General features: G+C 69.5%; 59 protein-coding genes and 1 tRNA gene (2 of these 60 cut by a window edge). 43 read left to right on the top strand and 17 right to left on the bottom strand.

Translation table 11 applies throughout. The features are described from left to right. The 4 genes from GON06_RS17385 to GON06_RS17370 all read left to right on the top strand — a co-directional run. Positions 1–568: the 3' portion of a TetR/AcrR family transcriptional regulator gene (locus tag GON06_RS17385; protein ID WP_332837678.1), read on the top strand. Its footprint begins 5 nt before the window's first position; only the last 568 of its 573 coding nucleotides appear in the window; its start codon lies off the left edge, out of view; the stop codon is at positions 566–568. Positions 569–855: 287 nt separating this feature from the next. After that, on the top strand, positions 856–1,260 hold the full coding sequence (locus tag GON06_RS17380; protein ID WP_157313547.1) for a Fur family transcriptional regulator: 405 nt from the start codon (positions 856–858) through the stop codon (positions 1,258–1,260). 34 nt (positions 1,261–1,294) lie between these two features. After that, complete coding sequence (locus tag GON06_RS17375; RefSeq protein WP_157313546.1) at positions 1,295–3,658, top strand: Ig-like domain-containing protein; 2,364 nt, start codon at positions 1,295–1,297, stop codon at positions 3,656–3,658. Between the two features lie 2 nt (positions 3,659–3,660). Further along, a complete protein-coding gene (locus tag GON06_RS17370) occupies positions 3,661–4,350 on the top strand; it encodes a DNA-3-methyladenine glycosylase (RefSeq protein ID WP_157313545.1) in 690 nt (229 codons plus the stop codon). Positions 4,351–4,374: 24 nt separating this feature from the next. Here the strand turns inward: GON06_RS17370 and GON06_RS17365 are convergent, their stop codons facing one another. After that, entirely contained in the window at positions 4,375–5,376 is a 1,002-nt protein-coding gene (locus GON06_RS17365; RefSeq protein WP_157313544.1) for a LacI family DNA-binding transcriptional regulator, read from the bottom strand. Then, positions 5,369–6,577, bottom strand: coding sequence for a Gfo/Idh/MocA family protein (locus GON06_RS17360; RefSeq protein ID WP_157313543.1), 1,209 nt, complete (start codon positions 6,575–6,577; stop codon positions 5,369–5,371). Before GON06_RS17360 ends, GON06_RS17365 begins: the two co-directional genes overlap by 8 nt. Before the next feature lie 145 nt (positions 6,578–6,722). Between GON06_RS17360 and GON06_RS17355 the strand changes: the two genes are divergently transcribed. From GON06_RS17355 to rpsN, 6 genes are all read left to right on the top strand, one after another. Next, positions 6,723–7,973 (top strand): ABC transporter substrate-binding protein, encoded by a 1,251-nt coding sequence (locus GON06_RS17355; protein ID WP_157313542.1) that lies wholly within the window; start codon positions 6,723–6,725, stop codon positions 7,971–7,973. Beyond that, positions 7,973–8,902: a carbohydrate ABC transporter permease gene (locus GON06_RS17350; RefSeq protein WP_157313541.1), complete on the top strand. Its 930-nt coding sequence runs from the start codon at positions 7,973–7,975 to the stop codon at positions 8,900–8,902. Before GON06_RS17355 ends, GON06_RS17350 begins: the two co-directional genes overlap by 1 nt. Beyond that, complete coding sequence (locus tag GON06_RS18860; protein ID WP_198346747.1) at positions 8,899–9,729, top strand: carbohydrate ABC transporter permease; 831 nt, start codon at positions 8,899–8,901, stop codon at positions 9,727–9,729. The genes GON06_RS17350 and GON06_RS18860 overlap by 4 nt, the downstream gene beginning before the upstream one ends. Positions 9,730–9,881: 152 nt before the next feature. Next, positions 9,882–10,118: a 50S ribosomal protein L28 gene (gene rpmB, locus GON06_RS17340; protein ID WP_116243601.1), complete on the top strand. Its 237-nt coding sequence runs from the start codon at positions 9,882–9,884 to the stop codon at positions 10,116–10,118. Then, entirely contained in the window at positions 10,118–10,288 is a 171-nt protein-coding gene (gene rpmG / locus GON06_RS17335; protein ID WP_046014935.1) for a 50S ribosomal protein L33, read from the top strand. The genes rpmB and rpmG overlap by 1 nt, the downstream gene beginning before the upstream one ends. A 3-nt stretch (positions 10,289–10,291) precedes the next feature. Beyond that, positions 10,292–10,597, top strand: coding sequence for a 30S ribosomal protein S14 (gene rpsN / locus GON06_RS17330; RefSeq protein ID WP_116243600.1), 306 nt, complete (start codon positions 10,292–10,294; stop codon positions 10,595–10,597). A 77-nt stretch (positions 10,598–10,674) separates the two neighbouring features. Here rpsN and GON06_RS17325 read toward each other — a convergent pair whose 3' ends face one another. Then, positions 10,675–11,502, bottom strand: coding sequence for an alpha/beta hydrolase (locus tag GON06_RS17325; protein WP_157313540.1), 828 nt, complete (start codon positions 11,500–11,502; stop codon positions 10,675–10,677). A gap of 148 nt (positions 11,503–11,650) precedes the next feature. Between GON06_RS17325 and GON06_RS17320 the strand changes: the two genes are divergently transcribed. The 3 genes from GON06_RS17320 (at position 11,651) to GON06_RS17310 (ending at position 14,890) form a co-directional block, all read left to right on the top strand. Next, the gene (locus GON06_RS17320; RefSeq protein WP_157313539.1) at positions 11,651–12,262 is read left to right on the top strand and encodes a TetR/AcrR family transcriptional regulator; all 612 of its coding nucleotides are present in this window, start codon (positions 11,651–11,653) and stop codon (positions 12,260–12,262) included. Positions 12,263–12,515: 253 nt separating this feature from the next. Then, the gene (locus tag GON06_RS17315) at positions 12,516–12,803 is read left to right on the top strand and encodes an HU family DNA-binding protein (RefSeq protein ID WP_116243598.1); all 288 of its coding nucleotides are present in this window, start codon (positions 12,516–12,518) and stop codon (positions 12,801–12,803) included. A 104-nt stretch (positions 12,804–12,907) separates the two neighbouring features. Continuing rightward, the gene (locus GON06_RS17310; protein ID WP_332837676.1) at positions 12,908–14,890 is read left to right on the top strand and encodes a cytochrome c oxidase assembly protein; all 1,983 of its coding nucleotides are present in this window, start codon (positions 12,908–12,910) and stop codon (positions 14,888–14,890) included. A 27-nt stretch (positions 14,891–14,917) separates the two neighbouring features. On the opposite strand, the gene GON06_RS17305 is transcribed toward GON06_RS17310, so the two are convergent. Then, on the bottom strand, positions 14,918–15,991 hold the full coding sequence (locus tag GON06_RS17305) for a hypothetical protein (protein WP_157313538.1): 1,074 nt from the start codon (positions 15,989–15,991) through the stop codon (positions 14,918–14,920). 68 nt (positions 15,992–16,059) lie between these two features. On the opposite strand from GON06_RS17305, the gene GON06_RS17300 reads away from it, so the two are divergent. The 3 genes from GON06_RS17300 to corA all read left to right on the top strand — a co-directional run bounded on the left by GON06_RS17300 (position 16,060) and on the right by corA (position 19,867). Continuing rightward, the gene (locus tag GON06_RS17300; RefSeq protein WP_332837675.1) at positions 16,060–17,445 is read left to right on the top strand and encodes an ATP-dependent DNA helicase; all 1,386 of its coding nucleotides are present in this window, start codon (positions 16,060–16,062) and stop codon (positions 17,443–17,445) included. A gap of 72 nt (positions 17,446–17,517) precedes the next feature. Further along, positions 17,518–18,807, top strand: a complete 1,290-nt coding sequence (locus GON06_RS17295; protein WP_157313537.1) for a serine hydrolase domain-containing protein — start codon at positions 17,518–17,520, stop codon at positions 18,805–18,807. Between the two features lie 43 nt (positions 18,808–18,850). Next, positions 18,851–19,867: a magnesium/cobalt transporter CorA gene (gene corA / locus GON06_RS17290; RefSeq protein ID WP_157313536.1), complete on the top strand. Its 1,017-nt coding sequence runs from the start codon at positions 18,851–18,853 to the stop codon at positions 19,865–19,867. Positions 19,868–19,871: 4 nt separating this feature from the next. Here corA and GON06_RS17285 read toward each other — a convergent pair whose 3' ends face one another. Next, a complete protein-coding gene (locus GON06_RS17285) occupies positions 19,872–20,933 on the bottom strand; it encodes a YeiH family protein (protein WP_157313535.1) in 1,062 nt (353 codons plus the stop codon). 82 nt (positions 20,934–21,015) lie between these two features. On the opposite strand from GON06_RS17285, the gene GON06_RS17280 reads away from it, so the two are divergent. The 16 genes from GON06_RS17280 (at position 21,016) to GON06_RS17205 (ending at position 36,456) form a co-directional block, all read left to right on the top strand. Then, on the top strand, positions 21,016–21,933 hold the full coding sequence (locus tag GON06_RS17280; protein ID WP_157313534.1) for a LysR family transcriptional regulator: 918 nt from the start codon (positions 21,016–21,018) through the stop codon (positions 21,931–21,933). Positions 21,934–21,976: 43 nt separating this feature from the next. Next, complete coding sequence (locus GON06_RS17275; RefSeq protein ID WP_157313533.1) at positions 21,977–22,246, top strand: hypothetical protein; 270 nt, start codon at positions 21,977–21,979, stop codon at positions 22,244–22,246. 186 nt (positions 22,247–22,432) lie between these two features. After that, positions 22,433–24,001, top strand: a complete 1,569-nt coding sequence (locus tag GON06_RS17270) for a hypothetical protein (protein ID WP_157313532.1) — start codon at positions 22,433–22,435, stop codon at positions 23,999–24,001. Next, positions 23,998–24,495: a hypothetical protein gene (locus GON06_RS17265; RefSeq protein WP_157313531.1), complete on the top strand. Its 498-nt coding sequence runs from the start codon at positions 23,998–24,000 to the stop codon at positions 24,493–24,495. Before GON06_RS17270 ends, GON06_RS17265 begins: the two co-directional genes overlap by 4 nt. Before the next feature lie 123 nt (positions 24,496–24,618). After that, entirely contained in the window at positions 24,619–25,299 is a 681-nt protein-coding gene (locus GON06_RS17260; protein ID WP_157313530.1) for a sirohydrochlorin chelatase, read from the top strand. 156 nt (positions 25,300–25,455) lie between these two features. Next, complete coding sequence (locus tag GON06_RS17255) at positions 25,456–27,174, top strand: nitrite/sulfite reductase (RefSeq protein ID WP_157313529.1); 1,719 nt, start codon at positions 25,456–25,458, stop codon at positions 27,172–27,174. After that, positions 27,171–27,914 (top strand): phosphoadenylyl-sulfate reductase, encoded by a 744-nt coding sequence (locus GON06_RS17250; RefSeq protein WP_157313528.1) that lies wholly within the window; start codon positions 27,171–27,173, stop codon positions 27,912–27,914. Before GON06_RS17255 ends, GON06_RS17250 begins: the two co-directional genes overlap by 4 nt. After that, positions 27,911–28,870 (top strand): sulfate adenylyltransferase subunit CysD, encoded by a 960-nt coding sequence (gene cysD / locus GON06_RS17245; protein WP_157313527.1) that lies wholly within the window; start codon positions 27,911–27,913, stop codon positions 28,868–28,870. Before GON06_RS17250 ends, cysD begins: the two co-directional genes overlap by 4 nt. After that, positions 28,870–30,195: a sulfate adenylyltransferase subunit 1 gene (locus tag GON06_RS17240; RefSeq protein WP_157313526.1), complete on the top strand. Its 1,326-nt coding sequence runs from the start codon at positions 28,870–28,872 to the stop codon at positions 30,193–30,195. The genes cysD and GON06_RS17240 overlap by 1 nt, the downstream gene beginning before the upstream one ends. A 45-nt stretch (positions 30,196–30,240) precedes the next feature. Further along, positions 30,241–31,308, top strand: a complete 1,068-nt coding sequence (locus tag GON06_RS17235; protein ID WP_332837672.1) for an ABC transporter substrate-binding protein — start codon at positions 30,241–30,243, stop codon at positions 31,306–31,308. Further along, positions 31,308–32,147: an ABC transporter ATP-binding protein gene (locus GON06_RS17230; RefSeq protein ID WP_157313525.1), complete on the top strand. Its 840-nt coding sequence runs from the start codon at positions 31,308–31,310 to the stop codon at positions 32,145–32,147. Before GON06_RS17235 ends, GON06_RS17230 begins: the two co-directional genes overlap by 1 nt. Then, positions 32,137–33,021, top strand: coding sequence for an ABC transporter permease (locus GON06_RS17225; RefSeq protein ID WP_157313524.1), 885 nt, complete (start codon positions 32,137–32,139; stop codon positions 33,019–33,021). The genes GON06_RS17230 and GON06_RS17225 overlap by 11 nt, the downstream gene beginning before the upstream one ends. Continuing rightward, positions 33,018–33,821, top strand: coding sequence for a uroporphyrinogen-III C-methyltransferase (gene cobA / locus GON06_RS17220; protein WP_157313523.1), 804 nt, complete (start codon positions 33,018–33,020; stop codon positions 33,819–33,821). The genes GON06_RS17225 and cobA overlap by 4 nt, the downstream gene beginning before the upstream one ends. A 16-nt stretch (positions 33,822–33,837) precedes the next feature. Beyond that, on the top strand, positions 33,838–35,214 hold the full coding sequence (locus tag GON06_RS17215) for an FAD-dependent oxidoreductase (protein ID WP_157313522.1): 1,377 nt from the start codon (positions 33,838–33,840) through the stop codon (positions 35,212–35,214). After that, the gene (gene fdxA, locus GON06_RS17210) at positions 35,211–35,540 is read left to right on the top strand and encodes a ferredoxin (RefSeq protein WP_157313521.1); all 330 of its coding nucleotides are present in this window, start codon (positions 35,211–35,213) and stop codon (positions 35,538–35,540) included. Before GON06_RS17215 ends, fdxA begins: the two co-directional genes overlap by 4 nt. After that, complete coding sequence (locus GON06_RS17205) at positions 35,533–36,456, top strand: NAD(P)/FAD-dependent oxidoreductase (RefSeq protein ID WP_157313520.1); 924 nt, start codon at positions 35,533–35,535, stop codon at positions 36,454–36,456. The genes fdxA and GON06_RS17205 overlap by 8 nt, the downstream gene beginning before the upstream one ends. A 6-nt stretch (positions 36,457–36,462) precedes the next feature. Here GON06_RS17205 and GON06_RS17200 read toward each other — a convergent pair whose 3' ends face one another. Continuing rightward, on the bottom strand, positions 36,463–36,924 hold the full coding sequence (locus GON06_RS17200) for a phage tail protein (RefSeq protein WP_157313519.1): 462 nt from the start codon (positions 36,922–36,924) through the stop codon (positions 36,463–36,465). Between the two features lie 56 nt (positions 36,925–36,980). Further along, the gene (locus GON06_RS17195) at positions 36,981–37,604 is read right to left on the bottom strand and encodes a TetR/AcrR family transcriptional regulator (protein WP_157313518.1); all 624 of its coding nucleotides are present in this window, start codon (positions 37,602–37,604) and stop codon (positions 36,981–36,983) included. A 102-nt stretch (positions 37,605–37,706) separates the two neighbouring features. Between GON06_RS17195 and GON06_RS17190 the strand changes: the two genes are divergently transcribed. The 3 genes from GON06_RS17190 (at position 37,707) to GON06_RS17180 (ending at position 39,349) form a co-directional block, all read left to right on the top strand. Continuing rightward, positions 37,707–38,249, top strand: coding sequence for a dihydrofolate reductase family protein (locus tag GON06_RS17190; RefSeq protein ID WP_157313517.1), 543 nt, complete (start codon positions 37,707–37,709; stop codon positions 38,247–38,249). A gap of 103 nt (positions 38,250–38,352) precedes the next feature. Continuing rightward, positions 38,353–38,748, top strand: a complete 396-nt coding sequence (locus tag GON06_RS17185; protein ID WP_157313516.1) for a VOC family protein — start codon at positions 38,353–38,355, stop codon at positions 38,746–38,748. Positions 38,749–38,794: 46 nt separating this feature from the next. Continuing rightward, positions 38,795–39,349, top strand: coding sequence for an SRPBCC family protein (locus GON06_RS17180; protein ID WP_157313515.1), 555 nt, complete (start codon positions 38,795–38,797; stop codon positions 39,347–39,349). A gap of 76 nt (positions 39,350–39,425) precedes the next feature. On the opposite strand, the gene GON06_RS17175 is transcribed toward GON06_RS17180, so the two are convergent. The 4 genes from GON06_RS17175 to GON06_RS17160 form a co-directional block, all read right to left on the bottom strand. After that, complete coding sequence (locus tag GON06_RS17175) at positions 39,426–40,226, bottom strand: MerR family transcriptional regulator (protein ID WP_157313514.1); 801 nt, start codon at positions 40,224–40,226, stop codon at positions 39,426–39,428. Next, positions 40,219–40,764 carry a VOC family protein gene (locus tag GON06_RS17170; protein WP_157313513.1) on the bottom strand — a complete coding sequence of 182 codons (546 nt, stop codon included), beginning with the start codon at positions 40,762–40,764 and terminating at the stop codon, positions 40,219–40,221. The genes GON06_RS17175 and GON06_RS17170 overlap by 8 nt, the downstream gene beginning before the upstream one ends. A 63-nt stretch (positions 40,765–40,827) precedes the next feature. Further along, entirely contained in the window at positions 40,828–43,212 is a 2,385-nt protein-coding gene (gene ppsA / locus GON06_RS17165) for a phosphoenolpyruvate synthase (RefSeq protein WP_157313512.1), read from the bottom strand. Positions 43,213–43,250: 38 nt separating this feature from the next. Next, complete coding sequence (locus GON06_RS17160; protein WP_157313511.1) at positions 43,251–44,093, bottom strand: pyruvate, water dikinase regulatory protein; 843 nt, start codon at positions 44,091–44,093, stop codon at positions 43,251–43,253. A gap of 171 nt (positions 44,094–44,264) precedes the next feature. On the opposite strand from GON06_RS17160, the gene GON06_RS17155 reads away from it, so the two are divergent. Next, positions 44,265–45,101 (top strand): oxidoreductase, encoded by an 837-nt coding sequence (locus GON06_RS17155; protein ID WP_157313510.1) that lies wholly within the window; start codon positions 44,265–44,267, stop codon positions 45,099–45,101. On the opposite strand, the gene GON06_RS17150 is transcribed toward GON06_RS17155, so the two are convergent. The 3 genes from GON06_RS17150 to GON06_RS17140 form a co-directional block, all read right to left on the bottom strand. Next, positions 45,091–45,426: a hypothetical protein gene (locus tag GON06_RS17150; protein WP_157313509.1), complete on the bottom strand. Its 336-nt coding sequence runs from the start codon at positions 45,424–45,426 to the stop codon at positions 45,091–45,093. The two genes, GON06_RS17155 and GON06_RS17150, sit on opposite strands and share 11 nt — an antisense overlap. Before the next feature lie 73 nt (positions 45,427–45,499). Then, on the bottom strand, positions 45,500–45,973 hold the full coding sequence (locus GON06_RS19130; RefSeq protein ID WP_157313508.1) for a GNAT family N-acetyltransferase: 474 nt from the start codon (positions 45,971–45,973) through the stop codon (positions 45,500–45,502). Positions 45,974–45,990: 17 nt separating this feature from the next. Next, positions 45,991–46,584 (bottom strand): TetR/AcrR family transcriptional regulator, encoded by a 594-nt coding sequence (locus tag GON06_RS17140; protein WP_157313507.1) that lies wholly within the window; start codon positions 46,582–46,584, stop codon positions 45,991–45,993. Between GON06_RS17140 and GON06_RS17135 the strand changes: the two genes are divergently transcribed. From GON06_RS17135 to GON06_RS17125, 3 genes are all read left to right on the top strand, one after another. Continuing rightward, entirely contained in the window at positions 46,523–47,164 is a 642-nt protein-coding gene (locus GON06_RS17135; protein ID WP_332837669.1) for a GH32 C-terminal domain-containing protein, read from the top strand. The two genes, GON06_RS17140 and GON06_RS17135, sit on opposite strands and share 62 nt — an antisense overlap. A gap of 498 nt (positions 47,165–47,662) precedes the next feature. Continuing rightward, complete coding sequence (locus tag GON06_RS17130; RefSeq protein ID WP_157313505.1) at positions 47,663–47,815, top strand: hypothetical protein; 153 nt, start codon at positions 47,663–47,665, stop codon at positions 47,813–47,815. A gap of 6 nt (positions 47,816–47,821) precedes the next feature. After that, the gene (locus GON06_RS17125; RefSeq protein WP_157313504.1) at positions 47,822–48,418 is read left to right on the top strand and encodes a type II toxin-antitoxin system VapC family toxin; all 597 of its coding nucleotides are present in this window, start codon (positions 47,822–47,824) and stop codon (positions 48,416–48,418) included. 450 nt (positions 48,419–48,868) lie between these two features. Here GON06_RS17125 and GON06_RS17120 read toward each other — a convergent pair. Further along, positions 48,869–48,942 (bottom strand) — tRNA-Gly (locus tag GON06_RS17120). A 127-nt stretch (positions 48,943–49,069) separates the two neighbouring features. Between GON06_RS17120 and GON06_RS17115 the strand changes: the two genes are divergently transcribed. The 4 genes from GON06_RS17115 to GON06_RS17100 are packed head-to-tail and all read left to right on the top strand — an operon-like array spanning position 49,070 to position 52,713. Next, positions 49,070–49,981, top strand: coding sequence for an ABC transporter ATP-binding protein (locus GON06_RS17115; RefSeq protein ID WP_157313503.1), 912 nt, complete (start codon positions 49,070–49,072; stop codon positions 49,979–49,981). Beyond that, on the top strand, positions 49,978–50,784 hold the full coding sequence (locus GON06_RS17110; RefSeq protein WP_157313502.1) for an ABC transporter permease: 807 nt from the start codon (positions 49,978–49,980) through the stop codon (positions 50,782–50,784). Before GON06_RS17115 ends, GON06_RS17110 begins: the two co-directional genes overlap by 4 nt. A gap of 10 nt (positions 50,785–50,794) precedes the next feature. Next, positions 50,795–52,063, top strand: a complete 1,269-nt coding sequence (locus GON06_RS17105; protein WP_332837668.1) for a sensor histidine kinase — start codon at positions 50,795–50,797, stop codon at positions 52,061–52,063. Continuing rightward, positions 52,060–52,713 (top strand): response regulator, encoded by a 654-nt coding sequence (locus GON06_RS17100; RefSeq protein WP_157313501.1) that lies wholly within the window; start codon positions 52,060–52,062, stop codon positions 52,711–52,713. The genes GON06_RS17105 and GON06_RS17100 overlap by 4 nt, the downstream gene beginning before the upstream one ends. Before the next feature lie 106 nt (positions 52,714–52,819). Here GON06_RS17100 and GON06_RS17095 read toward each other — a convergent pair whose 3' ends face one another. Together GON06_RS17095 and GON06_RS17090 are read right to left on the bottom strand one after the other, a co-directional pair. Further along, positions 52,820–53,305, bottom strand: coding sequence for a DUF1269 domain-containing protein (locus tag GON06_RS17095; protein ID WP_157313500.1), 486 nt, complete (start codon positions 53,303–53,305; stop codon positions 52,820–52,822). A gap of 36 nt (positions 53,306–53,341) precedes the next feature. Beyond that, positions 53,342–54,397, bottom strand: partial view of a sensor histidine kinase gene (locus tag GON06_RS17090; RefSeq protein ID WP_157313499.1) — the 3' portion only. Its footprint extends 198 nt past the window's final position; the window shows 1,056 of its 1,254 coding nt (coding positions 199–1,254); its start codon lies beyond the right edge, outside the window; the stop codon is at positions 53,342–53,344.

Here is a 54,397-nt window from a genome sequence, read left to right as displayed (position 1 = left end):
CTATCATCACGGGGACCTCGCAGCCGCACTGGTCGAGGCAGGCCTCGACACCACTCGGGAGGGCGGAATCGACGCGCTCTCGGTGCGCGAGGTCACCCGCCGCGTCGGCGTCTCGCCGAACGCGGCGTATCGGCACTACCCGAACCTCGCGGCGCTGCGCGAGGCCGTCGCGGCCGCGATCCTCGGGCAGGTGGCCGCCTCGATGGCCGCAGGAGCGGCATCCGACCCGGCAGCGCGGCTGCGCACGATCGGCCTCGCCTACATCGACTTCGCGCTGCAGGAGCCGGGCTGGTTCTCGGTCGCATTCTTCGGAGGCCGGTCTCTCGGGCCGGAGGACATCGCGACGACCCCCGCGTTCCGCGCGCTCGCCGCCGCCCTCGGCGACCTGGTCGCGCAGGGCGCACTGCCGGCGGATGCCGCACCCGCAGCGGCCTGGTCGTGCTGGGCGACCGTGCACGGCTTCGCGGAACTCTGTCTGCATGGCCCGCTCGCGGCGATGCCGCCCTCCGAGCAGCGCCGCCTCGCGGCATCCGCCGTCGACGCGATCGTCGCCGGGATCGCCGCCTGACCCTGCGCGTCCCACAGGCGCGGTGTCGCGTGGGGAGCTCCGGGGGCCGGGCGTGGAGTGCACCGCGAGCTGGCGAGTGCACCGGTTGTCGTCGACTGCACCACTTGCCGAGGTCGACAACCGGTGCACTCGTCGTGAAATGGTTCACTCGGGGCGTGCCAGCGGTGGGGCGTCGCTCTCCAGTGAGTGAACGCGATCTCGCCGTCGGCAACCGGTTCACTCGAGAGGCGCCGACGGACGGAGCCGCGGCCCAGGCATCCCACACCGGCGCGGCCTAGACTCGGAGCATGGCTCAGCGGAACACCTGGCAGCGGGAACGCGTGCGCGATGCGCTCGGCGACACGCAGGGCTTCGTGAGTGCGCAGAGCCTGCACGCCGCGCTCCGGGAGGCGAACACCGGCATCGGACTCGCCACGGTCTACCGCACGCTCGCCGGGCTTGCGGCATCCGGCGAGGCCGACTCGCTGCAGAGCCCCGAGGGTGAGGCGCTGTACCGGGCGTGCACCACGCAGGGTCACCACCATCACCTGATCTGCCGCTCCTGCGGTCTCACAGTCGAGATCGAGGCGAAGGACGTCGAGCAGTGGGCGCAGCGCACGGCTGCGCAGAACGGCTTCCGCGACGCCGAGCACGTCGTCGACATCTTCGGTCTGTGCGCCGACTGCGCCGCCAGTCAGGACGCCGGCGAGTGACGGGTCGGATGCTGCAGAAGGCGGAGCCCCTCGTATGAGCGGCGGCGACGCGCCTCTCACCCGCGCGCAGCTGCGTGCGCAGCGCGAGGCCGCAGAAGCGGCCGCGAAGGCCGCCGCGGGCCAGACGGCGGATCCCGCGGATGCCGGAGCACCGACAGTGCCTTCCGACGAGCGGTCGACGCCTTCGACGACTTCGACGCCTGCACCCGCGCCCGGTGACCCTGCGGCCACTGCCCCCTCGGACTCGGCCGGCGTTCCGACGAACGGTGCCTCCGCGCCCTCGGCTGGCGCGCCCGAACTCGATGGCCCGGCGACCGGCGCCCCCACGACCGGTGACCCTGCGGCCAAAGCGCCTGCGGCGGGCGCCCGCGCGCCCTCGGCCGGAGCGCCGGCTGCTGATTCCCCGGCGACCGGCGCACCGGCCTCCTGGACTGACCGCCCTGGGGTGGGCACTCGCAGCGACGTCCCCGACTCCCGACCCCGCGACTCCAACGCATCGGAGCGCGCGCGTCGGGAGCCGATCCGACCCGAGATCATGGGGCCGGAACCCGAGGATGGCGAGCCCGTCACCCCGATGCCGGTCCAGCCCGAGCCCGAACGCGAGCCCCGCATCCCGGCGATCATGCGTCGCCGTGGCGCGGGCGGCGAGCCCATCCGTCCGGAGCTGATGGACCAGGAGCCCGACGCCGCATCGGCATCCGACCCGCAGCGAGCCGCCGTCTTCGCGGCTGCCGCTGCTGCGGCGGCAGCCGCCGCCGAGGCCGCCGCCGAGTCGGCCGGGAGAGCTCCAGGCCCGCGTCGCTCGCCGAGCGCGCGAACCCCGGCGCAGGCGGCATCCGAATCCGTTCCCGGGCCGCGCCGGACGGGGAATCCAGGACAGTCGCCGGTCGGCACTGCCGACGAGCAGCCACCCGGGCCGCGCCGGTCGTCGGCCTCCGAGCCGGGTGACGTCCCGCCCGTGCCCACACCCACGTCCCCGGTCTCCCGTCTCGACCCGGTGCCGTGGGAGCCGTCCGCGGAACCGGAGTCCGACGGCTCGGCGTACAAGCGCCGTCGCAGGCTCTACATCGTGCTGGCCGCGGTCGCCGCTGTGCTCCTGATCGCCGGTGGCATCTTCGCCTTCGTGTTCTCGCAGTCGCTGCGGGTGCTGGGCGTCGACTTCGATCCGGCGCGCGCCGTCGAGGCATCCGGCACGACGCTGACCTTCGACACGAACCACGACCTCGCCGCCGTCGACGCCGCGCAGGTGAGCGTCGAGCCCGCTGTCCCGTTCACCGTCAAGGTGGACGGCAGCAGCCTCGGCATCCGCTTCACGGACGCCCTCGACGACACCACGAAGTTCACGGTGACCGTCAAGGATGCAGCTGCCGAAGGCGGAAGCCCGACGGCCGACCTCTCCACGACGTTCACCACGCCGAAGTCGCAGATCTTCCTGCTGCAGCGCAGCGACAAGAAAGACAAGATCTTCGCCTCCGACCTGTCCGGCGAGAACGGCGTGCCGGTGTTCTCCAGCTCGAAGATCGTGGACTTCCGGGCGACGCTCGACAGCCTCGTGGTCGTGGTCGAGGAGGACGGCGGGTCCCGCCTGATCGTCATGGACCACAAGGGCGACAGGCAGCGCGACCTGAAGCTCCCCGGCGACGGATACATCACCAGCCTGCAGGTCTCCGACCGCGGCGGTCTCGTCGGCTACGCCTACTCCGACGCCGACGTCACCGAGACCAGCGGACGGGCCAGCGTGCTGGTGACGCAGCCGCTGGACGGCTCCAGTGGCCCCTCCGTCGTGCAGGTCGGCGGGGAGGACGTCGGTGTCTCGGACTGGGAGTTCGTGCCGGACTCGTCGAAGGTGCTGTTCGTCGACTTCTCGAATGAGCTGATCCTCGACGACCGCGCCGGCGACGCACCCGCCCAGGACTTCGGCCTCGTGGCCGAACTGCTCGGCACGACCCGTGACACCGCCATCATCGAGCGCACCGAGGGAACGTTCATCGAACTCTCGCTCGAGGACGGCACCGAGGAGCCCCTGCCGGCGACCGATCCCGACTACGGCATGCCCTCCGAGATCGTGCCCTTCCCGGGCGGCACCCTGCAGCACGTCGTGCAGCGCAACGACTCCGGCGCCCCGACCGGTCAGGCCGTGATCCGGGTCGATCCGGATGGCACGGCGACGCCGGTGTTCGAGGTCGGCGACGACTCCTCGATCATCCAGATGTGCGCGTCGCCGAGCGGGCAGTACGCCGCCGTGACCGTCGCGCCGGACGTGGCGAACAATCCCTACGACGAACTGCTGCTGCCGCTGCCGACCACCCTGCACACCACCCTGCTGGACCTGCGCACCGGCGATCAGCTGGTCACGCTCTCCGGGTTCGACGTGTCGTGGTGCGGAAGCGCGCCCTAGCCATGGGTATCGTGCGCCCGGCAACGCGCGCCGACCTCGTCGGCCTCCCGGTCGATGTGGCGCCGAAGCTGCTCGGTGCTGAACTTGCCACGGTCGTGGACGGCGCCGAGGTGCGTCTGCGGATCACCGAGGTCGAGGCGTACCACGGCAAGGGCACCGGACCGCTCCCCGATCCCGGTTCGCACGCCCGGATGGGCCCCACCGCGCGCAACGCCACGATGTGGGGCGAGCCGGGTCACCTGTACGTGTACCTCAGTCACGGCATCCACTCCTGCGTCAACGTCGTCTGCGGGCCCGAAGGCGAGGCGGGCGGTGTCCTGCTGCGCGCCGGTGAGATCATCGGCGGGGCCGATGTCGCATCCGCTCGCTCCGGTCGCGCCGGCCGCGCCGGCCGCGCCGGCCGCGACTTGGCCCGCGGACCAGGCCGCCTCGGCCAGGTCGTGGGCCTGCGGCACGCACTGCACGACGGGATCGACGCCATCACCGGCATCCCGCAGAACGGCGCGACCGCCGCGCTGCTGCTCGGCGAGCCGCTCGCCGAGATCGCGGCGGGACCGCGCGTCGGCGTCGCGGGTCTCGCCGGGACGGATGCCTACCCGTGGCGCTTCTGGGTCCCCGGTGACCGCACCGTCTCGCCGTTCCGGTGGGGCCGCGGCGCGGCCGAGGTGCAGTCCACCCTTCCCCAGACCTGACCGGGGAATGTCCGGGTGACCGGTCTACTCGCAGCCGCAGGAGCGGCGCACGACGAGCGAGGTCGGGAACGCGCGGTAGCCGGGCTCCGCGTCGCCCGCCTGCAGGAGCCGGATCGCCTCCTGAGCCATCTCGGCCAGCGGCTGCGCGGTCGTGGTCAGCGGCGGCCAGGCGTACTCGGCCGCGTCGGTGCCGTCGAAACTGACGACGGCGACATCCTCCGGCACGCGCAGACCGCGGGCGTGCAGCGCGGCCATGAGTCCCACCGCGACCTGGTCGGATGCCGCGAAGGCGGCGCGTGGCCGCTCCGCGGCATCCGCCAGTTCGATCCCCGCCTGATAACCGCCCTCATAGGAGAACGGCGCGTGGATCCTGGCCCCCAGCGGAAGACCGGCCGCCGTGAGCGCGTCTCCCCAGCCGCGCTCACGGTCGTCGAAGATGCTCGCGCTCCCGATGAACGCGATGCTGCGGTAGCCGTGCCACACGAGGTGCTCCACCGCTTGTCGTGCACCGGCGCGGAAGTCCGCGCCGAGTGCGGGGACGCCGGCGGCGCCCACGTACTGGTTGATCAGCACCACCGGGATGCCGAGGTTCTCGACCAGCACCTGCTCGGCGGCGGTCAGCAGATCGGCGATGATCAGTCCGCCGATCTGTCGTGCGGTGAGATCGTGGATCTGGTCCGCGGCCGTGGTGTGCTCACGGTCGGTGTTCACGATCAGCAGAGACCGCCCCTGCTGCACAGCGGCCTCGCCGAGCGCGTGGCACAGCTGCGCGAAGAACGGGTTGCGGCTGTCGACCACGAGCATGCCGAACATGTCGGACGAGCCCTTCGACAGGGCGCGGGCAGCGGCGTTCGGCCGGTAGCCGAGCACCTTCACCGCGTCGAGCACGCGCTCCCTGGTGAGCGGCGCCACCGGCTTCGGCCCGTCGTTGAGCACGTAGCTGACGACGGCGGTGCTGACGCCGGCGTAGCGCGCGACGTCCGCGCGCGTCACCGTGCGCGCTCGACGAGTGTGCTCATCAGACATGAGGACTTCCCGGAGCGTCGCCCAGGTCGGGGATGACCAGGCGCTCGCCGCCACGGCGCGCCGACTCGTGCGCGATCACGCCGGGCAGGGTGAATCGCGCGGCCTGCCAGGCATTCACCGGCGGCAGCGTGCCGTCCACGACCGCGCGGACGAAGTCGTCCACGAGGAAGTGATGGCTGCCCTCGTGACCGTTGTGCAGCGAGCGGATCTCGGCGGGGATGCGCTCCCGGTCGTGCACGGCGGCGTAGCCCGAGACGAAGGCGTCGCGCAGCGCCGGCGCGACGTGCGCGAGCGACGGGTCGTCGGGGGAGAGGGATGCGTGGGTGTCGATCTGCGCGGAGATGTCCTCCACGCCCTCCCTGGTCTGCCACACCGTGGTCAGCGCGAGCTGCTCGAAGGAGCCCCCGGTGCCGAACCAGCGGAACCGCGACTCGCGCAGGTGCGACGGATACCCCACCCGCCGGAACTCGTTGATGCGCATGGAGCCGCCCGCCGCGAGCTCGAACAGCGCAGTGGCGTTGGAGAAGTCGTTGTCGAACTGGCTCACCGCCCGATCGAACACCCCGTCGCCTCGATCGTCCACGACGCCGACCGCAGAGACGGCGGTGGCGTACGTGGGCCACGCGCCGAGCACCCCGCCGATCGAGTGGGTGGGGTACAGCAGCGGGGGGTAACTGGCGGTGGCCTTCCAGTTCTCGCCGCCGGAGTACTGGTAGGCCTCGTAGAACCCGAGGTCCATGTCGTGCACGTAGTCGCCCTCGCCGTAGAACAGGCGGCCGAACTCGCCGGACGCGAGCTTCTTGCGGGCGAACACCGTCGCCGGGTTGTAGTAGCTGGTCTCGCCCATCATGTAGGTGAGGCCGGTCTCGCGCACGGTGTCGATGATCTCTGCGATCTCCTCTGCCGAGATCGCCATCGGCACGGCGGAGTACACGTGCTTGCCGGCGCGCAGCGCCTTGACCACCAGAGGGCCGTGCGTCCAGCGCTGCGTGAAGATCGCCACGGCATCGACCGGCGAGGCCAGCATCTCGTCGAAGTCGGCGAAGGCGCCGGCGAACCCGGCAGTGCGCACGAGCTCGTCCGCGCGCTCGGCGAGCAGGTCGGTGACGTACACGGCTGAGACATCGGGGTGGTGATGGAAGAGCGTGGCGAACTGGCCTGAGAACTGGCCAGCACCGACGATGCCCAGAGAGAACGACATGAGTCGAATTCTGACACCGCCTGTCTACGCGTGTCAACAGCACAGAATTCCCACCATGGCGCGGAATAACGAACATTTCCTACCTCTTGCGCTTTCGCCGTCTACGCGGGTAACCTGACCGGCATCCGACAAGTGAGGAAGAACGATGAAGTCCACCCTTGCGGGCGTCGCGGCTCTCGCCGCCATCGCCCTTGCGCTCACCGGATGCTCCGGTGACGGCGGATCGGGCGACTCCGGCGGTTCCGCCAAGCTCGAGATGCAGACCAACTTCGGCGCGACCGACCCGTCTCTCAAGGTGCTGACCGAGATCACGGAGAAGTACGAGGCCGACCATCCTGACGTGAAGATCGAACTGGTGCCGTCGACCGACAGCTACGAGGCCGACATGAAGGTGCGCCTCGCCTCCGGCGACGTGCCCGACATCTGGGCCACTCACGGCTGGTCGCTGCTGCGCTACAGCCAGTTCCTCGAGCCGCTCGACACGCAGCCGTGGGCGAAGAACTTCAACGAGGCGCTCGCACCCGCGATGGAGAACGACAAGGGCCAGTTCTTCGCGCTGCCGATCGACACCGACGTCGCCGGGATCATGTACAACCGCGACGTGCTGGAGGCGAACGGCATCGACCCGGCGTCCGTGAAGAGCTGGGACGACTTCGACGCCGCACTGAAGACGCTGAAGGATGCCGGGATCATCCCGATCTCGTCCTCGGGCAAGGACAGCTGGTTCGCCGGGAACATCACCGACTTCATCGGCTCGGGCGACTTCACCGAGAAGCAGTTCGAGGGCTTCAAGGACGGAACCTTCGATGAGGCCGGCTACACAGAGATCCTCGACAATGTGGCCACCTGGCAGAAGGCGGGCTACTTCAACCCCGACTACTCCGCGGCCACCACCGACGATCTCGGGCGCGCTCTGGCCGAGGGCAAGACCGGCTTCGTCTTCGTGCAGAACTACCTCGCGGCGACCGCGCTCGGGTTCAACCCCGATGCGAACATCGGCTACATGCCCATCCCTTCCAAGGACGGCAAGCCCTTCCTGGTCGGCGGCGAGGGCCGTGCCTACGGCGTCGCCAAGGACGGCGCGCACAAGCAGGAGGCGCTGGACTACATCGCCTTCCTGGCCGAGCCCGAGAACGAGTCCAAGCTCGCCAGCTCGATCGGCGGCATCCCCGGGCTGACCAACGCGACCAGCGACCTCGGCATCCTGACCGAGAGCTACGAGACGTTCGTCAAGCCCGGCGACTACCCGCTGATGCCCTACTTCGACCGGGTGTACCTGCCTAACGGCATCTGGGACACCATGGTCACCACGACGGACGGTGTGATCACCGGCCAGATGTCACCGGAGGATGCCACCAAGCAGATGAAGTCGAGTTACGACTCGCTGCAGAAGTGATGACTGCCACCGCCTCACTGACGGTGCGTAGACGCAAGCGGGGAGCCGGGGGGACTCCCCGCTTCGCGGGGCGCGGCCTGAACCTGCTGTATCTGCCCGCCGTCGCGGTGCTCGGCGTCTTCATGCTGTGGCCCCTCGTCAACGGCGTCATCCTGTCGCTCACCGACTGGGACGGCTACACGCCCGACCGCTCGTTCGTGGGTGCGGCGAACTACCTGCGGCTGTTCGAGGACGAGAACTTCCGCACCGCGCTGTGGAACACCGTGATCTACGGCGTCGGGTCGACGATCCTGCAGCAGATCATCGGTCTCGGGCTGGCGCTCGCGCTGGACCGGGCCATCCGCGGTCGCAACGTGGCTCGGGCGATCATCTACCTGCCCGTGCTGGTCTCACCCGTGGTCATGGGCACCATGTACTACCTGTTCTTCTCGTACAACTCGGGAGGGTTGAACGACCTCGTCATCGCGCTGGGAGGGGAGCGCACGGCCTGGCTGGCCGATCCCGGCCGGGCCGTGCTGCTCGTCGTCGTCGTCAACTCGCTGCAGTTCGTCGGCATCTCCATGGTGATCTACCTGGCAGGACTCCAGTCCATCCCCACCATGTACTTCGAGGCGGCCACGCTCGACGGGGCATCCGCCTGGCAGGCGTTCCGGCACGTCACCGTGCCCATGCTGCAGCCGGCCTTCGCGACCAGCATCGTGCTGAACCTCATCGGCGGATTGAAGCTGTTCGACGTGATCATGGTGCTCACCGGCGGCGGGCCCGGATACTCCACCAACTCGGTGTCGACGCTGATCGCGAAGATGTACTTCGACAACCAGAGCGCCGGGTACGCCTCGGCGATGGGCGTCGCCCTGTTCGTGATCATCGCGGTGTTCACCCTGGTGCTGAACACCGTGCTGAACCGTCGGCGACTGGAGCAGCTGTGAACCGGCGGCTGTCCTGGGGTGCGAAGCTCGCGATCGGGCTCGGCCTGCTCCTGGCCGTGCTGCTGCAGCTGCTGCCGTTCTACATCACCGTCACCACATCGCTGAAGGCGAAGAGCGACCTGTCGTCGCAGTGGCTGTTCCCGTTCGGCGACTGGTATCTGCAGAACTTCAGCACCGCCGTGCAGCAGGGGCACATCCTGCGCGCGATCGGCAACAGCGCCCTCGTCACCGTGGTGTCCACGGTGCTGGTGTGCGTGATCGGCGCACTCGCCGCGTATCCGCTCGCGCGCCGCGCGACCGTCGGCAACCGGCTGGTGCTCGCCGGCGTCGTCGGCCTGATCATGGTGCCGCCGCTGTCGATCCTCGTGCCGCTGTACTCGATGCTCGTGCAGATGAAGGGCATCAACACCTATTGGGGCACGATCCTGGTGATGACCGCCCTGCAGCTGCCGCTGGCGATCTTCCTCTACACGGCGTTCATGCGCGGGCTGCCGATCTCGATCGAGGAGGCGGCGTCGGTCGACGGTGCCAACGCCGTGCAGGTGCTGTTCCGCATCGTCTTTCCGATGCTGAAGCCGGTGACCGCGACGGTGGTCATCCTCACCAGCGTCGCGGTGTGGAACGAGTACGCGCTGAGTGTGTTCCTGATGCGCAGTCCGGAGATGCGCACGATCGCGCCCTCGATCGGCTCGTTCTTCGCGACGTCCTCGAGCGACCTGGGGGCTGCGGCCGCGGCATCCCTCATCTCGGTGCTCCCGGTGCTGGTGGTCTACCTGGTGCTGCAGCGCTACTTCATCAAGGGCATGGTGGCCGGTTCCGAGAAGTGATCCGGTCCGTGCTAGGATTGCTCTTTGTCTGCGCGCTCTCCTGGCGTGCAGTTCGTGTGCTGTGGGTCCCCGAGCTCGTCGAGGGGGCAGGCATGCAGACAAGGGATCTTGGGTGGGGCCGTCCGGCCTCACGGTATAGAAGGAGTCACAACATGGCAGCAGTGTGCCAGGTGACCGGTGCTGTTCCCGGCTTCGGTCACAACGTCTCGCACTCGCACCGCCGGACGAAGCGCCGCTTCGACCCGAACGTGCAGAAGAAGACCTACTTTGTTCCGTCGCTCGGCCGTAAGGTCACGCTGAACGTGTCCGCCAAGGGCATCAAGGTGATCGACGCCCGCGGCATCGACAAGGTCGTCGCGGACCTCCAGGCGAAGGGTGTGAAGCTCTAATGGCCAAGAAGGCACAGGACGTCCGTCCGATCATCAAGCTCCGCTCGACGGCGGGCACCGGTTACACCTACGTGACCAAGAAGAACCGTCGCAACACGCCCGACCGCCTCGTGCTGAAGAAGTACGACCCGGTGGTCCGCAAGCACGTCGAATTCCGAGAGGAGCGTTGATCCATGGCTAAGAAGAGCAAGATCGCCAAGAACGAGCAGCGCAAGGTCATCGTCGATCGGTACGCCGAGCGTCGTGCCGAGCTGAAGAAGGCGCTCGTCTCGCCGAACTCCACCGACGAGCAGCGTGAGGCCGCCCGCGTCGGCCTGCAGAAGCTGCCGCGCAACGCCTCGCCGGTGCGCGTGCGCTCGCGCGACGTCATCGACGGCCGTCCCCGCGGTGTCCTCACGAAGTTCGGCATCTCGCGTGTCCGCTTCCGTGACATGGCACACCGTGGCGAGCTGCCCGGCGTGACCAAGTCGAGCTGGTAAGCACGGTTCCTGAGCCTGACGAAGGACGCAGAAAGGGGCGAGGATCTTCGGATCCTCGCCCCTTTCGCATCCCCCGATCACGCGACGTGGGCGGTCTTGTGCGCCACCGCCCAGGAGAGGGCCTCGTCGGCGATCTCCTCCCAGCCCTCCTGGCTGACCAGGCGGTGAGTGCGACCGGCGTACTCGCGATACTCGACGACCGAGGGGCTGCCGGTGGAGTGATACTTCTTCACGATCGCCCTGCCGATGGCCGGCGGCACGACGTGGTCGATCTCGCCGGTGATGACGAGCAGCGGAGCGCGGTCTGCGCGGCCGTAGTCGATGTGCGTGACGCCGCCCTTCTCGTTCAGCACTGAGCTCACGCCCTCGAAGAACACCCGGTTGTACGAGTTCACGGCGTACTCCTCCCAGAGGGCGTCGGATGCCTCGCGGCTGAGGTCGTTGCCGAAGGTGAAGTGGAAGTGGCGCTTCGAGAGCGGCTTGGCCCCGTTGACGCCGAACGGCTTGGAGAGGATCGGTGCGCCCGTCCAGAGGGTGGAGAGCGGCAGTGTGGTGATGCCCGCGGTCTGGCCGGGTGCGACGCCGACATAGGCGGCGCCCAGTCCGCGGTCGGCGAGCATCTGGGTGATGACCCCGCCGAATGAGTGGCCCATGATGATCGGCTTCACGGGCAGGGTCCGGATGATCCGCTCGTAGTGGTCGACGATCTGCTTCAGCCCGATGCCCTTCAGCGCGGACGAGTCGCGGCGGATGTCGGCGACGGTGCGGTCGTCGATGCCGGGCCAGCCGGGGACGATCACCTCGTGGCCCTGGGCGCGGAAGCGCTCTGCCCAGGTGTCCCAGCTCTTCGGGGTCATCCAGAGTCCGTGGATCAGGACGATGGGGGTCTTCTCAGTGGTGGTCATCTCTTCTTCTCCTTGAATCGGCCCCGCGGTGCGGGGTGGCGTATGCTGATAGTAGACCGAACGTTCTATCTACCGCAATGTATTCCCGGGAATCGAGGAATCGACGACCGGCTGCCGTCGTTCGGATGCCACGATGAGGAGGAACATCATGGACACCAACACTCCGAAGCGCCCGAGCCCTGCCCGCGCCCGCCTCATCGACACTGCGACCCGCCTCTTCTATGAGGAGGGGATCCACTCCGTCGGCGTGGACCGCATCATCGCCGACGCGGAGGTGACACGGGCGACGCTCTACAAGCAGTTCGGCGGCAAGGAGAATCTCGTGCTCGCCTATCTGAGGAACGAGGACGAGATCCTCCGAGGGATGTTCGCGGATGCCGGCGCCGCCGTGAACGATCCGTCGCTGTTGCTGGGCGCCGTCATCGACGGCATCGCCGCCGACATCCGTCTCCGGCACACCCGCGGCTGCCCGTTCATCAACGCCGCCGCCGAGTACCCCGACGAGACGGGGGCCGTGCGGCAGCTGATCGCCGAGCACCGGGAGTGGTTCCGGTCCACGCTCCAGGAGGTGGCCGCCGGCGCCGGTCTCGCCCATCCGGCCGACGCCGCCGCGTCACTCGTGCTGCTCCGCGACGCCGCACTCGTCGGCGGTTACCTCGACGGCGAGGATCGCGTCGCTCCGGCCTTCGAGCGCACCGCCCGTGCTGCGGTCGCCTCGTTCCGGGGGTCTGACGAGAGCGCATCGGGGGCCTCGGACTGATCGGGATTCCGTCAGCTCGCACACTCCCGCGGAATCACGCGGATCGTACCCGGATCGTCCCGTGAAGGGCGGCATCCTGTGACTGGTGTGACAGATGTGACGCGACACGCCGCCGAAATCGGCCGAAACCCGCGAAATGACGCGGAAATCCAAGCATCCGTTGATACTGTCGTCACGGTCGTACCGACCAACCGGGGGGCAGCCGCCTTCCGCATCACAACGAATGCGACGGATCTCGTCGCTGGAGGATGACATGGCTGACAAGTCCATCACCAAGACCGAGCTCGTCGCGGGCATCGCTTCCGCCACGGGCCAGAGCCAGGCCACCGTTTCCGGTGTCCTCGACGCGCTGTTCGCTTCCGTTTCGGACGCCGTCGCCAAGGGCAGCAAGGTCTCGATCCCGGGCTGGATCTCGTTCGAGCAGGTCGCCACTGCTGCTCGCACCGGCCGCAACCCGCAGACCGGCGCCGAGATCAAGATCCCGGCCGGCAAGCGCGTCAAGGTGACCGCCGGCTCGAAGCTCAAGGCCGCCGTCAAGTAAGACCGCTGCTTCGAAGGCCGTCGCCCCGTCCGGGGCGACGGCCTTCGTGCGTCCCGGCTGGCCGGACGGCGGAAGGGACCCCTTGCCCCGCTTAGGCTTGAGGGGTGAACTCCTACCGCCTCGCGGGCATCGCGACCCTCGTCCTCGCCTCGGCGGCGGCGCTGGTGGTCGCGCTGGTGTACGGCGGGGGTGCGGCGGAACTGGTCTTCGCTGATCCGGGTGCGGTCGTGCGCTGGGCGCTGCCCGCCACGAAGATGCTCGGCAACCTCGCCGCAGCGGCGATGCTGGGGCCGCTGGTGCTCGCCCTGTTCGCGCTGAAGTCCGGCACGAAGAACTTCGAGCTCGCCGTCGACACGGCATCCGTCGGGGCGGCGATCTTCACGGTCGCGTCCGCGGCCGGCGCGTTCTTCACCTTCCTCGCCGCGTTCAACGCCAAGCTCAGCCTCGGCCCGCAGTTCGGCGAGCAGCTGGGGCGCTTCCTCATCGAGCTCCCGCTCGGCCAGGCCTGGCTGGTCACGGTGCTGATGGGGGCGGCCGTGACCGTGATCGCGTTCGCCGCGCGCGGCTGGACCGCCGTCTTCTTCACGGCGCTGCTGGCCGCGGCATCCTTCCTGCCGAACGCCACGCAGGGGCACTCCGGCGATCTCGCCGGGCACAACATCGCGGTGAACGCGATCCTGCTGCACACCGTCGGCGCTGCCGCCTGGATCGGCGGTCTCCTGCTGCTCGTCCTGCTGCGTGGCAGGGTGTCGGATCTGGCGACGCTGGTGCGGCGCTACTCGTCGATCGCGCTCGCCGCCTACATCGTCGTCGCCGTCTCGGGCATCGCCCGCGCCGTCGTCGCGATCGGCACCTGGGACGAGCTGCTCAGCCCCTACGGCCTGATCGTGATCACCAAGGTCCTGCTGCTCGGCGCGCTCGGGCTGCTGGGCGCGTGGTACCGCACCCGGCTCATCCCGCATCTCGAGGGGGAGCACCCGCGGCGCACGTTCTGGATGCTGCTGCTCGGCGAGCTCGCCCTGATCGGCCTGGCCTCCGGCGCGGCGGCGGCACTGGCCCGTACCCCTCCGCCGGTCGGCGAGGAGGCCGCGATCGACCGCACGCCGGCCGAGCGGCTGACCGACTCTCCGCTGCCGCCGGAGCTGACGCCGATCCGCTGGCTCACGTCGTGGGACATCGACATCCTGTGGGTCGTCGTCGCCGGCTTCGGGGTGGTGTTCTACCTGATCGGCGTGCACCGGCTGCGCAAGCGGGGAGATCGCTGGCCGATCCATCGCACGATCTTCTGGGTGCTCGGCATGCTGATGCTGGTCTGGGTGACCAGCGGGTCGGTGAACGCCTACCAGGACTACCTGTTCAGCGTGCACATGCTCGGGCACATGCTGCTCAGCATGGCGATCCCGCTGCTGCTGGTCTCGGGCGCCCCGATCACGCTCGCGCTGCGCGCGATCCACAAGCGCGATGACGGCACCCGGGGCGGACGCGAATGGATCATGTGGGCGGTGCACTCGCCGTACGCGCGCGTGCTCACGCATCCGTTCGTCGCCGCGGGACTGTTCGTGCTGTCGCTGTGGGCGTTCTACTTCACCGACTTGGTGCGGTGGTCGATGTACGACCACCTCGGGCACGAGTGGATGGTCATCCACTTCCTGCTCACCGGCTACCTGTTCGTGATGTCGCTGATCGGCATCGATCCGGTGCCGTACCGCCTTCCCTACGCCGGCCGCCTGATCACGCTGATCGCCGTGATGGCGATGCACGCGTTCTTCGGCATCGCGATCATGATGCAGACCGGGCTGATCGTCGCCGAGTGGTTCGGCTCGATGGGCCGCACCTGGGGGGCGCCACCGCTGGAGGATCAGTACGTCGGTGGCGGCATCGCCTGGTCGATCGGCGAGATCCCGACGCTGATCGTCGCGATCACGGTCGCGATCCAGTGGTCGCGATCGGACGAGCGGATGCAGCGGCGCCAGGACCGTCACGCCGACCGCACCGGCGATGCGGAGCTCGAGGAGTACAACGCCAAGCTGGCCGCGCTGGCCGAGCGCGACCGCCGCGATGCCGAACGGGAGCGCGCGGGGCGCTGACGTCGGCCCGTCGGACCGGCGGAAGGCTCAGTCCAGGTCGGGCGCCGTCGGCGATCCGACCCGGATGGATGCCGAGCCGTCGGAGAGGATCGTGATCGTGCCGTCCACCGAGAACGGCACGTCCTCGGAGACGTGCTCGATCGAACCGTCGAAGAGCGACTGGATGTCGACCTCGATATGGGCGACTGCGTCGGACGGCTCGATCCGCCAGTTCGCGCCGTCCGGGATGACGGCGACCTGCGGCTGGGCGGTGATCGACCACTTCGGCAGCGAGTCCGGCGCGAGCCGGTTGCGCACCTCCAGGCCGAACGGGCACGCCGTGGGCTGCAGCACCTTCTGCGTCGTGCACGTGGTGAGGAACTGCTCGACGCGCTGCTGCACGACGTCGCGGAACTTCTTGGTCGGCTGGGTCTGCACGTCGACCGGCGTGTGCGTCAGCGGCGCATCGGCGAGCACGCTGACGCCCGGTGAGGACGCGATCGGGGTCTTGACCGTGACCGAGTACACACCGGGTGTGAACACCAACAGGTGCACAGGATCGAGGGGTGCGGACTCGGTCCCGGCGATCGCCACCTGCCGCCGGTCGAGCTCGAAGCCGTTCACGGCGAAGGTGTCCGCGCCCCGCACGACCAGCTCGATCTCGGCGAGCGGACTCTTCGCGAACCGCCAGTTCGGGGTCACGCCGACCCAGCCGTCCTGCACGATCTCGAACTCGGTGGTGCCGTTGTGCCCCGCGGCCTGGTAGCCGGCGGTGACGTGATAGACGTCGCCGTCCTGCTCCGTCTCGAGATGGACATCGGTGAGCGGTGCGAGCGCTGCGCGGCGCAGCAGAGCCTCGGACGCGTTTCCGTCGATTCCGGCGGCCTCGAGCACGGTGCGGTCGACCGCCACGCCGGAGACGCGCAGCGCATCCGCCGCCCGCCCGGAGGACAGCAGGTCGAGGTAGCGCGCGACGAATGCGGCCGGGCTGTAGAACTGCTGGTACAGCGCGGCGCCGCCGGCGCCGAGCGCGGCGATCAGGAGGACGCCGATGAGAGCCAGGATCGTCAGATCCACGCCGAGGCGCGGGCGCCGCGGCGCGCTCCCCTCCGGCTGCACCATGGCGTCAGTCTAGGAGCGGGCCGCTGGGATGAAGCCGAGCGTGCCGCCCGAGCGCTTAACATGGGGTCGTGTCTCTGCCGCCGCTCTCCGAGGAACAGCTCGAGCTGTTCCGGCTGATCGAGGACACCTCCGACCACGTCTTCATCACCGGGCGCGCCGGCACCGGCAAGTCCACGCTGCTGCAGCACTTCGCCTGGAACACGAAGAAGCAGATCGCCATCTGCGCGCCGACCGGCGTGGCCGCACTCAATGTCGAGGGACAGACGATCCATTCGCTGTTCCGGCTGCCGATCGGCCTGATCGCCGACAGCGACATCGAGCAGAACGACGGCACCCGCCGCATCCTGAACGCGATCGGGACCCTCGTGATCGATGAGGTCTCGATGGTCAACGCCGATCTGATGGACGCCATCGACCGCTCGCTCCGACAGGCGAGGGGCCGCCGCGGCGAGCCGTTCGGCGGCGTGCAGGTGGTGATGTTCGGCGACCCGTACCAGCTGGCGCCGGTGCCTCCGCGGGGCGACGAGCTGCGCTACATCCAGGACCACTACCGCTCGTTCTGGTTCTTCGACGCGAAGGTGTGGACCGGCGGCGAGGCCGATGCCGGCGGGATGCTCGACATCGGCGCGCACGGTGCGCAGCTGCACGTGCGCGAGCTGGTGCACATCCACCGCCAGTCCGACGACGGGTTCAAGCAGATGCTGAACGCGGTGCGCTACGGCCGGGTGACCGCCGAGATCGCCGGCGTCCTCAACAGTCAGGGCGCGCGTCCGGCGCCGGAGCCGGAGCCCGGCGAGGTGCCGATCATCACGCTGGCGACACGTAACGACATCGTGACGCGCATCAACACACGGCATCTGCAGGCGCTGTCCGGGCGGGAGCAGACCGCCGCTGCCGAGGTCAACGGCGACTTCGGCCGCGGTGAGGGGAACTACCCCGCCGAGCTGGAGCTCAAGCTCAAGGTCGGCGCGCAGGTCATGTTCCTGCGCAACGACACCGCCATGCAGGGCGAGCCGCCGCGCTGGGTGAACGGTTCCATCGGCACGGTCACCCGCATCCTCGGCGGCGCGGTGCGCGTCGACCTGGACGGTGAGGAGGTCGATGTCGAGCCCGCCGTCTGGGAGAGGTTCCGCTACGCCTACAACCCCGGCACGAAGACGCTCAGCCGCGAGGTCGTGGCGGAGTTCACGCAGTTCCCGCTGCGGCTGGCCTGGGCTGTGACGATCCACAAGTCGCAGGGCAAGACCTACGACCGCGCGGTCATCGACCTCGGGTCCGGCGCGTTCGCCCCCGGTCAGACGTATGTGGCGCTCAGCCGGCTCACCTCGCTGGACGGCCTCTACCTGAGCCGGCCGCTGCGGCCCAGCGACATCCGCGTCGATCCGGACGTCACCCGCTTCATGCGCGAGGCCTGGGAGGCGAGGCAGGCCGCGCAGTCGGCGATCGGCGGCTGACGTACGGCCCGGCAAGGCTCGCTCCCAGCATCCGCATCCTAGAATCGGGGCATAGTCACGGGAGAGGCATCCATGCAGCATCGTTCGTCGCGCCGTCTGCGCGCCGTCGTCGGCGCAGCCGCGGCACTCGCTCTCATCCTCACGGGTTGCTCCGCAGGCGAGGCCACGTTCAGCTACACACCGCCCGCACAGGTCGACGCGAAGCTTCCGAAGGACACCGCCGACCAGCTGCAGACCGCCGTGCAGGAGGCGATGAAGTCCGCAGGCGCGTCCGGCGCGATCGTCGGCGTCTGGGTGCCGTGGAGCGGAACCTGGGTCGAAGGGCTCGGCACGCAGGGCGCCGGCAGCGAGACGAAGGTGACGACCGACATGTCGTTCCGCGTCGCGGACGTCACACGGCTGATGACCTGCGACGTGCTGTACGGCATGGCCGACGCGGGCGACATCAAGCTCGACGCGCCGGTGCCGAAGTATGTCTCGGGCGTCGCCGACCTGAAGGACGTCACGCTGCTCGACCTGTGCAACGGCACTGCGGGGATCGGCTCGTCGGAGGCGGCGGCCAAGGGCTACTGGCTGAACACCCCCGGCCGGGAGTGGCAGCCGCTGCAGCTCGCCAGCTACGGTCTGGGCGAGGCGCGCACCGAGCCGCACACCACCTTCCGCGACTCGGATGCCGGTTACCTGCTGCTCGGCCTCGCTCTGGAGCGCGCCTCGGGCCTGGACGCGGCCGCGCTGATCAAGCAGTACGTGACGGATCCGCTGGAGCTGCAGAGCACCAGGCTGCCCTCGGGCACCGCCGCGGAACCGACTCCGTCTCCCGCGCTGACCGGCAGCTTCCTGCCGGCGGTGGAGGGTGGATACAACTGCACCGCGCCGGTCGACGTGACGAAGATGTCGGCGAGCGCCGGATTCACGGACTCCGGCGTCACCTCGACCATCGAGGACCTCGGACGGTACATCCAGGCCGAGGCGGCGCAGGGGCTGCGCGGCGAGAAGGCCGAGAAGAAGCGATTCGACGCCCCGCTGAAGGTGGCCGCGGACGGACCGTCCTGGTTCCAGGCCACCGGCGGCGCCTACGTCGTCGGCTCGATGGTCGGTCAGCACGGATGGACGCCCGGCTATGCCACGGCCGCCTACTCCGACCCGGCCACCGGGTTCACGGTCGCCGTCACGCTGAACAACTCGACCTCGGGAAGCCTGATCGCCAGGGACCTGGCGTGGGAGCTGGCCGCGATCGCCTCCAAGGCGCCCGCGGCGGAGGGCCAGAAGGCGCCCGAGTTCGCGCTGCCGTTCACCGCTGAGCAGTACAAGTCGGAGATCGCCTCATCCGCGGTCCCGTGCGTCGCGCCTCCTGCGCAGTGACCCGGGCCGCGGTCTAGGCTCGTCCCGAGCGGGAGGGGTGCGTATGGCCATCGTCGACAACGGCATCTACGTCGCAGGCGTGCGCACCGAGAATCCGCGCAGCCTCGACGAGACGTTCGAGCGGATGCGGGAGTGCGGCGGGATGGGCTGGATCGGCCTGTACCGTCCCGGCGCCGACGAGCTGCGCGCGGTCGCCGATGAGTTCGGGCTGCATGAACTCGCCGTCGAGGACGCGCTGCGCGGGCATCAGCGGCCGAAGATCGAGCGATACGGCGAGGTGCTGTTCGTGGTGCTGCGCCCCGCGCGCTACAAGGACGCCGAGGAGGAGGTCGAGTTCGGCGAGGTGCATGTCTTCGTCGGCCCCGACTTCGTGGTCACCGTGCGGCATGCCGAGGCCCCCGACCTGGGGCGCGTGCGACACCGCATGGAGTCGCAGCCCGCACTGCTCGCGCTCGGCCCTGAAGCGGTGCTCTACGCCATCCTCGACGAGGTGATCGACGAGTACACGCCGGTGATGCTGGGCCTCGAGAACGACATCGACGAGATCGAGTCACAGCTGTTCGTGGAGGATGCGGATGCCACGCAGCGCATCTACGAACTCGCCCGCGAGGTGATCGACGTGCAGCGCGCCACGGCTCCGCTCGCCGGCATGATCGACGCGCTGCTGCGCGGCGGTGAGAAGTACGCGGTCGACGAGGAGCTGCAGCGCTACCTGCGCGACGCGCAGGACCACACGCTGCGCATCGCCGACCGGGTGGGCACGTTCCGCAGCGTGCTCGACAACGCGCTCACCGTCGAGTCGACGATCGTCGCCCGCCGGCAGAACGCGGAGATGCAGCGGATGACCGAGGAGAGCATCCGCCAGGGCGAGCAGATGAAGAAGATCTCGAGCTGGGCGGCGATCCTGTTCGCGCCCACGCTGGTCGCCGGTGTCTACGGCATGAACTTCGACCGGATGCCGGAGCTGCACTGGCTGTTCGGCTACCCCATGGCGCTGGGGATGATGCTCGTGCTCGGCTTCGGGCTGTACGCGGTCTTCAAGAAGAACGGGTGGCTGTAGCCGCTCACCACCCGAGCGCGCCGGTGACGGCGATCGTCGCCAGCGATGTCAGCGTCACCAGCATCCAGAGGATGGCGCCGAGGGCGAGCGGGCGCCAGCCCGCGCGTCGCAGCGCCGGGATGTCGGTGGACAGCCCGATGCCGGCCAGCGCCATCGCGATCAGGAAGATGCTCGCCTGCACGAGGAAGTCCCGCGGGCCGTCGGGGATGACACCGAGAGAGTTCACCACCGCCACGATCACGAAGCCGATCAGGAACCACGGCACGAGCTTCGCGATGCGACGTCCGGTGAGGCGCTGTCCGGCGGCATCCTTCCGCGCCTCGATGACCGACAGTCCGATGCTGATCGGGATGATCATCAGCGTGCGCACCAGCTTGACCACGACGGCGAAGCCGAGCGCAGCCGTGCTGAAGACGCTCGCCGCGGCGACCACCGAGCTGGTGTCGTTGATGGCGGTGCCCGCCAGCAGCCCGAACGTGTGCGGGTCCATGTTCAGGGCGTGCCCGAGCAGCGGGAACAGGACCACGGCGAGGATGTTGAACAGGAAGATCGTCGACACGGCGTAGGCGATCTCGGCACTGGCGGCGCCGATCACCGGTGACACGGCCGCGATGGCGGATGCTCCGCAGATGCCGGTGCCCACACCGATCAGGGTCCGCAGCCTGCTCTCGACGCGCATCGCCTTGCCGATCCACCACGCGCCGAGGAGGCACACGGCCAGTGTCGTCAGCATGATGGGCAGCGACTCCAGCCCGACCTGCACGATGCTGCCGATCGACAGCTGCACACCGAGCAGCACCACGGCCAGCTGCAGCAGGAACTTGCTCGAGTACTCGATGCCGGGGCGGATGCGGGCGTCCGCCCGCTCCGGCAGCATCCGTCCGCGCAGCAGCGAGAGCAGCACGCCGATGACGATCGCAGGGACGGCGGAGCCGAGCACGGGGACGACGGTTCCGATGCCCGTCGAGATCGCCGCGATCGCCGCGGTGACGAGTACGCCGGGGAGCACCTGCGCGCCGCGGCGGGTCAGTCGCTGTGGCAGGGTCCGAGGGGGCGAGAACAGCATGGTTCCAGCGTTCCTGTCACGGGCTCGTCCCGGTAGAGAGCTAATCTTGGTAGGGGTACAGGCTCAGACTGTAGGAGGTGCGATGCGCGACGTCCCCGATCTCGATGCGCTCGAGCTGCTGGTCGCCGCCGTGCGTCTCGGGTCGATCTCCGCCGCCGCGCGGGAGTGCGGCATCTCGCAGCAGTCCGCATCGGCCCGGCTGCGCGGCGTCGAGCGGATGCTCGGCATGGAGCTGTTCCTGCGCACGCCGCAGGGCGTCGTGCCGACGCCGGAGGGCGAGACCGTGGCGTCCTGGGCCGGCGAGGTGCTGGCGGCCGCCGAGCGGTTCCGGGCCGGCGCGGAGACGATGCGGGACGAGCGCCGCCGCGAGCTCGTCGTCGCCGCCAGCCAGACCGTCGCCGCCCACATGGTGCCACGGTGGCTGGTCGCGCTGCGTGACCGGCAGGTGCGGGCGGGGCGGGTGCCGACCGCGGTGCGCCTGCTCACCGCGAACAGCGCCGAGGTCGAGCAGCTGGTGCGCACCGGACGAGCGGAACTCGGACTGATCGAGTCGCCGGTGATCCCGGCCGGTCTCTCGCACTCCACGGTGGGGCGGGATGAGCTGGTGCTGGTGGTGGCCCCGGATCACCCCTGGGCACGCGGGCGGGTGCTGCTCGACGAACTCGCCGGCACGCCGCTGGTGGCGCGTGAACAGGGCAGCGGCACGCGGCAGGCCTGGGAGGACGAGGTGCGCTCCCGGCTGTATCGCGAGCCCGCCGGCCCTCTCGCGGTGATGTCCACCACCGCTGCGGTGCGCTCCGCTGTCGCGGAGGGCCTCGGGCCCGCGGTGCTGTCGCGCCTGGCGGTCGCCGACGACATCCGCCTCGGGCGCCTCGTCGAGGTCTCGCTGGCGGATGCTCCGCTGCTGCGCCCGATCACCGCGCTGTGGCGCGGCGGGGACGGCGACCTGACGCCGACCAGCCGCGAGCTGATCGAGGTGGCGGTAGGGCACCCGGGGTGAGCACCTTGAATGTCGTGCTCCCGCGCGCTTGTAGCATGGGGGGATGCCTGATCAGGTGCTGTTGAGCGATGCGTCGGTGCAGTCGGCGCTGACCCACTTGCGGGCGCCGCAGGGCCGAGGCGGGATCGCGCCATGTGTGAGCGTCGCGGTGACGGGCTCTGCGGCGGTTGATTCGGCGCTGGGGTTGGTGGACGGGGTGTCGTCGGATGTCTCGTCGTCGTTGGGGCATGCTTCTTCCGCGCTCGCGACTTGGCTGGCCTCGATCAGCTCAGGCTTTGAGCAGCTGGATGCCGATCTTGGTGGTGTTCCCTGACCGCGGCGATGCCCGATCTGGGTGAGGACCCCGGGGCAGGAAGTGTGGACGCGATCCGTGACATCGCGGCCCTGTTTCGTGTTCGGGCGCGGACGGCGCGTGACGACATGGCTGATATGCATGCCGCGTCGAACGCGTTGACGGGCACGATCGCGGGTCAGCGTGGATGCCGTGCGTCCGGGGATCGTGTCGCTCTACGGCAAGTTCACCGAGCTGGGTGAGGCGGACGATGAGGTCGCCGGGATACTCGAGGAGTACGCAGACGAGGTGGAGGATCTGACCCGGCGGGCCAGGCTCGTACGCGATGACTGCGAGAGCGCGTGGGCGGCGATCTGGGCTCGCCGTGCGGAAGCGCTCGGGCCGGTGCAGGAGTCGCTCTTGGGTTGGTCGTTGGATTGGGACGAGGTGCGCACAGTCGGGTTGTCGATCCCGTCCGCAGCGACGACTGAGCCGGCGTGGATCGACACCGATGCGTGGCAGGGCGCGATTGACGACTTCACGACCGCCCGTGCCGCCTACCGTCGGCTTCGGCACGAACGGCAAGAGCTGGATGCTGCGACCGAGGTTCGGCTGCGTCAGGTGCAGTTGTTCGCGACGCTCTCGGACGACTGGCATGTCAGCCCGCGGGGAGTGTCCGCGATGGTCGACGCCTGGGCGGGCGATATTTCATCGGTCACCGCGGAGGCCCTCGCTGCTGTGGACGACCCGCACCTGGTCGCTCAGATCTGGGCTTCGCTCACCGGCGACCAGCAGCGCGCGTTGATCGCGGCCGGTCCGCTGCTGCTGGGCGGACTCGCGGGGCTTCCGCCGTGGGCGCGGGTGGCGGCGAACAAGCTCAACGCGAAAGCACGCATCCGGCAGATCAACCGGGTTCTCGACGCCCAACCCGACCCGTACCGCCCTCTCACCGATGACGAGCTGGCCAAGTTGAAGGCCGAGCGCAGCTATCTCACCGATGCCGTCGACGGGAAGTTCGGGCTGTGCTACTACGACCACAAGACGGACAGCATCATCGAGATGATCGGGGAGATCACCCCCGAGACCACCGAGATCAACACCTACGTTCCCGGAACCTATACGAGCGCGTTGAGCTTCTACGGCGGCGGCGTGCAACAGGTCGGCGAGTGGCTGCACGGCCGAGATCCGAACATTGTCTCGTTCGTGTGGAAGGTCGGATCGTTCCCGGGCGAGAATCCCACGACCGGCGGCGCCGACCTCACACGCATCGGCGAAGCAAACGACGAGGATTACACGCTCGGCAAGGGCGCGCAGGTCGCAGCATTCCAGACTGAGCTTCACACCGCCACCGGGCCGACGAACGCCGACTTCAACGGCATCGGTCACTCCTGGGGCCTGGCAGCCATCACCTCAGCCGAGGTCGCCGGGGCACGCTTCGACAACGTGGTCTCCCTTGCGGGTGCCGGGATGCCGGAAATCTGGCGGCCGAATCCCGGAACGGAGTACGCCCACTACTCGTACACCGACATCCTCAGCATGGGTCAGGACCTCGGCCTCGTCTGGAACGGCCGCAACCCCGACGCCGACCCCGCATTCGACTCCACCGTTTACGAACGCGACGGCGACTTCGACCTGCCCCTCTACTCCGGGACAAGTCCGTACACAGGGACGCCTACCGCGAATCCAGCCCCGACCATCCCCGCCTCGACCAAAGCCATGGACAATCACAACCTCATCGCCACCAACAAACCCGAAAATCGACGCGGTCTCGAAAGTGTCCTGAAGGAAATCCGATGACAGCGCACCGTGTTCGCGCCACGTTGCTGGCAACCCTGATGATTTTCGGACTGACGGGCTGCGCTCAAACGTCGCCGGAGGACACCTTGAACGTTGAAGAAGCGAAGGCAATCGCACAGGCCGGGGCGTCGGAGATCAGCGAGCATGTTCCCGCCGAACTCGTCGTATCCGTGAAGCAGAATGCAACGGGCGTGCTGCTCAGTTGCGAGGGCGACCGCAACTACACGTGGACGGGTCGCACCGTCGTCACCCTGACCGAGGATGCCGACGTAACCGACGTCATCGACGGCATCTACAGCGTCTACGCCGATCAGGAGGGGTGGACAGCCCGACGGAAAGAATCCGCGCACGGCGATCCACAGGTGATCATCGACGGCCCCGACAGCAACGGATACCTGATCACCGGAGATGCAGAGCCGTCCACGATCGACCTCGACTCGTACTCGCCATGCTTCCACCTCCCCGACGGGCAGTCATCGCGCGGAAGCTTCTGACCGGCGGTCACTGGAGAGTGGCGAACGGGTGGGACGACCGAGGCTCTTCGACGAGCCGTTTCGCAGAATGCGGCTGGTCCTCGTTGAGGCCTTCCTGCAGACCTGACGCCCTATTCTGAGGGAATGGACCAGCCCGCACTGCTCGCCGTCTCGCACGGCACCTCCGACGCCCAGGGGGCCTCCGACGTGCGTGCGCTCGTCGCCGCGGTGCGCGCGGCCGCGCCGGACCTCGCCGTGCACGAGGCGTTCGTCGACGTGCAGGATCCTGATGCCGCCGCGGCGCTGGCCGCGATCGACGGCCCGGTCGTGGTCGTCCCGCTGCTGCTCTCCAGCGGCTTCCACGTGTTCCACGACCTGCACGGGATCGTCGCGGGGAGAGCGGATGCCGTGGTCGCCGACCCTCTCGGACCCGACAGGCGCCTCGCCGAGGTGCTGGCCCGGCGCCTGCCGGCGGGGGACGACGTCGTGATCGCGGTCGCAGGGTCGCGCGACGACCGCTCCGCGGTCGACGCGGAGGGGATGGCCGAGCAGCTCGCCGAGCGTCTCGGGCGCCCCGTGCGCACCGGCTATCTCGCCGCGCGCGAACCCGAACTGGGGGCACTGCTCGCGGAGCATCCGGATGCCGTCGTGTCGACCTATCTGCTCGCCCACGGGTACTTCTTCGACCTGACCCTGCAGCGCTCCGCCGGGCATCCGACCTCCAAACCGCTGCTGGACGGCTCCGAACCGCCCGCCGAGCTCGTCGAGCTCGTGCTTGAGCGTTTCAGCGCCGCCGCCGCACATCTTGAACGCGCGCACGAATAACACGACTCCGCTTCTGAATCGCTTTTCTTTCGAAGCATGACGGGGCATGACGGGCCTTGACGCCATAAGTCATTCGTCAGTTTCCCTGCGCCATTCCGCGCCTTAGCGTTTCCTCTCATGGCGATGCTCCCGACGCATCGCGTGGGAGAGCGAACCATGACCGTTGAGCAGCAAGCACCCGTCCGCGGGGCGCGGACGCGTACCTCGCGCGCGCCGTCCAAGCCGCACGGACAGTGGGCGGTGGACGGCAACGAGCCGCTGAACGCCAACGAGGAGTTCAAGCTCGCCGACGGCGGGCTGAACGTCCGCGAGCGCATCGAGCAGGTCTACGCCAAGGGCGGCTTCGCCTCGATCGACCCCACCGACCTGCACGGCCGGTTCCGCTGGTGGGGGCTGTACACCCAGCGCAAGCCGGGCATCGACGGCGGTCGCACCGCGCAGCTCGAGCCGCACGAGCTCGAGGACGAGTACTTCATGATGCGGGTCCGCATCGACGGCGGACAGCTCACCACCGAGCAGCTCCGCGTGATCGGCGGGATCTCCACGGAGTTCGCCCGGGACAGCGCCGATCTCACTGACCGGCAGAACGTGCAGCTGCACTGGGTGCAGGTCGAGGACGTGCCCGAGATCTGGCGCCGCCTCGAGGCCGTCGGCCTGAGCACCACCGAGGCCTGCGGCGACGTGCCGCGCGTCATCCTCGGCTCGCCGGTGGCCGGCATCGCCGCCGACGAGATCATCGACCCGACGCCGCAGATCCGCGAGATCGCGGACCGCTTCATCGGCGACCCGAGCCTGGCGAACCTGCCGCGCAAGTACAAGACCGCGATCACCGGCCACCCCAGCCAGGACGTCGTGCACGAGATCAACGACTGCGCCTTCGTCGCCGTCGAGCACCCCGAGCTCGGGATCGGCTACGACATCTGGGTGGGCGGTGCGCTCGCCGCGGTGCCGCGGCTGGGGGAGCGCCTCGGCGCCTTCGTGGCCCCCGAGCGGGTCGGCGAGGTGTGGCACGGCGTCACGCAGATCTTCCGCGACTACGGCTACCGCCGGCTGCGCAACAAGGCCCGCCTGAAGTTCCTGCTCGCCGACTGGGGCGTGGAGAAGTTCCGCCAGGTCCTCGAGAACGAGTACCTGGACTCGCCGCTGCCGGACGGGCCTGCGGCCCCCACCCCGACCACGATCGGCGACCACGTCGGCATCCACCGGCAGAAGGACGGTCGCTTCTACGTCGGCGCCGCCCCGCTCGTCGGTCGCGTGTCGGGAACGACGCTCACCGCGCTGGCCGACCTCGCCGAGGTGCACGGCTCCCGTCGCATCCGCACCACCCCGCACCAGAAGCTGCTCGTGCTGGACGTGCCGGAGGACGAGGTCGACGGCCTCGTCGCCGGTCTGGACGCGATCGGGCTGTCCTCTCGGCCCAGCCTGTTCCGCCGCGGAACGATCGCCTGCACCGGCATCGAGTACTGCAAGCTCGCGATCGTCGAGACCAAGGTCAACGCCGCCCAGGCGATCGAGCAGCTCGAGGAGCGCCTCGGCGCACTCGAGCCGGAGATCGGCCGCCCGATCACCCTGCACGTGAACGGGTGCCCGAACTCCTGCGCCCGCATCCAGGTCGCGGACATCGGGCTGAAGGGCCAGCTGGTCACGATCGACGGCGAGCAGGTGCCCGGCTACCAGGTGCACCTCGGCGGCGGCCTCGCCGGTGTGGGGCGCGACGAAGCCGGCCTGGGCCGCACCGTCCGAGGCCTGAAGGTTCCGGCCGACGGCATCGCCGACTACGCGGAACGCGTCATCCGGCGCTACCTCGCCGACCGCGAGGAGGGCGAGAGCTTCGCGCAGTGGGCGCACCGGGCGGACGAGGAGGCCCTGCAATGAGCGTCAGCCTCGCACCCCGCGTGCAGGTGAAGCGCACCCCCGCCGAACTCGCGGCGCTCGCGGAGCAGGGCAACGCCGAGCTCGGCAGCCTGACCGACCACGAGGCATCCGCCGCCGAGGTCGTGGCCTGGGTGGCGCGCAACTTCGGCGCCGAAGCCGCGGCCGTCGCCTGCTCGATGGCGGATGCCGCATTGCCGCACCTCGTCGCGGAGCAGCTGCCCGGCGTCGACGTGCTCTTCCTCGACACCGGCTACCACTTCACCGAGACCTACGCCACGCGCGACGAGGTCGCCCGCGCCCTCGACGTGCGCATCGTCGACGTCACGCCGGACCAGACCGTCGCCGAGCAGGACGCCGAGTTCGGAGCGAAGCTGTTCGAGCGCGATGCCGCCCTGTGCTGCGCGCGGCGCAAGGTCGCCCCGTTGCAGGAGGCCCTCGGCGGCTACGAGCTGTGGTTCACGGGCGTGCGTCGCGACGAGGCGCCGACCCGCACGAACACGCCGCTGGTGACCTTCGACGAGCGCAACGGCCTGGTCAAGGTGAATCCCGTCGCGGCCTGGAGCTTCGACGACGTGCTCGCCTACGCCGCGGAGCACAAGGCGCCGGTCAACCTGCTGGTCGACTTCGGGTATCCGTCGATCGGATGCCAGCCGTGCACGAAGCCGGTCGCCCCCGGTGAAGATCCCCGCTCCGGCCGCTGGGCCGGGCAGGCGAAGACAGAATGCGGGCTACACGTATGAGCACTGACACTTTCCCGGTCGTTGAGCGAGCGACGAAGGAGCGAGACGAAACGCCTTCCGCCCGCAGCCTCTCCGCCCTCGACATGCTCGAGGCCGAGGCGATCCACATCATCCGCGAGGTCGTCGCCGAGTTCGAGCGCCCCGTGCTGCTGTTCTCCGGCGGCAAGGACTCCGTGCTCGTGCTGCACCTGGCCACCAAGGCCTTCGCGCCCGGCAGGGTGCCGTTCCCCGTGCTGCACGTGGACACCGGGCACAACTTCCCCGAGGTGATCGCGTTCCGCGACGAGACCGTGCAGCGGCTCGGCCTCACGCTCGAGGTCGCCCGGGTGCAGGACTACATCGACGACGGACGCCTCGCCGAGCGCCCCGACGGCACCCGCAACCCGCTGCAGACGCAGCCGCTGCTGGACGCGATCGCCCTCGGCCGGCACGACGCCGTCTTCGGCGGTGCGCGCCGCGACGAGGACAAGGCCCGCGCCAAGGAGCGCATCATCTCGCTCCGCGACGAGTTCGGGCAGTGGGATCCGCGCAACCAGCGTCCCGAGCTGTGGAGCCTGTACAACGGCCGCCACCTGCCCGGTCAGCATGTCCGCGCGTTCCCGATCTCGAACTGGACCGAGCTCGACGTGTGGAACTACATCGAGCGGGAGGGCATCCCGCTGCCGCCGCTGTACTTCGCGCACGAGCGCGAGGTGTTCCGGCGCGACGGCATGTGGCGCGCGGTCGGCGAGGTCTCGCAGCCGCGGGCCGACGAGCAGGTCGAGCGCCGCGTCGTGCGCTACCGCACGGTCGGCGACATGAGCTGCACGGGAGCGGTGGAATCGGATGCCGCCGATGCGGCGTCCGTCGTCGCAGAGGTCGCCCGCTCGACCATCACCGAGCGCGGCGCGACCAGGGCGGACGACCGCATCAGCGAGGCCGCCATGGAGGACCGCAAGAAGGACGGGTACTTCTGATGACCACTGTCTACGACTCCTCGACGAGCTCCGCGACGCAGACGGCCACGCTGTTCCGGTTCGCGACCGCGGGTTCCGTCGACGACGGCAAGTCGACCCTGGTCGGCCGGCTGCTGCACGACGCGAAGGCGATCCTCGCCGACCAGCTCGAGCAGGTGCAGGCCACCAGCAGGAAGCGCGGCTTCGCGCACGGCGACTTCGACTTCGCACTGCTCACCGACGGTCTGCGGGCCGAGCGCGAGCAGGGCATCACGATCGACGTCGCCTACCGCTACTTCGCGACCGACCGGCGCAGCTTCATCCTCGCCGACTGCCCCGGCCACGTGCAGTACACCCGCAACATGGTCACCGGCGCGGCGACCGCCGACGCCGTGGTCGTGCTGGTCGACGCGCGCAAGGGCGTCGTGGAGCAGACCCGCCGGCACCTCGCCGTCGTGTCGCTGCTGCGCGTGCCGAACGTGATCATCGCGGTGAACAAGATCGATCTGATCGACTTCGACGAGGATCGCTTCCTCGAGATCGAGCTCGAGGCGGAACGTGTCGCCGAGCAGCTCGGACTGCGCGGCATCCACGTGCTGCCGGTCTCGGCGCTCGAGGGCGACAACATCGTGGAGCGCTCCGAGCGCACCGCCTGGTACAACGGCGACACGCTGATCCAGCTGCTCGAGACGCTGCCCAGCGCGGACGAGACCGACTCCGCGGCATCCGATCTCCGTCTGCCGGTGCAGCTGGTGCTGCGCCCGCAGGGCGGGTTGTCGCCCGAGATCAGCGACCCGGAGCGCTATCGCGACTTCCGCGGCTTCGCGGGACGCATCTCCTCGGGCCAGGTGGCGGTCGGCGATCCGGTCGAGGTGTTCCCCGGCGGACACCGCACGACGGTCACCGGCATCCTCGTCGCCGGCGAGAGAGCGGATGCCGCGGCTGCGCCGCAGTCGGTCACCCTGACGCTCGCCCACGAACTGGATGCCGCGCGCGGCGCGGTGATCACCGCCGCGGGCACCGCGCCGGAAGGGCGCCGCGAGGCTGTCGTCGAGCTGTTCCAGCTGGACCAGCGCGAGGTCATCGCCGGCGCGAAGGTGCTCGCCAAGCACGGCACCGCGACCGTGCAGGCGCTGATCGCCGAGGTGCTCGACCGCCGCGACCTGGAGACGCTGGACCGCGAACCGGCATCCGTGCTGGCCGTGAACGAGATCGGACGCGTGCGGCTGCGCTTCGCCGCCGACCTGCCGCTCGAGCCGTACACGACCGATCGACACGGCGGCTCGCTCGTGCTCATCCACCCGGGCGACGGGGCGACACTGGCCGCCGCGACCGTCGTCGCCTGAACCCGACACCCCACCCGCAGAACCGATGCCGAGGAGGCGAAAACCGTGAAGAACATCCGCAAGACCACCGCTCTGACCGCCCTGGGACTGGCCGCCATGATGCTCGCGGGCTGCGCCTCGGCATCCGCCGATCAGGGCACCGCGAAGAAGGACGACCTCGACGAGCTGCGCCTCGGCTACTTCGCCAACGTGACCCACGCGCCCGCGCTGGTCGGCGTCTCGGAGGGGCTGTTCCAGGGCGCCCTGGGCGACGTGAAGCTCAAGACCGAGGTGTTCAACGCGGGCCCGGCCGCGATCGAGGCGCTCTCGGCGGGCGCGATCGACGCCACCTACATCGGCCCGAACCCGGCCATCAACACCTTCATCCAGTCCGGAGGGGAGTCCGCGAACATCATCGCCGGCGCCACTTCGGGCGGTGCCGCGCTGGTCGTGAACGACGAGATCTCGGACGTCGCCGACCTGAAGGGCAAGACCCTCGCGACCCCTCAGCTCGGGAACACGCAGGATGTCGCGCTGCGCAGCTGGCTGGCGGACGAGGGCTTCACGACCTCGACATCGGGCGGCGGCGACGTGAACATCACCCCGACCGAGAACGCGCAGACGCTGACGCTCTTCCAGGACGGCGAGGTCGACGGGGCCTGGCTGCCGGAGCCGTGGGTGTCGCGGCTGGTGGTCGACGCCGGCGCGAAGGTGCTCGTCGACGAGAAGGACCTCTGGAAGGACGGTGCGTTCCCGACGACCGTGCTGCTGGTGCGGAAGGACTTCGCGAGGGAGCATCCGGATGCCGTGGACGAACTGCTCGAGGGGCACCTCGCGTCGGTCGCATGGCTCGACGATCACGCCGGCGAGGCGCCCGAGGTGATCAACGGCGCGCTGGAGGATGCCACGGGCAAGGGTCTCTCCGACGAGGTGCTGGCCCGCGCGCTGCAGAACGTCACCTTCACGGTCGACCCGCACGCCGAGACCTTCGAGAAGCTCGTGAGCAACGGCCTGGCCGCCGGCACGCAGAAGAAGGGCTCGATCGACGGACTGTTCGACCTGCGGGCGCTCAACGCGCAGTTGAAGAAGGACGGCCAGGAGCCGGTCTCGGCAGCGGGACTCGGAGAGGACTGATGAGCGCGCTCGCGGGATCGACGGATCGGGCAACGGCGGCGGGAGGACGGCTGACGCCGAGTTTCGACGGCGTCACCCCGGTCGCTGAGCCGGGGCCGGCCGTCGACCCCGCGGTGCGCCTCTCGCACGTCACCAAGCGGTACGGCACGGGCCCGGTGGTGCTCGACGACATCTCGCTGGACATCGCACCCGGAGAGTTCGTCTGCCTGCTCGGCGCCTCCGGCTGCGGCAAGTCCACTCTGCTGAACCTCGTCGCCGGGCTCGAGCCTGCCACCGCGGGGGAGATCTCGACGCCCGACGGCGGCGCCGCGGTCATGTTCCAGGAGTCCGCGCTGATGCCGTGGCTCACCGCCCGCAAGAACGTCGAGCTGGCGCTGCGGCTGCGGGGCGTGCCCCGTCGCGAGCGGCGAGAGGAGGCCGAACGACTGCTCGGCACCGTGAACCTCTCCGAGGCTGGCGACAAGCGACCGCACGAGCTCTCCGGCGGGATGCGGCAGCGCGTGGCGCTCGCCCGCGCCCTGGCGCAGGACCGGTCGGTGCTGCTGATGGACGAGCCCTTCGCCGCACTGGACGCGATCACCCGCGACCTGCTGCACGAGGAGCTGGAGCGCGTCTGGCGCGCCACCGGCCGCACGATCGTGTTCGTCACGCACAACGTGCGCGAGGCGGCTCGACTGGGGCAGCGGGTGATCCTGCTCTCCAGCAGGCCCGGCCGGATCGCGGGGGAATGGCGCATCCGCAACACCACCGGGCGCCGCATCGAGTCGCCCGAGGTGGCGGCACTGGCCACCGAGATCACCGCCGAGCTGCGGAAGGAGATCGCCCGCAATGCCTCCTGAAACTGTGCAGAAGGACGAGCTGGACACGCTCTCCGCCGGCCTGGACCGCCTGCAGTCCGACGAGGTGCAGCGCCCCTCGGTCGTGCGCGAGGTCCTGTCGAAGGCGCTGCCCCCGATCATCCTGCTGGTGGTGCTGCTCGCCGTCTGGCAGCTGTACGTCATGATCGCGGACCCGCGTCCGGACAAGGCGCCGAGCCCCGTGCAGGTCGCGGCCGCGCTCGGCGACGCCTGGGCGTCGGGGCGGCTGCAGGAGGCCGTGGCCACCAGTCTCGAGCGCGGCGTGATCGGCTTCCTCATCGCGATCGTCATCGGCACGGCGCTCGGCATGCTGCTCGCCGAGGTCACGGTGCTCCGTCGCGCAGCGGGCCCGCTGATCTCGGGCCTGCAGGTGCTCCCCTCGGTCGCCTGGGTGCCCGCGGCGATCATCTGGTTCGGCCTCTCCGATGCCACCGCGTACTTCGTGATCCTGATGGGCGCCATTCCCTCGATCGTGAACGGTCTGCTCTCCGGTATCGACCAGGTGCCGCCGCAGCTGCGTCGAGTCGGAACGGTGCTCGGCGCCAGCCGCTGGCAGCTCGCCACAGAGGTGGTGCTGCCGGCGTCGCTGCCCGGGTACTTCGCCGGGCTCAAGCAGGGCTGGGCGTTCTCGTGGCGGTCGCTGATGGCCGCGGAGATCATCACCACCGGAGGATCGATCGGCTTCGGCCTCGGCACCATGCTCGATCAGTCCCGTGAACTCGCCGATCTCGCCGCGGTGCTCGGCACGATCATCCTGATCCTCGCGATCGGAATCCTCATCGAACTCGTGATCTTCGGCCCCATCGAGCGGCGGATGCTGCGCAGCCGGGGCCTTCTCCTGGGAGGTGGAAGATGACCGGACGCGTCACCCTCGTCGGAGCTGGTCCCGGCGACGCCGGCCTGCTCACCCTTCGCGGCCTGCGCGCACTGCAGCAGGCCGACGTCATCGTCGCCGACCGGCTCGGTGCCCGCGCCGTGCTGGAGCAGCTCGCCGCCGAGGGCGTGGAACTCACCGCCGACGTCGTCGACGTCGGCAAGCTGCCCGGGCACCACAAGGTGCCGCAGGACGGCATCAACGCCCTGCTCGTGCAGGAGGCTCAGGCCGGACGGAACGTCGTGCGCCTGAAGGGCGGCGACCCGTTCGTGCTCGGCCGCGGCCGCGAGGAGCAGCTGCACTGCGAGGCCGCCGGCATCCCCGTCGAGGTCGTCGCGGGGGTCACCAGCGCGATCTCGGTGCCGGCCGCGGCCGGCATCCCGGTCACGCATCGCGGCGTCGCGACATCCTTCACCGTCGTCAGCGCGCACGACCAGATCGAGCAGCTGCCCGGCGGAGCCGACCACACGGTGATCCTGCTGATGGGCGTGAACACGCTGGGTCATTCCGCGCACATGCTGGCCGCAGGCGAGCGCGGCGGGGACTGCCCGGTCGCCATCGTCGAGGACGGCTACGGCGAGGGTCAGCGCGTCACGATCGGCACTCTCGGCACCATCGCGCACCTGGCCGCGGCGCGGCAGGTGCGCTCGCCCGCGGTCGTGATCGTCGGCGACGTCGTTCGCCTCGCTTCGACGGGCTCAGCGACCCAAGAGGCTGGGTCCCTGAGCTTGTCGAAGGGCCCGCACTGGACCGACGCGCTGCTCACCCTCTCCTCACTCTGAGTACGAAAGAACCACCATGACCTCTCCTCTGAACCTGCGTGTCGCGATCGTCGGATCGGGGCCGGCCGGCATCTACGCCGGCAATCTGCTGGCGAACGCCGTCGGCGAGCGCGGCGGCCGCGTCGAGATCGACCTGTTCGAATCGCTGCCCGCGCCCTACGGCCTGATCCGCTACGGCGTCGCGCCCGACCACCCGCGCATCAAGGGCATCGTCAACTCGCTGCACGAGATGCTCGACGCCACTGCGGAGGGCGCCGAGCGGCGCACCATCCGGTTCATCGGCAACGTCGAGGTGGGCAAGGACATCGGGCTCGACGAGCTGCGCGAGCGGTACCACGCCGTCATCCTCGCCACCGGTGCGATCCGCGACGCCGAGCTGGACGTGCCCGGCGTCGACCTGCCCGGCTCGTACGGCGCAGCCGACTTCGTCGCCTGGTTCGACGGGCATCCGGATGTCGCGCGCACGTGGCCGCTGGACGCCGCCTCCGCGGCCGTGATCGGCAACGGCAACGTCGCGCTCGACGTGGCGCGTGTGCTCGCCAAACACGGTGAGGACCAGCGCAGCACCGACGTGCCCGACAACGTGCTCGCGGGACTGGAGTCCTCCGCGATCACCGACGTGCACGTGTTCGGCCGCCGCGGCCCGGCGGACATCAAGTTCACGCCGATCGAGCTGCGCGAGCTCGGCGAGGTGCGCGACGTCGACATCGTGCTGCATGACGAGGACTTCGAAGGTGTGGACGCGGCATCCGCGTCGAGCAACCAGCTGAAGGTCATGCTGCGCACGCTGAACGGCTGGCGCGACCGCGAGATCGGCCAGGCGAGCCGGCGACTGCACCTGCACTTCTGGCAGCGACCGGTGGAGATCACCGGCGAGGGTCGGGTGGAGGGCATCCGTTTCGAGCGCACCCGCATCGTCGACGGCACGCTCGAGGGCACCGGCGAGTTCCGCGACTACGACGTGCAGGCGGTCTATCGCGCCGTCGGCTACTACGGCACGCGGGTCGAGGGCGCGCCCTTCGACGAGCGTCGCGGCGTGGTGCCGAACGACGCCGGCCGCGTCGAGGGCGAGCCGGGGCTGTACGCGACCGGCTGGATCAAGCGCGGCCCGGTGGGCTTGATCGGCGCCACCAAGTCGGACGCGCTCGAGACCATCACGAACGTCGTGGCGGACGCCGAGGCGGGCGCGCTCGCGGCGACGGATGCCGGGCGCGACATCCTCGACCTGCTCGACGAGCGCGACACCGAGTACACCACGTGGGACGGCTGGCTGGCCCTGGACGAGCACGAGCGCCACCTCGGCGAGACGCACGAGCACACCCGTGAGCGGGTCAAGGTCGTGCCCCGCGAGGAGCAGGTCGCCGTGTCGCGCGACGGGGCGTTCGTCCGATGACCTACGTCATCGCGCTGCCCTGCGTGGATGTGAAGGACCGGGCGTGCATCGACGAGTGCCCGGTGGACTGCATCTACGAGGGCGAGCGCTCGCTCTACATCCACCCGGACGAGTGCGTGGACTGCGGTGCCTGCGAGCCGGTCTGCCCGGTCGAGGCGATCTACTACGAGGACGACCTCCCCGACGAGTGGCAGGACTACTACACGGCGAACGTGGCCTTCTTCGACGAGATCGGGTCGCCCGGCGGCGCGGCGAAGGTGGGACCGTACGCGTTCGACCACCCGCTGGTGGCGGCGCTTCCCCCGCAGGGTGACGGCCATGACTGAGCCGTACGACGTGCTGATCGTCGGCGGCGGACCCGCCGGGCTCTCCGCCGCTCTCAACCTCGGCCGCGCGCTGATGCGGGTGCTGCTGGTCGACGCCGACCGCCCGCGCAACGCGGCGACGCTCGTCTCGCACGGCTTCCTCACGCGCGACGGCGTGCCGCCGCACGAGCTGCGCCGGCTCGCCCGCGAGGAGCTCGCGGGGTATCCGAACGTCGAGGTGCGCACCCGGCAGCGGGTGTTCGGCATCGAGGAGTCGGATGCCGGATTCGCGGCGAGGCTCGGGCGCCGCTCCCCGGAGGAGTCGGTGACGGCACGCGCCGTGCTGCTGGCATCCGGGCTGCGCGAGACACTGCCTGATGTGCCGAACCTGCGCGGCTTCTACGGCGTGAGCCTGTTCAGTTGCGTCGCCTGCGACGCGTGGGACCTGCGCGACCGACGGCTGGCCTTGATCGGCGAGAGCGCCGACCTGGCGTCCCGCGCCCGCCTGATCGCCCGCTGGACCGACGCGCTCACGGTGTTCACGCACGGATCCGACGCGATCGGGCCCGACGAGGAGGCCGAGCTGCTCGCTCAGGGCATCGCGGTCGAGCGCGCTCCGATCATGGAGCTGCAGGGCGAGAAGGGCTGGATCACCGGCATCCGTCTCGAAGGCGGAGCCGAGCACGCGATCGACGGCGGCTTCGTGCAGCCGCGGTGGGACGCAGAGCTCGGCTACCTGCAGGGCCTCGCCCCTGATGCGGACGAGGCGGGGCACCTGATCGTGGACCGCTCCGGGCGCACCTCGCGCCCCGGCGTGTACGCCGCCGGCGACATCGCCTCACCCGGGCCACAGCAGCTCATGGTCGCGGCGGGTGCCGGAGCCAGGGTCGCGGCCGTCATCGTGCACGACGCGGTCGGCATCACGACGACGCACTGAGCCGGGTCAGTACTCCCCCTTGACCACGAAGTACGAGCCGCGGATGGTGCCGGCCAGCTTGGACTTCTGACGGGCGAACTTGAACTCGCTCAGCTCGTCAGGGACGTCCATCCCATCGGAGAGCTTGAAGCCGACGGCGCGCTTGCCGCCCTCGGCGAGTTCGTAGAGCAGGTTGATCACGAGTCCAGATTCGTAGAACACGTAGGACCAGCGGATGCCGGGCACGTCGGGCTCGGCCACCTCGAGCGCGGGGGAGGCGATGACGATGCCGCGCTCCTTCGCGAGCACACGGGTGACGAGGTCGAGGATCTCGGCTCCTTCGGATGCCGGGACGGTGGTGAAGTCCACGTCGTACTTGTTGTGGAAGTAGCGCGCCTCGTTGGCGCGCAGGCCGGCGAGGGCATCGGCGACGGGCGAGGACTCCAGACCGACGGTGGACACGTTCACGAAATCGACGACGTAGGACATGCGCTCAGTCTGGCACTGCGGATGCTGTCTTCGTCTGGGGACTTCCGGTCGGTTCGTCAGGAAGCGGCGTAGCGGGCCTCGATGGTCCGAGCGGCCTCCTCGATGGCCCGCTCGCGCTCATCGTCGGTCATCGACCACGTGCCGTGGACGAGGCGGGGCCAGAAGATCGCTGACGCGATCATTCCGAGGAACTGTGCGGATGCCGTGTCGGGGTCGTCGATCTCCGCGACTCCCGCCGTGTGCGCGTCGCGGAGGTAGCGCGACAGTGCCATGAGCACCGGCAGTGTCCCGAAGTCGAACGTGCGGGACCGCAGCTCGGGGAACCTGGGCGACTCGGCGATCACCGTCCGCATCAGCGCGGTCATCTCGGGTCGCATCAGGAGGTCGCCGTACGCCCGGCCGAGCATCACGAGTCCGGCGCGGAAGTCGTCCGCGGGGACGTCGAGGGGAACCAGGTCGGGCGCCGAGCCGGCTGCGAGCACGGTCGCTTCGAACAGTTCCGCCTTGGTCGGGAACTGCTTGAAGAGCGTCGCCTTCGAGACGCCCGCCTCCTGAGCGATGCGCGCGAGCGAGGTGCGGTCGTAGCCGTTCTCCAGGAACAGGGCGGCACCGGCGGCGAGTACCGACTGGCGGTTCGCCTCGGCCAACGCGCGATGGTAAGCGGAGTCGCCGCGGGTCATGTGACCAGTATCCCATAGAGGTGGGTGCCTTGACTTACCTCTTTATCGACGGTTACGGTGCAGAGGTGAGCCGAGTGACTCACCTCTGACGAAGGAGCAGCAATGGCCACAGTGATCGTCCACGCCACCATCACCCTTGACGGGTACCTCGCAGATCCGGACGGCGGGGTCGATTGGATGTTCGGCAGGCCATCTGCGCCCGAGGACGATGCGGTCGTGGAACGGGTCATGAGCCGTATCGGAGCAGTCGTCGGGGGCGCGAACCGGTCCCAGACCGTCGTGGACGGCGAGCTCCCGTACGGCGGCATGCTGAAAGTGCCGGTCTACCTCATGACCCACAGCCACCATGAGCCGATCCACCGCGACGGAACCACGTACACGTTCGTCGTCGATGACATCGGTGAAGCAGTGGGGCTGGCTTCACGCGCCGCCGGTGACGGCTGGGTCAGCCTGCTCGGCGGAAGCATCTCGCGTCAGTGCCTGCGACTCGGACTCGTCGATGAGCTCCATCTGGACGTCGTCCCGGTGCTGCTCGGCAACGGCATCTCCCTGTTCGAGGGCCTGGGACAGCGCGTCGAGCTCGAACGTCTCGAGACCTCCGCGTACGCGAGCGAGACCCACCTCCGCTACCGAGTCCTCCGGTGAGAATCCGGCCATGATCGGACCCTGGCGTGGCGAGGTGCGCTGCCGGTAGCGTCGGGCGGGTGTCTCCGCGCCGCACGGCCGGGGACCCTGACGAAGGAGTTCCATGGTCTCGCGCATCGGCGCCATCAACATCACCGCCCGCGATCACGAGTCGCTGGGCGCCTTCTGGCAGCAGCTGCTCGCGCTGCAGGAGGATCCGGACAACCCGAACAACCCCGGCGACCCGGTGACGGTGTACCTCACCGAGCCGGTCGCGGTCAACGTCGTGTTCCAGCCGGTCGGCGAGGGCAAGGAGTTCACGCCGCGCATCCACTTCGACCTCAACCCGGTCGGCAGCACCCGCGACGAGGAGGTCGAGCGGCTGAAGGAGCTCGGCGCGACCGTCGTCGCCGATCGGCGACGCGAGAACGGCAGCGGCTACGTCACGATGAGCGACGTGGACGGCAACGAGTTCTGCATCCAGCGCAGCCCCGATGAGGTCGCGGCCCCCGGGTACTGATCCGGAAGCTCGCGCCGCGCCCCACCTCGGAGTACGTTCTGACCGCATGAGCGCGACCTACCACTTCGTGAGCACGTTCCGCGTCGTCGGCGACCCGGAGCGGGTGTGGAACGTGCTCAGCGACGTCGCCGGCTGGGCGCGCTGGTGGCCGGAGCTCGAACGGGTCGAGGTCGTCGCCGGTCCGGCCGGTGCCGCACAGGTCGGCTCGGTGCAAGTCGGCGCGGTGCACCGGCACACCATCCGCACGCCGCTCGGCTATCGCCTGGCGTACGACATCGAGATCACGGCGCTCGATCGGATGCGCTCGGTGGACGCCGCCGTGCGCGGCGACCTCGCCGGCCGTGGGCGGGCGGCCGTGGGCGCAGCATCCGACGACGAGGCGACCATCTGGTTCGCGTGGCTGGTCGAGACGACGAAGCCGTGGATGCGGGTGATGTCGCCGGTCGCCCGCCCGGTGTTCACCTGGGCGCACCACCGGCTGATGGCCGACTTCGGCGCCGGCTTCGCGGCGGCCGCCGGCGCCCGGCTCCTCTCGGTCGAGCATCTCGAGATCCGGCCGGGAGAGCCGGGGTTCCTGGTCATGCCGGAGGTTCTGGCATGACGCGGAAGACGGATCGGGATCGTCTGAGGGCTGCGCGGATTCCCCCTCGGCTCTGGGACGGCGTTCCTGTGAAGCGCTACCGCCAGGTCGCGGTGTCGGGATCGATGCCGTGCTTCCGGGCCGAGGCGTCGATGATCCGCCGGAACCAGTGCGACAGGCCTTCGCCGAAGCCGTCATAGTGCGCCGCGAACCCCGCATCCTGCTCGAACATCCGCCCGAGACACACCTGCATCTCGCGAGTGAGTGGGAAGAAGTTCGAGAACGTCTCGCGATGCCGGTCGACCAGCGCGTCGGCCTCGTCGTCGCCGGGCTGTACGCCCCGGGCGAGGGCGTTGCCGAGGTCGAGCTGCAGCCTCGACATCGCGGCCGAGAGCTCCTGCCACTCGGCGCGCGAGCGGGTGGCAGCGCGTTCGGCGAACTGTGCCCACTGCAGCGTGCCGCCCCACCGCTCCTGCGCTGACTGCGCGGCATCCGGATCCCAGTCGTCGCCGATGATCGCGCGCTGCTCGGCCGGTGCCAGCGGAATGCCGCGCTCATGCGCCTCCGCCATCGCGGCCAGTCGGTCGTCGAGCTGCAGCAGCTCCTCGATCCTCTGAGCGAGCTGGGCGCGCTGTTCGCGCAGCGTGGCGACGATCTCGGCGCCTTCGTCGTTCAGCACCGCGCGAATGGCGTCCAGCCCGAGCCCCGTCTCGCGGTAGGCGACGACGCGGCGGACGCGGTCGGCGTCAGCGCCGGTGTACAGCCGGTAGCCCGCGGCCGAGCGCCCCGACGGCGATGCCAATCCGATCTCGTCCCAGTGGTGCAGCGTGCGCACCGTGATGCCGAGCTCGTGCGCGAGCTCACCCACGGTCTGCTCGGCGACCCTCGGCTCAGTCATGTGCACCATTGTCGCCCTCCGCCCTGGCGCTCGGAGCGACGATTCCGGATGTGGCGAGGGCCCTGCCCTCTGGACTCTCCGGGTCGATCGCCCGGGCCGCGGTCATCACGACCTGCACGCCCTCCGGTGTGGTGACGGTCACCTCGCGTGTGCTCCAGGACGTGTCCGAGGGGGCGCTCGCCGAGCCCGGCAGGAGCGCATCGCAACGCTCGACAAGCCCGTCGAGCTGGCTCAGCACTGCCGAGAAGGCGACGTGCATCGAGGGCTGCTCCGGGGCGGGCGCGTTCACGTCGGCGGGAACCAGCAGCACGTCCTGGAACGCCCAGCGTCGCAGGTGCACGACCTGCTCTGGCACGCTGAACAGCTCGATGAACCCGAGGCCGCGGACCCAGAAGTCCGTTGAGGCGACCAGGTCATGCGTGCGCACGGTGACGAACATCGGCATCGCGTAGATGCCACGGAACGGCTCGGGGGCGACCGTGTCAGGGCCGACTACCGAGAGGGGACTGATCTCGAAGGCGTCGAAGAATTCGCTCATGCGCACCAGCGTGATGCCTCACGTCGCGTGAGGGTCAAGCGCGGTGCTCATGCCGACCCTCCGTCAGACCCCTGCCGCCTCCTTCTTCGCCAGCCGCAGCCAGGTCTCCACGACCGTGTCGGGGTTCAGCGACACCGACTCGATGCCCTGCTCGACCAGCCACTCCGCGAGCTCGGGGTGGTCGCTCGGCCCCTGGCCGCAGATGCCGACGTACTTGCCGTGCCGACGGCACGCCTCGATGGCCATCGACAGCAGCTTGAGCACGGCCGGGTCGCGCTCGTCGAACGTGTCGGCGACGAGTGCGCTGTCGCGGTCGAGCCCGAGGGTCAGCTGGGTCATGTCGTTCGAGCCGATCGAGAAGCCGTCGAAGTGCTCGAGGTACTCGTCGGCGAGCAGTGCGTTGGTGGGCACCTCGCACATCATCACGACCTTCAGGCCGTTCTCGCCGCGGCGCAGCCCGTTCTCGGCGAGCAGCTCGACGACGGCCTGGCCCTCTGCGACGGTGCGCACGAACGGCACCATCACCTGCACGTTGGTGAGGCCCATCTCGTCTCGGACGAACTTCAGCGCCTCGCACTCCATCTCGAAGCACTCACGGAAGTCGGGCGAGACGTAGCGGGACGCACCGCGGTAACCGATCATCGGGTTCTCCTCATGCGGCTCGTAGCGCTCGCCGCCGATGAGGTTGGCGTACTCGTTCGACTTGAAGTCGCTCATCCGCACGATCACCGGCTCGGGTGCGAAGGCGGCGGCGAGCATCGAGACGCCCTCGACGACGCGCTGCACGAAGTAGTCCCGCGGCGACGGGTAGGCGGCGATCCGGGCATCCACCTGGCGACGCAGGTCGTCGGGCAGGGTGTCGCGCTCGAGGAGCGCGCGAGGGTGGATGCCGATCTGGCGGTTGATGATGAACTCCAACCGGGCCAGGCCCACACCGCGGTTCGGCAGCTTCGAGAACGAGAACGCCTGGTCGGGCGTGCCGACGTTCATCATGATCTTGACCGGCGATTCCGGCATCCGGTCCAGTGCGGTCTCCTCCTCGGCGAACGGGAGGATGCCGTCGTAGACGAAGCCGGTGTCGCCTTCGGCGCACGAGACGGTGACGGGCTGCCCGTCGCGCAGTACGCGGGTGGCGTCGCCGGTGCCGACGACGGCGGGGATGCCGAGCTCGCGGGCGATGATCGCGGCGTGGCAGGTGCGTCCGCCGCGGTTGGTGACGATGGCGGATGCCCTCTTCATGATCGGCTCCCAGTCGGGATCGGTCATGTCGGCGACGAGCACGTCGCCGGTCTGGAACTCGCCCATCTGCGTGGCATCCCGCAGGATGCGCACGGGGCCCGCGCCGATGCGCTGCCCGATCGCGCGGCCTTCGGCCGCGACCGGTCCCTTCTCCTGCAGGCGGAACCGGTGGATGACGTTCGCGGATGCCCGGGACACGACGGTCTCGGGGCGGGCCTGCAGGATGTACAGTTTGCCGTCGACGCCGTCCCTGCCCCACTCGATGTCCATCGGGCGGCCGTAGTGCTCCTCGATGACGAGCGCGTGCTGCGCGAGCTCGGTGAGTTCGGCATCCGTGATCGAGAACAGCACTCGCTGGTCGGCCGGCACGTCGACGAAAGCCGTGCTCGCGCCGGCCTGCCGGGAGTCGGTGTAGCGCATGGCGATGGCCTTCTCGCCGACCGCGCGCTTGAGGATCGCGGGGCGTCCGGCGCGCAGCGCGGGCTTCGAGACGTAGAACTCGTCCGGGTTCACGGCGCCCTGCACGACGGCCTCGCCGAGGCCGTAGGAGCTGGTCACGAAGACGGCCTGGTCGAAGCCCGACTCGGTGTCGATGGTGAACATCACGCCGGATGCCCCGACGTCGGAGCGCACCATGCGCTGCACGCCGGCGGAGAGGGCGACCTCGTCGTGCTCGAAGTCCTGGTGCACGCGGTAGGCGATCGCGCGGTCGTTGTAGAGCGAGGCGTAGACGCTGCGGATCGCGGCGATGATGTTGTCGATGCCGCCGACGTTGAGGAAGGTCTCCTGCTGACCCGCGAACGAGGCGTCCGGCAGATCCTCCGCCGTGGCCGAGGAGCGCACTGCCCACGTGACGGTCTCGGGCTCGGCATCCGCCTGGACGAGACGATCGTAGGCGTCGCGGATGTCGGACTCGAGGTCCTCCGGCAGCGGATGCTCGGCGATCCAGGTGCGGATCTCGGTGCCGACCAGCGCGAGACTCGTGACGTCTTCGACGTCGAGTCCGTCGATCGCGTCGCGGATGCGGCCGCGCAGATCGCCGTGCGCGAGGAAGCGGCGGTACGCGTCGGCGGTGGTGGCGAAGCCGCCGGGCACTCGCACGCCCAGGTCGGAGAGATTCGAGATCATCTCGCCGAGGGAGGCGTTCTTGCCGCCGACCTGGGGCAGGTCGGCCATGCCGATCTCATCGAACCAGAGGATGTTGGTCATGAGGTGCTCTTTCGTTTCGTGGCGACTGACGGGGTCTGTCAGCGGCGGAGACCGAGGGTCTGCAGGATGACGGCGGACATCTCCTCGACGCTCTTCGTCGAGGAGTTCAGGAACGGGATGCGGTTGCGGGCGTAGAGCTTCTCGGCGCGGCGGAGCTCGGTGGTGCACTGCGCGAGGCTGGAGTACCGCGAGTCGGGGCGGCGCTCGTGACGCACCTGGCTGAGGCGCAGGGGAGTGGTGGTGAGGCCGAAGCAGCGTGCGGAGTACTTCGCGATCAGCGGCGGCATGCCGTCAGTGGGGAAGTCGTCGTCGGTGAGCGGGTAGTTGGCGACGAGCAGACCGTACTGCAGGGCCAGGTACATCGTCGTCGGCGTCTTGCCGCAGCGGCTCGGAGCGACGATGATCACGTCGGCCAGATCGAGGGCGCGGGCGCTCTGCCCGTCGTCGTGCTCGATCGCGTACTCGACGGCCCGCATGCGGGCGAAGTACTCGGTGGTGTCGCCGAGCATGTGGAACTGGCCGAGCTGCTCGGACGCGGTGGTGCCGAGGGCCTGCTCGAGCTCGCCGAGGTGGCCGCTGAGCAGGTCGATGTGGGTGGCCGGGACGGCGGTGACGACCGCACGGACGGCGGCGTTCTTCGCCGTGGTGAACACGATCGGCTCCAGACCAGAGGCGTCGTCGGCCCTGATCTGCCGCGCGACGTTCGTGGCGGCATCCACCGTGTCGACGAACGGGATCGTGTGCTTGCGGAACACGAAACCGGGGAAGTTCGCCAGCAGGGCGTTGCCGAGGGTCTCGGCGGTGATGCCCGTGCTGTCGGAGACGAAGTACGCCGAGCGCACCGGGGGTGTAGGTGCGGCTGCGTCCGGAAGAGCGGCCATGCCCCGACTTTAGGCGGCAGTTGAAGGGAACTTTCGCCAAATTCAGGGGGCAAGAAATGGGGAATTTATGCTCAGGGCAAGTCTCGCGGGGTAGACGTGCCGGGGCATCCGGCAGGCGCCTAGTTTGGAGACCATCGGTTCGTTAAGTCATCGACCGGAACGGAGAACATGATGGCCTCGAAGGTCGCCCTGGTCACCGGCGCATCGTCCGGCATCGGCGAAGCGGTCGCCCGTCAGCTGCACGACGCCGGGTTCACGGTGTACGCCGCGGCGCGGCGGGTCGATCGGATGCAGGGGCTGCGGGCCGCCGGCATCCGTCCGATCGCACTCGACGTGACCGACGACTCCTCCGCGCAAGACGCCGTCGCGCAGATCATCGCGGAGCAGGGCAGGGTGGATGTGCTCGTGAACAACGCGGGCTACGGGTCGTATGGCGCGCTGGAGGACGTCCCGTTGACGGAGGCGCAGGCGCAGCTCGACGTGAACGTGCTGGGGCTGGCCCGCTTGGCGCGGCTGGTGCTGCCGCCGATGCGCGCGCAGCGCAGTGGCACGATCATCAACGTCAGCTCGATGGGCGGCAACTTCACGACTCCGCTGGGCGCCTGGTACCACGCCAGCAAGTACGCGGTCGAGGCCATCAGTGACGCGATGCGCATGGAGCTTGCGCCGTTCGGCATCCAGGTCGTGGTGATCCAGCCCGGGGCGATCCGCACGGAGTGGGGTGCGATCGCCGCGGAGAAGGTGCTCGAGACCTCGGGTGACGGGGTGTATCGCAGCCAGGCCGAGGGGGTCGCCAAGACGCTCGGCGACAGCTCGCTGCCGGATGCCGGCAGGACCTCATCGCCGGATGTCGTGGCCCAGGCGATCGTGAAAGCGGCCACGGCCCGGCGGCCGCGCACGCGCTACCGCATCGGATTCGGCGCGAAGCCGCTGGTGTTCGTGAAGCGGGTGCTTCCGGACCGCGCCTTCGACTGGCTGATCAAGCGGGGGACGGGCGTCAGGAGCTAACGTCGGATGCCCGGGATGCAGCCGCCCGGGGAGCGATGACCTTCTCGTAGAGAAGTGCCCACGCGGCGAAGGCCGCGCAGCCGAGAGTGAAGGGGAGGAGCATCCGCCGCTGCGCCCTGCCTGCGAAGGCGACCAGGGCCGACGCGGCGGCGAGGTTGATCGCGCCCCAGCCGAGATTCGCGGCGGGACCGGAGTCGGGGCCGGCGAGGGGTGTCAGCATTCGTCGGCGCCGGGCGGCGGTCACCAGGTGAGGTGCGCTGTTCGCGGCGAGGGCTCCGCCCAGGAAGGCGGCCCAACGGCGATCGGGTGTTCTTCTGCGGTGCATCCGGCCAGTCTCGTCCGCGGCCGGACCGTGCGCGTCCCCCTGCGGGCGGACATTCGGAGCGACCGCGCCGGTCTCAGGCCAGCGTCAGCTGCAGCCGGCGCTCGGTGCGCCCGCTGTCGGGGTGCGGCTTGACGTCGGTGGTGCTCTGCCAGCCGGAGCGCGCGTAGACCGAGATCGCCCGGTCGTTGTCCTCGAGCACCCAGAGTGTGAGCTCGTCGTAGTTGGAGGCGCGGGCGTGCCCTGCGACGTGGTCGAGCACGCTGCCGGCGACGCCGGTTCCCCAGGCATCCGGATCGACGGCGAGGTAGCGCAGCTCGAGCGCGCGCCCGTCCGGCACGAGCACGGCGAACCCGACACCGTCCGGCCACTGCTCCGCCATGTGCAGACTTGCGCCGTCGACGGCGAGGGCCGAGCGGATGCCGGGGATCTTGTCCGCCGGCGTGGCGGGTTCGGTGAGTCCGTCACGGCGGGCGGTGGCCCGCGCCCAGATCGTGGCCGCGCTGTGCACAGCGTCGTCTCGTGCGTCTTGGCGGAAGGTGAGATTCACCGTTGGATGCTACCCGATCAGGCGCGCGCGGCCGCGAGCACAGAGTCGAACGCCGCGGTGAGGGAGGTCGCGACGGAGGTCGGCTCGCCGAGATAGCCGTTCACCATCGCCCCGTCCCGCAGGATCATCAGCTGGCGTGCGGTCGCCTCGGGGTCGGCCACGTCGGCCTTGGCTGCGATGGCGGCGAACTCGTCCAGCATCCACTGCCGGTGCTCCTCGACGACCGCGCGCACGGGATCGGCCGGATCGGAGAATTCCGCGGCGGCGTTGATGAATGCGCACCCGCGGAATCCGGGGCTGCAGCTCGCCGTGCCGATTCCGGCGGCGATCGCCCGCAGCGAGCCTTCCGCGTCACCGGGGGTGTGCAGGGACTCGAACCATGCGCGCTCCGCCGCGCCCTGCTGCTGCAGGTAGGCGACGACGAGGTCGCTCTTCGTGGGGAAATGACGGTAGAAGGTGACCTTCGTGATGCCGACCTGCGCGATGATGCGATCCGCGCTGCTGCCGCGGATCCCCTCTGCGTAGAACAACTCGTTCGCCGCCTGAAGGATGCGTTCGCGCGTCGCGGGACCCGACCTCTTTCCGCCGGCCGTGGGGGCTTGCTGCTGCATTCGATCTCCTGATTCCGTCGCCGCCGCTTGCGCAGGTGTACCAAGTAGTCTACCTTGCCCATGTAGACGAACTAGTAACCCTACATTCGTACCCGTTCCAGAAGGAGACATCCCATGTCCGCAACGCTGTCCGCCACGAACGCCTCGTCCTATGCGCGGTCGCTGCGCACCCTGTATCCCCGTTGCGGGGCGGATACAGCTGGAGCTGCTGGCCACTCCGGACGGTGCGGAGCGCGCGCTCGTGCAGGTGGAGCGCGGAGACAGCGGCATCTTGTCGCTGAGCGTCGACCGATCGCGGTCGACGCTGGATGACGGCGTCGACAGTGCGCCACACACCGGCACGATTCCCGGCACCGGCGGACCGAGCGACGTGCGCGTGTTCGTGGACCGTTCGTCGATCGAAGTGTTCGTCGATGGGGTGGCGCTGACCACGCGCGTGTGCCCAACGCGCTCAGATGCGAACATCCTGCGGGTCATGCCCGAGGGCGGCGCTCGCATCCAGGGTCTCCGCGGTTGGCAGATCCTGCCGCAGGAGCAAGAGAACAGGGAGACCGATCCGTCGCCCGACTCGGACGCCTGAAGTTCGGGCGACCACACGCAACGAGGGAGGACGGCGACGATGCCGCAGAAGACGGAGAACAATGATCAGGCTATGCAGGTCTCGCGGAGGGGCCTCTTGACCGGCGCGGGAGCGGCCGCGCTTGGCGGACTCGCGATGTCCGGTGCGAGCGCGGTGGAGTCTGCGGCGGCCGCGAGCCCGAAGGCGCGGCAGCGCAGCCGCCCCGCCTTCCACTTCAGCGTGCCGGACAACTGGAAGAACGACAGCACGCCGCGGAGGAGCGGAACGTCGCCATCGCGGCCACGCTCGACGTACTCGCGGGTCCGGCTCTCGCGGCTCGACCGACGTTGCGGAGCGCGGGCCTCGAAGCGGTGATCCGCCTGGAGGTACCGGGGCAGTAGAGCGCTCCGCGAGCACGGAGAGGGCGACGGGTCCTCAGGGCAGGCTCAGCCTGGAAGTGACCGCTGGCCGGTACTCTCGATCTACCGCCGACGTCCTTTGCTCGGATACCATCGAGTCATGGTGAAGCGTCTGGGGAAAGCGGCGAAGCAGTCGCGAGTGGTCAAGGCCACCGTCGCGAAGGGCCAGCGCGTCCAGGTGGCATCGCGAGCGATGAGCAAGACGACGACGTCCGTCTCGGCCTCCTCAGGCCGCCGCGCCTCCACCCGATAGGCGGCTTTGACTTCCACGCGTGGACGTCCGGCGCTCGTCCGAGAGGTCCGTTCCTTCGAGGACCCGGCGCTCCTCATCCCGTCTGAGGTCGCCCTGGACACGTCGTTCGTGATCCAGGCGCTCGTTAGTACCGAGGATCACCACGCCGCCGCAAGGGCGTTCATGCTCCGGCTCGTGAATGAGGAAGTTGTGGTCTACTACAACCGCCTCCTGGAGATTGAGTTCGCCGAGGTCGCATTCAAGATCGCTGTCGTGGAGCAACACGGCAAGGCCGGATGGCCGCGGAAGAGGAATGACGGGCGCGTTAGGCGTAGGGCGGGGCGGCTCGCGAAGTCGCTGAGAAACGAGTGGGACGCTCTCCTCACCACCCTCCCTCACGCGTGCGTCGAGTTGCACGAGGTTGCAGATGACGTGCCCCGTCACATGGCCGCTTACGGGCTTGCCTCCTACGACGCTGCGCACTCCCTGACTGCGCAGTATGTCGGTGCTGGAGCGCTGGTCACTACCGACGCCGGATTTGGTCGTGTCCCGGCCGCAGACCTGCCGCTATTGGTGGACGCGACGCGCATCCGATCATGCCGTCGCCTCCGCGGCGGACGGTAACACCCGACTCGCTTGAGGCGCGAAGCCGGATCAGGCGCTGAACCGGGGATCAGATCGGTGCAGTACGGCTGAGTAGGAGCCGTCATCGTTTCGGTCCCAGGCCTGCGCGCCTTCGTATACGTAGTCGTCCGGGATCGCATGAGCGCGCGCTACCGCGTCGAGCCCATCCTGATAGAACGCGGCTCCGCCCCAGGCCAGCGGTGTCTCCGAGAGGACGCTCATATCAGCGCCGTAGACGCGCACGACCCATCCAGAATCGGCAGGCCCCACGGTCGCGGTGGTGGGCTCGGAGGATGGCGCATCGGTACTCGCTCCATGCACGCTAGGGCTCGCTGAAGGCGGCGCGCAACAGCATTACTGGCATGTGGCTGGCACGGACGGGTCCGGAGGTGGTCATCCGGCTCAAACTCACGCCCAATGAAATATCGCTCTGACCTGGGGATAAGTGTGTGGAGGGGCTGACGGGAATCGAACCCGCGCTGTCTGCTTGGGAAGCAGAAGTTCTGCCATTGAACTACAGCCCCGAGATGGTGCCTGGCCAGCATAACAAACCGCGGGGCACCCGCATGGCACCCAGGTACCACTCGCCCTCCGCAGGATCATCCGCCAGGCCGACGCGCCCGCACCGCCCCCGCCCATAGCGTCGAAGGCATGATCACAGCAGAAGGCCTCGGCAAGAGGTTCGGAGACAAGAAGGCCGTCGACGACGTGTCGTTCACCGTGCGGCCCGGGATGGTCACCGGGTTCCTCGGGCCCAACGGCGCGGGCAAGTCGACCACGATGCGCATGATCGTCGGGCTGGACAAGCCGACGTCGGGGCGCGTCACCGTCAGCGGTCAGGAGTACCGCCGGCTGCCCGCACCGCTGACCGAGGTGGGCGTGCTGCTCGACGCCAAGGCCGTGCACACCGGCCGCACCGCCCGCAACCACCTGCGCGCGATGGCAGCGACCCACGGCATCCCGAACTCCCGGGTCGACGAGGTCATCGACCTCGCCGGCATCGGGTCGGTCGCCAACAAGCGCGCCGGCAAGTTCTCGCTCGGCATGGGCCAGCGCCTTGGCATCGCCGCGGCTCTGCTCGGCGACCCGCACACGCTCATCCTCGACGAACCCGTGAACGGCCTCGACCCCGAGGGCGTGCGCTGGGTGCGACAGTTCGTCCGCCACGCGGCATCCGAGGGGCGCACCGTGCTGCTGTCCAGCCACCTCATGAGCGAGATGGCGCAGACCGCCGACCACGTCATCGTGCTCGGTCGCGGCAAGGTGCTGGCGGACGCTCCGCTCGACGACCTCGTCCGCGCCTGGACCAGCACCACCGTGCGCGTACGCACGCCGCGCGCGGCCGACCTCGCGGCCGTGGTCGCGGGTCCCGCAACGGAGATCATCAGCACCGGAGCTGAGACGTTCGACGTCGTCGGCGTTCCGGCTTCCCGCATCGGCGACCTCGCCGCCGAGCACCGCATCCCGCTGCACGAACTCACCCCGACCTCCGGATCGCTCGAAGAGGCCTACATGGCGCTCACCGGCGACGCGGTCGAGTACAAGAGCAAGGACATCGCATGAGCGTCCAGACCGCGCCGGCCCGGCGCACGCACACCGAGACGTCGGCCTACCGGCTCTCCTTCGGCCGCGCGCTGCGCAGCGAGTGGATCAAGCTCGCCACAGTGCGCTCCACGTGGTGGTCGATCGGTATCACCGCGCTGCTCACGATCGGCATCTCGATCATGCTTGCCAGCGCGGCAGAGGTCGACGGCATCCAGGCGGTCGTCTCGTCGGTGCAGTTCACCATGCTGCTCGCCGGTATCCTCGGGGCGATCGCCGTCACCGGCGAGTACTCCACCGGCATGATCCGTTCCACGCTCACCGCAGTCCCGGTTCGCGGCGCCGTGCTCGCCGCGAAGGCCGCGGTGCTGGCTGCACTGATCTTCGTGTCGACCGCCGTCATGCAGCTGGTGGCAGCACTCGCGGTCACGCCGATCGTCGAGGCGAACGATAAGCCGATCCTCTGGACGGATGCTCCCGAGACCTGGTATCCGCTGCTGGCGGCGTGGTTCTCGATGGCGGTGTTCGCCCTCATCGGGGTGTCTTTCGGCTTCATCCTGCGCAGCGGCGCAGGTGCGATCGCCTCGACCGTCGGCCTGCTGTTCGTGCTGCCGATCGTGGTGAGCATGTTCCAGATGGCGGGCGAGGGCTGGCAGTGGATCCAGGATCTCGGTGCGTACCTGCCCATGCCCGCCTCGCAGAACCTGATCACTCCGCAGACCGACTGGGGCCTCGAGTGGCCCGTCGCGCTGATCACCCTGATCGGCTGGGCGCTCGTCGGGCAGCTCGTGGCCTGGGCTGTGCTCCGCGTCCGCGACGCGTAGAGTCGGCCGCGTGCCGAAGCCACAAGCATCGCAGGTCGCCGTCCCCCAGGACGGCGACCTGCGTCTTCCGCGCCCTCCCGGTGTGATCCGGCGCTTCTGGGCCCGGCATCCGCTCTTCGCCGACATCCTCATCGCGCTGTTCTGCTTGCTCCCGGCGCTCGCGCAGGCGGCCACCTACGGATCGACTTCGTCGATCGACGGCAATCAAGTGACTGCGGCCGTGGCGTGGACTCCGGCGGTGTTCGCGATGATCGCCACCTGCGTGCTGTTGGTGTGGCGGCGCCGCTGGCCGATGGCCGTGTTCATCGCATCGATCGTGGTGGCTGCGCTCTACATGCTGCTCACCGAGCCGGTCGCCTCGTTCCTGATCGCGGTCACCGCGTACACGCTCGCCGTGTACCGCTCGGCGCGAGCATGCTGGACGGCGCTCGGCATCGGGATCGGCGCGCTCACGCTGCTCGCCGTGCTGCTCTCGCTGACCGGCGCGATCACGTGGGCCACCTCGATCAACGCCGTTCTCGGCGAGGTCGTGCTCGGCCTGATCGGGGCGCTCATCGGCGTGAACGTCGGCAACCGCAAGCGCTACATCGAGGCGGTGCTCGCCCGATCGCGGCAGCTCTACATCGAGCGCGACCAGCATGCGCAGCTCGCGGCGGCGGCCGAGCGCGAGCGCATCGCCCGCGAGATGCACGACATCGTCTCGCACTCGCTCACCGTCGTGGTGGCACTCTCGGAGGGGGCCGCCGCGACCGGCGATCCGGACCGCGCGAGGGACGCCTCGCTCGCGGCCGCGCACACGGCTCGCAGTGCCCTCGCGGAGATGCGCTCGATGCTCGGCGTACTGCGTGCCGGCGATGCGCCGCTGGAGCCGGCGGCGCCGATCGACCCGGCCGAGCCCGTGGCCGCTGCGCGCAGCGCCGGGTTCACCGTCTCGCTGGTCACCAAGGGTTCCCCCGAACTGCCGCCCGCCGTCGCCTTCGCAGTCGGCCGCATCGTGCAGGAGGGCCTGACCAACGCCATGCGGCATGCGCCGAAGACGACCGCCATCGAGGTGAGGATCGACTACGCCGCAGACCCGCTGATGATCGAGATCGTCAACGACGGGGCGACGACCGGCACGGATGATCCCGGCTTCGGGTTGCGCGGACTCGCCGAACGCGCCGCGCACCTGGGCGGGTCGTTCCGCTCCGGTGCCGTCGGCGGGGGACGATGGGTGCTGCGCGCGGAACTGCCGCGCCCCTCGGCGAGCTCAGCGACCCAGGCGGAGGATGCCTCATGACCGACCCCATCCGCGTGCTGCTCGTCGACGATCAGGCACTCATCCGCGTCGGCTTCCGCATGGTGCTCGAGGCGGAGGACGACATCGAGATCGTCGGCGAGGCCGGCGACGGCGCCGTCGCCGTGCGGCAGGCCGCCGCGCTCGCGCCCGACGTCGTCCTGATGGACGTGCGGATGCCAGGCACGGACGGCATCGCGGCCACCGAGAGCATCGTGCGCGAGCATCCCGGCATCCGAGTACTGGTGCTGACCACCTTCGACCTGGACGAGTACGCCTTCGGCGCCATCCGCGCCGGCGCGAGCGGCTTCCTGCTCAAGGACGCCCAGCGCCAGGAACTGGTCGCGGCCGTGCGCGCGGTGGCCCGCGGCGACGCGGTGCTGGCGCCGCGCGCCACGCGTGCCTTCCTCGATCAGCTGTCCGCGCAGCCGGCTCCGACGGCGTCCGGCCCGGACCCGACCGCAGAGCTGACCGAGCGCGAACGGGAGGTGTTCCTCGCGATCGCGCAGGGTCTCACCAACACCGAGATCGCGGAGCAGCTCTACCTGAGCGAGTCGACCGTGAAGACGCACGTCGGCCGAGTTCTCGCCAAGCTCGAAGCGCGCGACCGCATCCAGGCGGTCATCATCGCGCACCGGTGCGGGCTGGTCTGACGCCTGAGAGCGTTTCGTCTCGCTCCTTCGTCGCGGATCCTGAGCGAGCGAAGCGAGACGAAGGGCGCTCAACGACCGAGACGAAACGCCCTCATCTGTGGCGTCGTCAGCCCTCGAACGCGCTGCGGACTGTGTCCTCGTCGACCGAGACGAGGTTGCTCGCGATGAGCGTGCCGTTCAGACCGTGGAAGCGCTCGGCGAGGCGGTCGCGGTCCGTCTCGGTGTTGACGACGAAGAGCGCGGAGGTGCCGGGGACGACCTCCTTGCCGATGCGGTCGAGCTGCTCCTTGCTGATCCCGGCGTCGTCCATCTTCTTCACGAGCAGACCGATCGCTGCGCCCGCCGCAGCGCCGATCAACGGCAGGAAGAACAGCACGCCGGCAAGGGCGCCGAGCAGCGCTCCCCAGCCCGTGGCGCGCCAGTCGTCACGGTGCTCGTACTTGATCTTGGGCCGGTCCTCGCCGGGAGCCCACTCGACGACCGCGTAGTCCTCGATCTTGATCAGACCCTCCTCCGCGGCCTCGCGCAGGATCCCGGTCGCCGTCTCGGCACCCTCGAGGGTCTCGAACTTCCAGGCGGTGAATGTCGTCATTGATGTCTCCTCGGGAAACGGTTGCTGTCGCGACCATCATGGCACTGACGGCGGCTGCGATGCAGCGGGCGACGGCAGTATCAGCGAGAACGTCGTCGTCGCATCGCCCTCGAGCAGCAGGTGGCCGCCGAGCGACTCGGCGAGTTCCGCGGACAGCGCCAGGCCGATGCCCTCGCCCGAGGTGGCGCTGCGCTGCTCCGGTCGGCGCTGGAACACGGAGTTGCCCTTCGGGCGCGGGCCCTCATCCGCCACCTGCACGGTGACGTACTCCGCGCGCCGGGTTCCGCTGATCGTGATGTCGCCCCGTCCGTGCACGAGCGCGTTGTGCAGCAGCACGTCGAGGATCTGCGAGGCCGCGGCGGGTACGGCGCCGAGCGACGGCCCGACTCCCGAGAGACGGATGCTGCGCCCCGCGTCGCGCGCCGGCGCGCTCCAGCGCTCGACCGCCGCCGCGATCGTCACATCGAGCGGTGAGCTCGTCCCTGTGCCTGGCACATCACCGCGCGCCATCTCGAGCAGCTGGGCGATCGCGTCGGCGAGCCGGTCGATCTCCTTCACCGCATGGTCGAGCTGCTCACGCACCGCCGGCGGCGTCTGCGGCCACAGCGACAGATCCTCGAGCTCGAGCCGCACCGCGGTGATCGGGGTGCGCAGCTGGTGCGAGGCGTTCGCGGCGAACTCGTGCTCTCGCCGGATCCGGGTCTCCAGCGTCGCGGCGCTCTCGCGCAGCGCGGCATCGATGGCGCGCGCCTCCGGGATCTTGAGGTCCTCGGGTTCCGGCCCCGCCTGCCCACTGCCGATCGCCTTCGCGGTCTCGGCGAGCTGCACGAACGGGCGAGACATCCGCCGCGCGAGCAGCACGGCCGCCGCCGCCGCCACCACGATGGTGAGCAGCCCGAGCCAGATCACGGGCTGCAGGGCGTTCTGCACGCGCGAGTCGATCAGCGCGTCCGAGCGTGCGAATGTGACCTCGCCGCCGCCGGGCACCTCGACGGTCGCGCTGATGTCGTCGGAGTGCGCCGGGATGCCGGCATCCAGCACCGTTCCATCCGCGGCGGCGTACGAGATCCGCTCCTGCTCCTGCAGGAGGGG

The sequence above is a fragment of the Microbacterium sp. MAH-37 genome (assembly GCF_009758255.1).
Lineage (GTDB): Bacteria > Actinomycetota > Actinomycetes > Actinomycetales > Microbacteriaceae > Microbacterium.
Note: the sequence above shows the minus strand (reverse complement) of the source record. Positions and strands in the feature narration are given on the sequence as shown.

Excerpts from the sequence above, each read along its gene's own strand:
- GON06_RS17380 (WP_157313547.1), top strand. The coding sequence starts at position 856 with ATGGCTCAGCGGAACACCTGGCAGCGGGAACGCGTGCGCGATGCGCTC.
- GON06_RS17375 (WP_157313546.1), top strand. The coding sequence starts at position 1,295 with ATGAGCGGCGGCGACGCGCCTCTCACCCGCGCGCAGCTGCGTGCGCAG.
- GON06_RS17370 (WP_157313545.1), top strand. The coding sequence starts at position 3,661 with ATGGGTATCGTGCGCCCGGCAACGCGCGCCGACCTCGTCGGCCTCCCG.
- GON06_RS17365 (WP_157313544.1), bottom strand. The coding sequence starts at position 5,376 with ATGTCTGATGAGCACACTCGTCGAGCGCGCACGGTGACGCGCGCGGAC.
- GON06_RS17360 (WP_157313543.1), bottom strand. The coding sequence starts at position 6,577 with ATGTCGTTCTCTCTGGGCATCGTCGGTGCTGGCCAGTTCTCAGGCCAG.
- GON06_RS17355 (WP_157313542.1), top strand. The coding sequence starts at position 6,723 with ATGAAGTCCACCCTTGCGGGCGTCGCGGCTCTCGCCGCCATCGCCCTT.
- GON06_RS17350 (WP_157313541.1), top strand. The coding sequence starts at position 7,973 with ATGACTGCCACCGCCTCACTGACGGTGCGTAGACGCAAGCGGGGAGCC.
- rpmB (WP_116243601.1), top strand. The coding sequence starts at position 9,882 with ATGGCAGCAGTGTGCCAGGTGACCGGTGCTGTTCCCGGCTTCGGTCAC.
- rpmG (WP_046014935.1), top strand. The coding sequence starts at position 10,118 with ATGGCCAAGAAGGCACAGGACGTCCGTCCGATCATCAAGCTCCGCTCG.
- rpsN (WP_116243600.1), top strand. The coding sequence starts at position 10,292 with ATGGCTAAGAAGAGCAAGATCGCCAAGAACGAGCAGCGCAAGGTCATC.
- GON06_RS17325 (WP_157313540.1), bottom strand. The coding sequence starts at position 11,502 with ATGACCACCACTGAGAAGACCCCCATCGTCCTGATCCACGGACTCTGG.
- GON06_RS17320 (WP_157313539.1), top strand. The coding sequence starts at position 11,651 with ATGGACACCAACACTCCGAAGCGCCCGAGCCCTGCCCGCGCCCGCCTC.
- GON06_RS17315 (WP_116243598.1), top strand. The coding sequence starts at position 12,516 with ATGGCTGACAAGTCCATCACCAAGACCGAGCTCGTCGCGGGCATCGCT.
- GON06_RS17305 (WP_157313538.1), bottom strand. The coding sequence starts at position 15,991 with ATGGTGCAGCCGGAGGGGAGCGCGCCGCGGCGCCCGCGCCTCGGCGTG.
- GON06_RS17295 (WP_157313537.1), top strand. The coding sequence starts at position 17,518 with ATGCAGCATCGTTCGTCGCGCCGTCTGCGCGCCGTCGTCGGCGCAGCC.
- corA (WP_157313536.1), top strand. The coding sequence starts at position 18,851 with ATGGCCATCGTCGACAACGGCATCTACGTCGCAGGCGTGCGCACCGAG.
- GON06_RS17285 (WP_157313535.1), bottom strand. The coding sequence starts at position 20,933 with ATGCTGTTCTCGCCCCCTCGGACCCTGCCACAGCGACTGACCCGCCGC.
- GON06_RS17280 (WP_157313534.1), top strand. The coding sequence starts at position 21,016 with ATGCGCGACGTCCCCGATCTCGATGCGCTCGAGCTGCTGGTCGCCGCC.
- GON06_RS17275 (WP_157313533.1), top strand. The coding sequence starts at position 21,977 with ATGCCTGATCAGGTGCTGTTGAGCGATGCGTCGGTGCAGTCGGCGCTG.
- GON06_RS17265 (WP_157313531.1), top strand. The coding sequence starts at position 23,998 with ATGACAGCGCACCGTGTTCGCGCCACGTTGCTGGCAACCCTGATGATT.
- GON06_RS17260 (WP_157313530.1), top strand. The coding sequence starts at position 24,619 with ATGGACCAGCCCGCACTGCTCGCCGTCTCGCACGGCACCTCCGACGCC.
- GON06_RS17255 (WP_157313529.1), top strand. The coding sequence starts at position 25,456 with ATGACCGTTGAGCAGCAAGCACCCGTCCGCGGGGCGCGGACGCGTACC.
- GON06_RS17250 (WP_157313528.1), top strand. The coding sequence starts at position 27,171 with ATGAGCGTCAGCCTCGCACCCCGCGTGCAGGTGAAGCGCACCCCCGCC.
- cysD (WP_157313527.1), top strand. The coding sequence starts at position 27,911 with ATGAGCACTGACACTTTCCCGGTCGTTGAGCGAGCGACGAAGGAGCGA.
- GON06_RS17240 (WP_157313526.1), top strand. The coding sequence starts at position 28,870 with ATGACCACTGTCTACGACTCCTCGACGAGCTCCGCGACGCAGACGGCC.
- GON06_RS17230 (WP_157313525.1), top strand. The coding sequence starts at position 31,308 with ATGAGCGCGCTCGCGGGATCGACGGATCGGGCAACGGCGGCGGGAGGA.
- GON06_RS17225 (WP_157313524.1), top strand. The coding sequence starts at position 32,137 with ATGCCTCCTGAAACTGTGCAGAAGGACGAGCTGGACACGCTCTCCGCC.
- cobA (WP_157313523.1), top strand. The coding sequence starts at position 33,018 with ATGACCGGACGCGTCACCCTCGTCGGAGCTGGTCCCGGCGACGCCGGC.
- GON06_RS17215 (WP_157313522.1), top strand. The coding sequence starts at position 33,838 with ATGACCTCTCCTCTGAACCTGCGTGTCGCGATCGTCGGATCGGGGCCG.
- fdxA (WP_157313521.1), top strand. The coding sequence starts at position 35,211 with ATGACCTACGTCATCGCGCTGCCCTGCGTGGATGTGAAGGACCGGGCG.
- GON06_RS17205 (WP_157313520.1), top strand. The coding sequence starts at position 35,533 with ATGACTGAGCCGTACGACGTGCTGATCGTCGGCGGCGGACCCGCCGGG.
- GON06_RS17200 (WP_157313519.1), bottom strand. The coding sequence starts at position 36,924 with ATGTCCTACGTCGTCGATTTCGTGAACGTGTCCACCGTCGGTCTGGAG.
- GON06_RS17195 (WP_157313518.1), bottom strand. The coding sequence starts at position 37,604 with ATGACCCGCGGCGACTCCGCTTACCATCGCGCGTTGGCCGAGGCGAAC.
- GON06_RS17190 (WP_157313517.1), top strand. The coding sequence starts at position 37,707 with ATGGCCACAGTGATCGTCCACGCCACCATCACCCTTGACGGGTACCTC.
- GON06_RS17185 (WP_157313516.1), top strand. The coding sequence starts at position 38,353 with ATGGTCTCGCGCATCGGCGCCATCAACATCACCGCCCGCGATCACGAG.
- GON06_RS17180 (WP_157313515.1), top strand. The coding sequence starts at position 38,795 with ATGAGCGCGACCTACCACTTCGTGAGCACGTTCCGCGTCGTCGGCGAC.
- GON06_RS17175 (WP_157313514.1), bottom strand. The coding sequence starts at position 40,226 with ATGACTGAGCCGAGGGTCGCCGAGCAGACCGTGGGTGAGCTCGCGCAC.
- GON06_RS17170 (WP_157313513.1), bottom strand. The coding sequence starts at position 40,764 with ATGAGCGAATTCTTCGACGCCTTCGAGATCAGTCCCCTCTCGGTAGTC.
- ppsA (WP_157313512.1), bottom strand. The coding sequence starts at position 43,212 with ATGACCAACATCCTCTGGTTCGATGAGATCGGCATGGCCGACCTGCCC.
- GON06_RS17160 (WP_157313511.1), bottom strand. The coding sequence starts at position 44,093 with ATGGCCGCTCTTCCGGACGCAGCCGCACCTACACCCCCGGTGCGCTCG.
- GON06_RS17155 (WP_157313510.1), top strand. The coding sequence starts at position 44,265 with ATGGCCTCGAAGGTCGCCCTGGTCACCGGCGCATCGTCCGGCATCGGC.
- GON06_RS17150 (WP_157313509.1), bottom strand. The coding sequence starts at position 45,426 with ATGCACCGCAGAAGAACACCCGATCGCCGTTGGGCCGCCTTCCTGGGC.
- GON06_RS17135 (WP_332837669.1), top strand. The coding sequence starts at position 46,523 with ATGCGTTCGCGCGTCGCGGGACCCGACCTCTTTCCGCCGGCCGTGGGG.
- GON06_RS17140 (WP_157313507.1), bottom strand. The coding sequence starts at position 46,584 with ATGCAGCAGCAAGCCCCCACGGCCGGCGGAAAGAGGTCGGGTCCCGCG.
- GON06_RS17130 (WP_157313505.1), top strand. The coding sequence starts at position 47,663 with ATGGTGAAGCGTCTGGGGAAAGCGGCGAAGCAGTCGCGAGTGGTCAAG.
- GON06_RS17115 (WP_157313503.1), top strand. The coding sequence starts at position 49,070 with ATGATCACAGCAGAAGGCCTCGGCAAGAGGTTCGGAGACAAGAAGGCC.
- GON06_RS17110 (WP_157313502.1), top strand. The coding sequence starts at position 49,978 with ATGAGCGTCCAGACCGCGCCGGCCCGGCGCACGCACACCGAGACGTCG.
- GON06_RS17100 (WP_157313501.1), top strand. The coding sequence starts at position 52,060 with ATGACCGACCCCATCCGCGTGCTGCTCGTCGACGATCAGGCACTCATC.
- GON06_RS17095 (WP_157313500.1), bottom strand. The coding sequence starts at position 53,305 with ATGACGACATTCACCGCCTGGAAGTTCGAGACCCTCGAGGGTGCCGAG.